The sequence below is a fragment of the Fusobacteriaceae bacterium genome (genome assembly GCA_031272775.1).
In the GTDB taxonomy this organism is placed as follows: Bacteria; Fusobacteriota; Fusobacteriia; order Fusobacteriales; family Fusobacteriaceae; genus JAISST01.
In genome coordinates, this window is sequence record JAISTB010000004.1 from 1 (window position 1) to 55,858 (window position 55,858).

Here is a 55,858-nt window from a genome sequence, read left to right on the forward strand (position 1 = left end):
AGCATAGCTACGGAGGTACACCCGGATCCATTCCGAACCCGGCAGTTAAGTCCGTAAACGCTGAAAGTACTTGGAGGGCAGCCTCCCGGGATGACAGGAACTTGCCAAGCTTTTTTTATACGAAAAAACCCGGCCGTTGGCCGGGCGTCATTTTTCCGGATTCCCGCTTCAGCCCTTGGACACGATGATTTTCGTATATTCCTGAAGCACCTTGAAAAAGGTGTCCATTTCCCTAGGGCTGAATTTTTTCATGAGCTTTTTGAACGTCTTGACCACGTCCACATTGTCGTAATGCTTGTGGCACAGCGTAAATTTCTTCGCCTTGTCCGTCGGGTGCAGATAAAAGAACTTGGCGTTTTTGTCGGAGATCTCTCGATAGACGTAACCGCCGTTGATCAGGGTTTTCACGGTCTGGGAGAGGGCGCTCGGGGTCTTTTCCCATTTTTTGGCGAGTTCCCCTACGGTAATGCCCGGATTTTCCACGATATCCACGAGGACGTGGGCTTCGACCACGCTGAGTTTTCCCTCGTTTGAGCCGTAGTCCTTCTTGACATTGGAGTAGGAGGAATAGGTCCAGACAAATTTATACAGGATTTCAAATTTCGGATTGAGCTTCGCGAAGCGCGCTATGATGTCTTCTTCAGGTTCGTTTTCCGCTATCCACACATTCTTGATTTCATCGATAAAAAAGTTTTCTTTACTCATCCCATGACCTCAATTCATTTTCCTTCTTGATGTTGGTACAATTTTATCATAATTCAACGGGTTTGGCAAACAAAAATTGCTTTTTGCGCAAAGAAATTCATGAATTTGATTTTCTCCGGCAACAAAAGAATCCAAAAAAAACGCTTGACATTTTAGATTCTTAGTATATAATGTAATTAACATTTAATATTCTAAAATATAAGGGCATATTGACATAAACTTTATACTGGACAGGGTGATATCCATGGAAATGCTAAAATTGGTCGTCGTTTTTGCCGGAATCATGATTTTTATCCGAAAACCGCTCTGGTTTGCCATATCGGTCGGCGTCGTGATCGCCGTGTTGATTTTTCGGATTCCTTTTTTTACCTCACTTTCCCTCGCCAAAAAAGCGGTCACGAGCTGGGATACCGTCTCGCTCGTCCTGGCCTTTTATACGATCACCTTTGTGCAAAGAATGATGGAAAGCCGGAAGATGATCAAGACGGCCGAAGTCGCCGTTGACAATCTCTTCAACAGCAAACGGATCACCTGCATGCTGACGCCTTTCGTAATCGGCCTGCTGCCGGCGGCGGGCGCGGTCCTCATCGCGGCCCCCATTGTGGAAAACGCGGCGGGGGACAATTTGAGCGTACCCGAAAAGACCTTCGTGACCTCGTATTTCCGGCATATCTCCGAGGCCTTTATGCCTACGTATTCGGGCATTCTGCTGGCCTTACAGCTCTCCAAAGTCGATATGACAAAATTCGTGCTCGGGATGCTTCCGATGATGGCTTGCCTCTTTGCCCTGGGCTATATTTTCTATATCCGCAAGATTCCCAAAATCGAGACCGCGCCGAAAAAGTCCGACAAGGGCGAGGACGTCAAAAACTTCTGCCTCGGTTTGTGGCCCATTATCGTAACGATCATCATCGTGCTGACGACCCATATCGCGGTCTACAAGGCGGTCATTCCCGTGATCGTGGTTCTCGCCTTCACGCGCAAGTTTTCCCTGAAGGAAATTCTGCCGTTCTTCCGGACGGCCTTTGAGTCCAAACAGATCGTCAATACGATCATTATCATGATTTTCAAGGAATTGCTGACCTATACGGGCATCATCGGGCGTATGCCCGGGTATTTCTCAAAACTGCCGGTACCCACCGTCGTCATCTTCGGGATTATTTTCCTCGTGGTACCCATTGTAAGCGGATCCCAGGCGACCATCGCCCTGGCGCTGCCGCTGGCTTACGCCGCCATGCCCAATGGGGGCCTGCCTTTGATGATTTTCCTCATGTGTCTCGTCTATATCGCCATGCAAATGTCCCCAACCCATGTCTGTCTTGCCATTGTCGTAGAGCGCTTCAAGGTATCCTTTATCGATCTCGTCAGGAAGACGGTCCCCGTGGCGCTGTCATTTATCGCCATTTGCAGCGTTTATTCTTATCTCTTGTATTTTATCGGCTGATCTGCTATGATAAAGTATGGTTGGAAAGGTGAAAATGATATCAGGAGGTGTTTTTCGTTATGCAATATGATTTTACGACAAAGGTTTCACGAAAAGGACAGGGGTCTTCCAAGTGGGAGCAGATGTACGGCTGGAATCCCAATGTCAAAGAAGGCGTCGTTCCGCTTTCCGTAGCGGACATGGAATTCAAGATGATCCCCGAGGTCATCGCCGGACTCAAGGAATTTCTCGATGTGGCGATCCTGGGCTATACGAAGTCGCCGCCCTCGTTTATCGACGCGGTCCAGTCCTGGTGCGAACGCCGTTACGGCTATAAGCTCGAAAAAGACTGGCTCATCGCGACGCCGGGCGTCGTCAACGCCTTTTACGCCGCGGTCAACGCTTTTACGAAACCCGGCGAAGGGGTCGTCCTCATGCGCCCCATCTATTATCCCATGTCGGCCGCCATCAACAAAAACGGGCGTAAACTGGTCAATTGTCCGCTGATCGAAACCGACGGCTATTACACGATTGATTTTGAGAAATTTGACGCGCTTTCGGCCGCCCCCGACGTAAAACTGCTGATCTTTTGCAGCCCGCACAATCCCGTGGGTCGCGTCTGGACGAAGGAAGAGCTGGAAAAACTGGCCGCCATCGCGATCAAGAACAACCTGATTGTCGTATCGGACGAGATTCACTGCGATCTCATCATGCCGGGATATCAACACACGGTCATGGCCACGCTGGGTAAAGAAATCGAGAACCGCCTGATCACGTGCTTCGCGCCTTCCAAGACCTTCAATCTCGCCGGTCTCGCCACCTCGGCCGTCGTCATCGCCGACGCCGGATTGCGTAATACCTACAATGACACGTTGCAGGTCATGCGCAGCGCCAACGTCAATATCCTCGGCTACAAGGCCTGTGAGATCGCCTATAACGAGGGGGAAGCCTGGCTGGCCGAGCTCATTCAGGTACTGGACGCCAATCAAAAACTCGTCAAAAGCTATTTTGAGGAAAATTTCCCGAAAATCAAAGCGCCCCTTATTGAGGGAACCTACCTGCAATGGCTGGATTTTCGTCCTTTGGGCCTCTCCGACGAGGAATTGGAGCGCTTTATGCACATGGACGCGGAATTCTTCACGGACGAAGGCTATGTCTTCGGACCGGAAGGAAGCGGCTTCGAGCGGATCAATCTCGCGGCCCCGACTTCCGTGATCAGGGAATCCGTCGAACGCCTCGGCGCCGCCCTCAAAAAGATTTACCGATAAATCCGACAAATCCTTCTTCAAGGCCGTCGCGGACATTTCTGCGGCGGTTTTTGTATACATAAAAATATTCTTAGACGCCTACTTGACATTTTGGAAATCTAATGTATAATGATATTAACAATTAAATATCTTAAATTTTCATCCAGTTTTCAAAATTTTTACAGACAGGGGAGCGCACAACTGAAAACGAGCGAAATCGCGGACTTACATGGCAGGGGAAGACCAAACTTTCAGGAGGAAAGAATATGAGTGAAACATTGACATCGACAAAGGACTTGAAAAGAACACTCGGCTTCTGGGATCTCATGGGGGCGTCAGTCGGCCAGATTATCGGCGCGGGGATCATGTCCCTGACCGGAGTCGCCATCGGCATGACCGGCCGGTCCGTTCCCATCGCGTTTATCGTTTCCGCCATTATGGTAGTCGTTTCCTGGTACCCCGCCACATTGATCAACTCCATCGGTCGTTTCCGGGGAGGGCAATATTCCATTATCGGTAGTCTGGTCAGCGAAAAATTGACCGGCGCCTGGACAATCATCTTTATTCTGAGAAACGTATCGCTTTCCATGTACTGCCTGTCCTTCGCGGACTACGCGCTGCCGTTTCTGCCGATGCTTCCGAGAAAATCCATCGCCATCGGGATCCTGGTTCTCATGTATGTGCTGAATTATTTGGGGATCGACGCCTTCGCCAAATTACAGAACGTGATCGTATTCGCGCTTGTTCTGGCTCTGACGTTGTTTTCCATTTACGGACTGCGGAAAGTCAATATGGGTTCCTACATGGACGACACGTGGATGATGGGCGGTTGGCTCGGTCTGGCCAGATCCGCCGCGCAACTGACCTTTGCCACGGGAGGCGCCAACGTGATCATCAATCTTTCTGGCGAGGCGAAAAATCCTGCCCGGGATATTCCGTGGGTAATGATCACGTCCACAATCGGCGTCGCGGTGCTTTACGCGTTCATGGCAACCATCGCGGCGGGCGTATTGCCGACTCATGAAGTGGCCAATCAGCCGCTGACAAAAGTTGCCCAGACATTCCTTCCCCGCGGACTCTATGTATTCTTTATCATCGGGGGCGCGTGGATGGCCTTGATCTCGACGCTCAATTCGCAGTTGGCGTCCTGCACGAAACCGTTGATGCAAGCCTGTAACGACGGCTGGCTTCCGAACAAGATCGCCAGATTGCATAAAAAATACCGGACGCCGGTTATTCTGCTGACCATATTCTTTATGGTCGGTCTGCTTCCCATCGTGTTCAATTTCTCGATCAGCGTTCTTTCGAGAATCACATCGACTCTCGGCAGCGTGACCAGTATGTTTATCGCGGCCGGATTGCTCAATATCAAAAAAAGATATCCGAAACAATGGGCAAAATCCGTTCTGCACTGCAGCGACGGCATGAGAACGTTCTGGGTAGTTGTCGCCTGTCTGATTCTCCTGATGCAGGCTATTCTCCTCGGAAGCAGTCTCCCGCTGCCGATGCTGATCGGCAATATCGTTGTGGTTGTCGTGGGCTTCATTTTTGCCGAAGTGCGCTTTAAGAGCGGCAATGTGCATATTGAAAACAGCGTGGAAGTCGAGGAGTAAAAATCAGCCTTGACCTCTTTCCGCGTATTCTGTCATTCTCACCAAAAATTCCGCCGCGGAGTAATTCGCGACGGAATTTTGTATTTAATTTCCTTAATCGTGTATTTGCTGTCACATGACGCCGGGCCGGTTTTTTTTTGACGCACGAAAAAAATACGGATTTTTTGGTATTTGTGATGACTTTAACTCATATATTACTACAGAAATCAGGAATTATTTGTATACATAAAAAATCAGTCAAAATTATTTCGATTTCCCTCTTGACATTTTAGAAATTTAATGTATAATGATATTAACAATTAAATATCTTAAGTTTTTCATCAAGTTTTCAACAACTTTTACGGACAGGGGAGTGCACAAATGAAGACGCGAGAAATCAAAGACTTACATGGCAGGGGGAGACGACGCAAATCCGAAAAAACCGCGGTAGACAGCCGGGGTGGGGTTTGCGGGGGTTGAACTTGCTTTTTTCTTTACCGCAATGATTTCATTTAACCGAACTTTCAGGAGGTGCACAGGTAATGAGTTACGATTTTACATCGAAAGTATCAAGAAAAGGACAGGGATCAAGCAAATGGGAACAGATGTACGGCTGGAATCCCAACACGAAAGAAGGCGTCGTTCCTTTGTCCGTGGCGGACATGGAATTCAAGATGATGCCGGAAGTCATCGAGGGATTGAAGAAATTCCTTGACGTAGCGATTCTCGGCTACACGAAACTGCCCCCGGGATTCGTCAGCGCGGTCATGAGCTGGACCGAGCGGCGCTACGGCTACAAGATCAAGAAAGAATGGCTTGTGGCGACGCCGGGCGTCGTAAACGCCTTTTACGCGGCGGTCAACGCCTTCACGGAACCGGGAGACGGCGTTATCGTTATGCGACCCATCTACTATCCCATGTCGGCCGCCATCGACCGGAACAAACGGACGCTGGTCAATTGCCCGTTGATCGAAACCGACGGTTATTATACGATCGATTTTGACAAATTTGACGAGCTCTCGGCCGATCCCAACGTCAAAATGCTGATTTTCTGCAGCCCGCACAATCCCGTTGGCCGCGTCTGGACAAAGGAAGAGCTGGAAAAACTGGCCGCCATCGCGGTCAAGAACAACCTGGTTGTCGTATCGGACGAGATCCACTGCGACCTCATCATGCCCGGAAACAAGCACACGGTTATGGCCACCATCGGTAAAGACATCGAAGACAGACTGATCACGTGCTTCGCGCCTTCCAAGACCTTCAACCTGGCCGGGCTTGCGACCTCCGCCATCATCATCGCCAACGACAAAATGCGCGACAAGTATAACGACACGCTACTCACCATGCGGAGCGCCAGCGTCAATATCCTCGGCTACAAGGCCTGCGAGATTGCCTATACCGAAGGGGAAAAATGGCTTGACGAATTGATCGCCGTTTTGGACGCGAACCAGAAACTCGTGAAGAAATATTTTGAGGACAATTTCCCGAAGCTGAAAGCGCCCCTGATCGAGGGTACCTACCTGCAATGGCTCGATTTCAGAGCTCTGGGGCTCTCCGATGAAGCGCTGGAAGAATTCATGCACATGGACGCGGAGTTCTTTACGGATGAGGGTTATGTATTCGGCCCCGAGGGAAGCGGTTTTGAACGGGTAAACCTCGCCGCCCCCACGGAAGTCATCAAAGAAGCCATAGAGCGCTTGGGCGCATCCCTCAAAAAGATCTATAAATAAAAAAATACGCAATTAAACCCCCAGGAGGAAATAAAATGAGTGAAAGATTAACCTCTACAAAAGATTTGAAAAGAACACTCGGATTTTGGGATTTAATGGGCGCTGCCGTAGGCCAGATTATCGGCGCGGGGATCATGTCCCTGACCGGCGTCGCCATCGGTATGACCGGACGGTCCGTTCCCATCGCGTTTATGTTGGCGGCGTTTATGACGGTATTTTCCTGGCTGCCGATGACAATGGTCAATTCCGCGGCGAGATATCGCGGCGGAAACTATTCCGTAATCAGCACGCTGGTGAACAAAAAGTTGACCGGCGCGTATCTGATCATCTACATCCTTTCGAACGTATCACTTTCCATGTACTGCCTGTCCTTTGCGGACTACGCGCTGCCCTTTGTGCCGGTCGTTCCCCGGAAGTTGCTGGCTCTGGGCATCCTGGCCTTCATGTATATTCTGAATTGCGCCGGAATCGACGCCTTCGCGAAGGTACAAAACGTAATCGTGCTTTGTCTTGTTATCGCGCTTGCGGCGTTTTCCGCCTATGGTTTCGGGAAAATCGACTGGAAGACCTATATGGACAGCACATTTATGATGGGCGGAAAATTGGGCTTGGCGCGAGCGGCCTGTCAGTTGACCTTTGCGACCGGCGGCGCCAGTATGATCGTAAATCTTTCCGGAGAAGCGAAAAATCCAGCTTCCGATATTCCGAAGGTCATGATCATTTCCACGGTCAGCGTCGCGATTCTGTACGGCTTCATGGCTTGTATCGCGGCCGGCGTATTGCCGACCCATGAAGTGGCGAACCAGTCTCTCGTTAAGGTTGCCAGCACCATTTTGCCGAAGCCGATGTATGTCTTCTTCATTATCGGCGGCGCGTGGATGGCTCTGATCTCCACCCTGAATTCCCAGTTGGCCGCCATCACAAAGCCCTTTATGCAAGGCGCAAATGACGGATGGTTGCCGAGTTGGGTCGCCACGCTGCACAAGACAAGAAGAACCCCCATCGTTCTGTTGACCATGTTCCTGTTCGTAGGTGGAATTCCCATTATCACCGGGCTTCCGATCTCCGTACTGTCCAGACTGGTTACGACCGTAGGATCGGTGACGAACTGCATGCTCGCGTCGAGTCTGCTGTTTATCGATAAAAAGCTGCCGAAGGAACTGTGGGCCAATTCCCCGATGCATGTCAGCGACGGTCTGCGAAAATTCCTTGTAATCTTCGCGATCCTGATCTTCGCCATGCAGGGAATCCTGCTCGGAAGCTCGCTGCCGACAAATATCCTGCTGCTGAACATCGCGACCGTTATCGTGGCTTTGATCTTCGCGTATGTCCGCTACGGAAGCGGCAAAGTGAAAATCGAGGAAAGCTGGGAAGCCAGATAAGGACTTTATACCAAAACGTTGACCTCTTCCTATGTATCATATAATTCTCATCCAAAAGCCCGCCGCGGATCAATTCGCGGCGGGCTTTCCTTTAACCGGATGCGGAAGACCGGCAAGGGTTGAGAAGCTCAACAACCCTTCCGACATTTTCCGATATCGAGAATTTCATCGTCAAAATTTGCGATGACAATGGTTCTTTTCACTTCCGGAACACGCTTTTTCATTTCTTCCAGAACCAGCTTCTTCCCTTCGTCTGAAAGAGCGGAACCGTAATAGCTTCCGGTTAATTTCACCTTCAGGATCTGCCGGTCGTATTCGACAAGCACAATTCCGCCCTTGCGGGCAGCCAATACGGGCCGGATGTTTTCATTGAGCGTTTTTTCAATTTTTTGTATCATCGTCTATACTCCTTGCCTTAAGCCTCCGCCTATTTTCCCCCGGTCCGCTCATCGCGCGCATACATACCCGCGATACAGACCAGGACGATAATGTTTGGCAGCAACATGGAAGCATCGGAATGGTATATCCTGAAAATGTTGAGCAATACGACCGCGAAGGCTAAAAAATAGGTGATTCTCGTAATGGGCCTTGAACGTTTTTCTGTTTTCAGGTAAATGATCCCGTTTGCCACAGACAGGATCATCACGATGACAACACCGGCTATAATGCATTTCAAGTATGGATTCATCAGACACCATCCCGTTACTTTGCGTGTTCGCGTCAAATCAGAACAGTTCTTTGTAGATCTTGTAAACACGCGACTTGTCCAGTTCAACAAAATTGTTTGCCATCAATCTTCCCTGATTAACCATGACGGACTCTGTAAATTCTTCAAGGTTCTTTTCGGTTACGCCGTATTCATGCAGCGGTTTTCGTAGAATAATGGTGTTCAGCAGTTTTTCCAGAACCGTGTAAACCTCATTGGTTGCGCACCCTAGAATTTTTGCGATAAACGCGTTGAGAACGGCAATATCGCCGTCAGATTTCAGTTCCATGTAGTTTTTCATGACCCCGATAAAGATCGCGTAATTCGCTTCCCCGTGCGGCACATGGTACGCCGCGCCCAGCGGATAACTCAACGCATGCACGGCGCCCACGCCGGCATTTCCAAAGGCGATCCCGGCGTAGTTGCTCGCGGTAAGAAAATCGCTCAGCAGAGCTGTTCTCGCCTCTTTTCCGTTCTTCTCGATCGCTTTGTATCCGGCCAAAATCATTTCAATCGCTTTGTATCCGAATAATTTCGTCATTTCATTGGCCTTGGGGGAAAGACTGGATTCGATCGCGTGAATCAGCGCGTCTATGGAGCTCGTGGCAAAAAATTTGAAGGGCAGATCCGTCAGCAGTTCAGGAATTAAAACCGCGCTGTCGGCGTAGAGCTCATCCACGGCCAGTCCTTTTTTTGTTCCCCTGCTGTTCAAAGCCAGAATCGCTATGTTAGTGACTTCGCTGCCGGTTCCGCACGTGGTCGGAACCAAAACCAATTCCCTGATTTTCTTGATCTCCAGTTTCCCGTCATACAAATCGAGAACGGGAGATACATTTTTGAGGACAAACAGTTTGGCAATGTCTAGTACGGTACCGCCGCCGATGGCAATAATCCTTTCGGGAGAAGATTTTATGTCCCTATAGATCGCTTCCACCATATCGTCGGAAGGTTCCCCCGCTCCGTATTTTTCCTGGAAGATCACATCACACGGCAAGTTCAGCTTTCCGAATGAGGGCTTGTAAATATACTCGTTTGTAATCACGAGGTCGCCCTGTCCGAGTTTGAATTCCTCCGAAAAATCTTTGCATGTGGCAAATTTATATATTGATGGTTTCAACATGAATTGCCTCATAAAACTCCTCCTTTTATTCCGTCATTCTCGCGCCTTCACTCTGCCGGCGATTTTTGGAGCTTATAATCATGGTAAACCTCAGAGGCTTCCAGTAGGAGCCAGAGCACAACGCCCATCAACAAAGACCAGGCCGGCGTGGTGCAAGCCAAAACCGCAGCCATGACACAGGCAATTCCCCGCTCATTGGGGGTATTCGCCATTCTCATGCCTATGTTGCCGCAAGCAAAGCATTGCACGGCCATGGTGATCCCGAAGAAAATGGCAAAGGCGGGTTTGATCAGGGTAACCACCGGGAGGATCATAACGGCAATTACGGTCGAAGCCCGGAATGTGCAGACGCCGCCCCAATAGGTTCTCATGGTCTTGTAGCCCCGTTTATACCGTTCCGTTACGGTCAGCAAACCCGAAGCCCACAACGGTCCGCACAGCGGTACCCAAGGGGCAAACAGAGACATGATGGCGTTTCTCATAAAGCTCACAAGGTTGGATCGCCCGGCGTCAAAGATAACCGTCTCATCAGGTCGGTTGGCCGTCGCTTCCGTAACAACCTCCTTGGCCAGTACAAAATCTGAGAAGGAAATGATGTAGATCGTGATGGCAAGCGGGATCGCATTGATGAAATACTTGATCTCGGGGAATCCGATTCCAAAAATCGTGAAATGCTCCATTACAAAGCCGAAATTAAGCGGCGTCATGCCCCACTGGATCTGCGGCACCGGAATTTCCTTCAAGAGCACAGGCGCAAGGATAATGGCAAACAATTGCGCCGGAACAACCCCCTGATTTCGCAACAAGCGCCAGTATTTGTTTTCTTCCGCTTTTCGCGCAAAGGTTTTATTGAACAAGAACAAATAAGAAAGCAGACAAGCGATCACGACGGTCCACGGCGCCCGTGGCATCCGGGCCTGAATTACATTCATTCCGGCGGTTACTCCAGCGCCCAGTACGACGCCCGCCTTTATAGATTGCGGTATGCCTTCCACGAGTTTGCGTCCCAGTCCGGTTACGCCCATGATCAGAAAACTAAGGGCAACCAGCATCTGCAGCGCGATCATGGCATGGATTCTGTCCACGTTTCCCGCGGCATAATCGGGCATGGCATACGTTCCCAGATATTTCAGGGTCAGCGGCAGGGCCGGCGTTATCCAGCCCGGAACGACCGGATCGCCCAGCAGGGATGGCAGATAATAACAGCAGGCGTTCAAGACGCCGAAGGTAAGCGTCATCAAGAATATTCCGTTTTCGGTCAAGCCCAAAGCGCTAATGTTTTCCGGTACTTCGAGACCGAAGGTGGTCATGGTTGTCATGACGCCGGCGCCGAGACAAGCTACGCCGAGAAATAACGCCGCCGCGAATTCCGTCCATTGCCATTCATGGTGGATCAGAGGAATGCGCAGCATGAAGGGGCCCAATTTGATTCCGGGTTGCTCTTCGCCGAACTTTCTTTTTTTGAGCGGAAAGGTTTCAGTCATAAACCCTTCCGGCACATCATTCTTCACTTTCTTCTCTTCAGTGCTCATTCAAGCCCTCCTTTGAAAAATAATAAATAAATGACAGAAATATCAGCCGTTACGTTGGGTTGCCTTCTGTATCAAATAAATTGTAATGTGCGCTCAGTCGGAGGAATTCCTTGCCGCCGGCGGCGGAAATCCTTTTGAACAATTCATGCCGGTATTCTTTTTGACCGTTGATATACCGCTCAAACTGCTCCAGAATATCTTTGCCCGTCAAAATTTCGTTGTTTTCACATGCGGCCAAAAATAGATGCGTCGCGTAATACAGTTCCCAAAGGGGATCTTTGAACTGTCGGATCAGTTTTTTGCTCTTTCCGCATTTTTTCTCGATTAGCTCCATATACGCGCTCAAGCGCTCGTATTCGTCAATGACCGTCTGATCCAAAGCGCGTCCGCATATTTCCCGTACCGATAAGGTCTGTTCACGTAGGAGCTTTGCGCTTTTCTTTTCCCCGCTTCCGTCGGTGATAATCCGGATTGCTTTTGCGCTGGGATTCACATGGTTGTTGATTTTCATAAAGGAAAAGGCGAAGCGGTCAACCGTCTCACGCAATTGTCTGTTCCGTTTCCGGGTATATGCCCAACACAGAATAACGGAAAAAATCGTCACGACATATCCGGTTTTGATGAGCAATCCAAAATTTATCATGCGCTTTCCCGTTCCTTAATTTTTTCTTGACATTTTCCCGATCTTCTTCCATAATATATAGTAAATCATACTATATTCACGTGGAGGCGAAGACATGGAGCAAAAACCGGGAAGAGCGAAATATGTTTTGGGTAGCCTCTTTTTTCTGGCCGTTCTGGTCGGTGAGGCCTGTCTGACAAAAAAGCAGTTTCCGGCCCTGTGGTCTTCTCCGGTCCGGCCCGCGGTCCGGGTTGAGCTTGTTGCCATGTGCACGATCCTGATCCTCATCGTGCTCGGAATCGCCGGGAGAGGGTATCATTCCAAAAAACTTTGTACGACCGTACTGATTCTGTACACAGTCTATGCGGTATATAATATTATACGCTACAAGTTTTATATTGAGCTCTATGCCGGAGGATTTGAGAAGCCTCTCAAAAGCTACGGACCGGCTCTGGAATGCGCGAAATTGGTTCTTATCTTTATGGGAATTGTCGCAAATATCCCTATGGTGCAAAAATTTACCGGTGAAGAATACGCAGATCATTTTGTAACGATTATGGAACGCCAAAAGGTGGAGTGGGCAAAGGCCGGGGCCAAAAATGCGAAAAATGAATTGAAGGAAGCCGCCCGCAAGCTGAAATCTGAGTTGTCGGAAGAAGAATACGATGAGATGTTAAAAAATTTGTAGCACTTTCCTCTGTCTAAAGTATACAACATTTTGTCAAGATTAACAAGATCAAGGCGATGAAATTTATTCACTAAAGCTAATCGCCAAATGCGCTCCAGCCACGCATATATGGCTCTCTCACAATGTCTCGACTGTGGCTCGCTACGATGCGGGATTTACCGCGAACATGGCTTCGACCTCATTGTCGGCCATAGGCCGACATTTCCCCTTGCGAAGGGGAAACTGCAAGGAATTTTTGTCTTTTTGAAAAAATCTGCGCGGAGCGCAGATTCAACCTTATTGGCGAGATGGTCATTTGCTTGCAAGACTTTCGGGTCAGTGGCGAAGCCCTCAATAAAGACTCTACCTTGAAGGCTCCCCTTCGCAAGGGGAGGTTCGTGGCTTCTTACGTTTGCAAGGACGTAGTCCGCAGCAAATGTTAGAAGACCACGATGTCTCGGCGTCAGCGAACGAAGTGAGCCACAGCCGAGGCTCCGAGCGACGGTAAGCAGGCTTCACGTTAAGCAAAGTCGGTTCGGCTGATCAAAAAATTTCCGCATCCAGCATCTTCTCCATCTCCAACTCCAGCACCGACCCCGCCCAGCTGTGATTCTCCTTCTCCGAAACCTTTTGAAAACCCAGTCGGGCATAGAGATCCAGCGCCCGGTCCAAATCGCTGGTCGTATCGAGATAGACGCTGCGGAATCCTTTCTTTTTTGCGTAGTCAAGGGCATTATCCAGCATTTCCCGTCCGAGACCCAGGCCCCGGACGTCCGGGTGCAGCAAAAACCAGCGCAGTTGCGCCCGTTCGCCGCGATTGACGATCGCGATGGACCCCACGATTTCCCCGTCAACTTCCGCGAGCCACAGACGATCGCGTTCGGGATTGTAGGCCATCAGGAAATCAAAGAGCGATTTTGCCACATAAGCCTCAAAAGTCGTCGTGTACCGGTATTCCTTCCCGTAAATCCAGGCGTGCATATACGTGATCCAGCCGATGTCTCCGGGCCTGATGTCCGTCCGGATCGTGACGTCGGTTCTTTTGAGTTTCTTTTCCATCTTCCCGCGCCTCCTTGTGAGTTTAGAAGTAGTGTAGCATATTTTGGAAATTTGGGCAAGGAAAAAGCGCTTTTTTTATGATAGACAAAGCGGAAAATATAGTTTATAATGTGAAAAAGACAATTTTAAAGGAGTCTCAAATGATAGAATCCATTATATTGAGGAATTTCAAAGCCTTCAGGAATGCGGAAATGAAAGATATACCGCCGTTTTGTGTAATTGTTGGGGCCAACGGGTCCGGGAAAAGCACAATTTTCAATGTGTTGGGGTTCCTGAAGGACGCAATGGCCAGTAATGTCAATGTGGCGCTTTCCAAACTGGGAGGCAGTCGCGGGCTGCAGGAAGTCAGAACGCGCGGCGCGGCATACAACGAGTCTGTTGAGATTACGCTGAAATTCAGAAACGAAAAAGTTGTGAACGATAAAAACAAACAACTGCTCATTACCTATCAACTGAAATTGAACGAAAGAAACGGAAGGGCATATGTCGAGCAGGAAATCTTAAGTTATCGGAGAGGATCAAAAGGACAGCCTTGGCGATTTTTGGATTTTTCTGACGGCAAAGGAAAAGCAGTGACCAATGAGGCTGAAAAAGTATCCGATGTGAACCAGCTCGATAGGGAGGAGCAGTCATTGAAATCCAATGACATACTGGCAATCAAGGGACTTGCTCAATTTGAACGCTTTCCGGCTGTTGTGGCTTTAGGCGAACTGATCGAAAACTGGTATGTTTCTGATTTTCATATCAGCAAAGCCAGACCTGAGCAGGAAGCCAATTTTGCGGAGCATCTTTCCCGGGAAGGGGAGAATCTGTCGCTGGTAGTCGAATATTTATATAAGCATCATCCGGATAAATTTGCGATAATCCTGGATAAAATGAAAAAACGTATCCCGGGGATCAATCATGTGGAGGCAAAAACTACAGAAGAAGGCCGCGTTTTGCTGAAATTCCAGGATGGCGCCTTTGAGGATCCCTTTCTCGCAAAATTTGTCTCTGACGGAACAATAAAAATGCTCGCGTACTTGGTGCTGCTGAATGATCCGAAACCCTATCCGCTGCTCTGCGTGGAAGAGCCGGAAAACCAGCTGTATCCCAAGTTGCTGCAGGAACTTGCCGAGGAGTTTCGTGAATACGCGAATCGGGGAGAACAAGTCATGGTTTCCACCCATTCTCCGGATTTTCTCAATGCCGCGCGATTGGACGAAGTCTTCTGGCTCGAGAAAAAAGACGGCTATACGGAAATCAGGCGGGCTTCCGACAACGAGCAGATCAAGGCGTTCATGGAAGACGGAGATCAGATGGGATATCTGTGGAATCAAGGCTTCTTCGGGGATGTTGATCCCAAATGAGGACGCTGGCTTGTTTTTTGGAAGAACCTTCCGCCAGGGCTTTTCTCGAAGGCGTCCTTCCCCGTATACTTCCGGAAGACGTAGAAGTACGATATGTCGTTTTTCAGGGAAAACAGGATTTGGAGAAACAAATTGAAAGAAAATTGCGCTGCTGGAAGAAACCCGACACGCTGTTTCTTGTAATGAGAGATCAGGATGCGGCAATTTGTACCAAAGTCAAGGAAAAATTGGCGCATTTATGCATGGCGGCCGGGAAACCCGATACTTTGGTCAGAATCGCCTGCCACGAATTGGAAAGTTTTTATATCGGCGACTTATCCGCAACCGGAAAGGCTTTGGGCTTGAATGGCTTGGCGACGCTTTCCGGAAAGGCTGGATACAGGAACCCGGATAAGATTCAACATCCGTCAAGAGAACTGGATAGATTAACGCGCGGGATTTATCAAAAAATAGGCAGTTCCCGGGAAATCGGGAAAATCATTTCTATCGAAGGAAATGCTTCACAAAGTTTTAATGTGCTGATTTCTGGGATTCGAAGGATTTGCGGGATCGCTTGACTTGCCGAAAAACCACCCCCATGCACAGGAGTCTGAAATTTTTCTTGATAAAGATGAACAAATTTACCCTTTGATTGCCAGCCGCCACATGTGATCGAGAGGTCCCGCGCCCTGACCGAGGTCCAGCATTTGAGCCAGCGCCCCCGTCAGATAGTCCTTGGCTCGGCTGACGCTTTGAGCCAGCGGGAAGCCTGCCGCCAGATTGCAGGCAATGGCCGACGAAAGCGTACAACCGGTACCGTGCGTATTGGGATTGGCTATCCGTTCGGCATGGAACCACTGGGCCTTTCCGTCTTCAATGAGGACGTCGGACGCGTCCGCGACATTATGGCCGCCTTTGACGAGAACGGATGTCCCGGTTTGTTCGGAAATGGCGAAGCCCGCCTGTACCATATCGGCTTCATTGCGGACCGGACATCCCCAGAGCATTTCGGCCTCGGGAATATTGGGCGTAATGACGGTCGCCAGAGGGAGCAGCGTTTTGATCAGCGCCTCCTGCGCGCCGGGGGCCAGGAGCCTCGCGCCCGAAGTGGCCGCCATGACGGGATCCGCCACGATGTTTTTCGCATGATAAAAGCGAAGCCTTTCGGCAATCGCTTCGATCAGGGCGCTGTCCGCCACCATGCCGATTTTGACGGCGTCGGGGTAAATATCGGTAAATATGCAATCCAGCTGGTTTTTGAGAAAGGCCGGCGTCACGCCAAGGATATCGCTCACGCCGAGGGTATTTTGCGCGGTAAGGGCGGTGATGGCGCTCATGGCGTACATCCTGTGGGCCGTCATGGTTTTTATGTCCGCCTGGATTCCCGCTCCGCCGCTACAGTCGGAACCCGCAATGGTCAATACTTTATACATCGAAAATCCCCTCCGTTTCATCAAATGTCGTAATGGCCGCGTCGGCCAGCCCTTCGATTTCCTCCCGCGCGTCCCGGTACCAGTCGTCATAGACGGCGACTACCTGATATCCCGCGTTTTTCGCTGTCCTCATGGCGTAGGGGGCGTCTTCGAAGACGACGGTTTCCCCGGGCAACGTGCCCAGACGCTCCCGAGCCCGATCAAAGATCAGGGGTTCCGCCTTCCCGGTCTCCAACTCGACGGCCGTAAACATATCCGGTATATAGGCCGAGATTCCGCAACGCTCGAGGGCAGGCGCCAAAAGCCAGCGAAAATTTGAGGTAGCGATACACATGGGAATGCCTCGCGCCTTCAGCTTTGCCAAAAAAGGCAGGACGCCGGGCTTGGCTTCCACGGTAAAGGCGTAAAACTCCCGGACCATGTCCGTGATTTCTTCCAAAATCTGCGGGATCTCCCCGGGCAGGCCGTAGGTCTTTTTCAAGTAAGCGGCCACTTCCGCCATCTCCAAGGCCTGAAGGGTTTGCGAAAGGCCCGCCTCGGCTTCGACGCCCCGTTTTCGCAGGAACATCGCCCCCAGATCCTTCCAGATTGCCATGGAATCCAGCAGCGTCCCGTCTGCGTCAAAAACCGCCCCCCGTAGCTTGATCATATTTTCCTCACCCTCACGATGTCCTCAATCGCCGTTTTCAATGCGCGACATTCGCGCTCGATATCCCGCGCCGCGAATACGGCCGATACCAGGGCGACCCCGGCGATTCCCGTATCGCACAACGTCGGCAAATTTTCTTTCGTAATGCCCCCGATGGCGACGACAGGGATCCGGACCGCCTTGCAAATGGACGCCAGCGTCTCTTTTGAAACGGTTATGGCGTCGGGTTTCGTGGCCGTGGGAAATACCGCGCCGACGCCAAGATAATCGGCCCCCTGCGCTTCGGCGCGCAGGGCGTCTTCAACAGTCTGGGCGGAAACGCCCAGCAGCATATCCCCGGGGATCCGCTTCCGGACAACCTCCACGGGCTCGTCGCTTTGCCCGATATGTACCCCGTCCGCTCCCGTGGCGATGGCGATATCCACATTGTCGTTGACGATAAAGGGAACGTCGTAGCGGCGGCACAGATTCTTTATTTCACGGGCTTCCGCGAGGAAATCCGCAAAAGGCAGGTCCTTTTCCCGCAGCTGTACGCAGGAGACGCCTCCTTTCAAGGCGGATTCCACCTGCAGGGCCAGGGAGTTTTCCCCGATCCAGGCCCGGTCCGTGACCGCGTAAAACGTCAGATATCCGCTATCGGAGCGCATATTTCGCCCCCGCTTCCAGCGCCTCCCCCGTCATGGCGTAGACGGCGTCCAGCAAATATTGCCGGAAGGCGCCGTTTCCGTCTTTTTCCGTCATGCGGGCCCGGGCGGTCTCTCCGGCGAAACCCATGGCGACAACGGCGGCCGCGGCCGCGGTCAGCAGATCGTCGGGATTTGCGGTGAGGTAAGCCGCGACCAGGGCCGAGAGCATACAGCCCGTGCCGGTGATCCGGCTCATATCGGGATGACCGTTCCGGATCACATAGGCCGTATCTTTGTCGGCCACAAGGTCGATTGCGCCCGTGGCGATAATGAGCGCCCCCGTTTCCCGGGAAAAGCTCTTGACAAAGGAAACCGCGTTCTCAAGATTTTCGTCGGTCACCTTGTCGGCCACGTTGGCGTCGACGCCCTGGGTCCCCGAGGTTCCGGCGGCAATGGCTTTGATTTCCGAGATATTTCCGCGAATGGCGGTAAATCTGATTTCATGAAGCAACCCGGTCGCCGTTTCCGTCCTGAGCGTCGAAGCCCCGGCTCCCACGGGATCGAGCACGACCATGTGCCTGAGTTCGTTGGCTTTCTTGCCCGCCGCGAACATGGCGGGAATCGTGCGCCGGTTGAGCGTCCCGATATTGATGGCGAGCCCCCCGCAAATCGAGGTAATATCAGCGGCTTCGTCGATCTCGTCGGCCATGATGGGGGCCGCCCCCGAGGCCAGCAGGATATTGGCCACGTCGTTGACCGTGACGTAATTCGTGATGTTATGAATCAGCGCGCCGTTTTTCCGTAAATTTTCCAGTTTTTCCTTAAACATGAAGAACTCCTTTCATAAAAAATTTTCTGACCACAATACACAGTCCACCCGTAAGTATCATCACGGGAAGCGTATTTCCAAGAGGGGTGTCGATCTTCAGAAAGATCCTGTACAGGACGAAGCCCACGAGCCAGATCAGAAGATTGCCCAAATCATAAGCCTTTTTCCCGGCGTCCCGCCCGAGGATAAAATAATCGACGATGAGGATCGCGATCATCGGCGCGAAGACGGAGCCGATCAGATAGAGGAAGCCCTCCATTCGCGTAATCGGCGTAAAAACCGCGAGCAGTATCCCCAGAATGCAAACAAGGGCGGCCGCGGGCTTTTCCCGGAAATGCCGGGAGACGCTCTCGCTGCTGACTCCAGCCGACCAGACGTCCAGAAACGTCGTCGTTACTGTGGAAAAGACCACGATGAACAACGCAATGGCGGCAAGCCCGACGCCCGACATGATCTTGGCGATATCGCTTTCTCCGGTGTAGAGGGCCGCGCCCATGCCGATGGCGTACATCCAGCAGCTCGTCGCGAAATAGACGAGAGCGCTGACGGCAGGGGCTTTCCCGGGATCCTTTGAAGAGCGGGTGTAATCGGAGATCAAGGGGAGCCACGAAAGGGGCATGGCGGCCGAAAGTTCCACGGCGACCCCGAAAGAAAGCGCTTCCGCCGAGGGCAGCGATTTTCCCCCCTTGAAGACGATCGTGGAGAGAACCAGCGTCAGCAGAAAGAGCGCGCTCATGGCCGCGAGATTCAATTTTTGCAAATGCCTGAAATCAATGAGGATCCAGACGAGAACCAGCGCCCCGATGGCGCATTCCCAGAGAGAGACCCCCAAAAAAGGCGCGGCGGTCGCGGCCGATTCCCCGCCCGAAGCGATCATGATCGCGGTCCAGCCCGCCAGTTGCAGCACATTCAGCAGGGAAAAAAGCAGCGAGCCCTTTTGCCCGAAGGAGATCTTGACGGTCTCCATGGCGCTTTTTCCGGTCCTCGCCCCGATGACCCCCGCGAGATAGAGCAGCCCGCAGCCGATTACGTGCCCCGCGATAATGGCGGCAAAACCCTTTTTCAAACCCAGCGGCGCGAAAAGCGCTCCGGTCAGGATCTCGGCGATGGAGACCGCCGCCCCGAACCAGATCAGGCCCTGGGACAGGGTAGAGCTTTTCTCTTGTTCCATAATTCCTCCTTTAGTATGGGGAACAGGGGGAAATCCGACGGATTCGGCTTATTTTTTCCGACAAAAAAGGTTGAAATATGAATTTCAACCTTTTACGTTTGCTGTCAAAACTTCCTACGGCGGCATTATCCGCATCAGGTCAAAAGGGTCGAATAAATTCCTCTCAGCCGGTCCCCCGGCTCCCCTGTTTCTTGATTATTCGGTTTTTTTGATCTTCAGGTATCGGAGGACGTCCCCGCGAAGGGATCCGTAAAGGTCCTGCCCGCGAATTCCGTATCCAGCGTGTAGATCTGACTCACGTTGTCGCCGATCAACCGCAGCTTGGTGAGAATTTCATTGGCCGTGGCCTCTTCCTCCACCTGCTCGTTCACATACCACATGATAAAGTTGTAACTCGCGTGGTCGGCTTCTTTGAGGCTGACCGTGGCGATGTTGTTGATAAGATCCGTCACATGCTGTTCGTGCTTCAAAACCTGCTCATAGACTTCGACCAGCGTCTTCCATTTGCCCTCGGGCTTTTTTACCGCGTCGAAGGACGGCTGATAATCCCGGTCCAGAAGAAAATCGTAAATGTGCGTCCCGTGGGCCATCTCTTCCTTGGCCTGAATCCTGAGCCAGTTGGCGAAGCCCTTGAAGCCCTGAATGTCCGCCCAGGCCGACATGGCCAGATAGAGATAGGCCGAGTAGAATTCCGCGTTGATTTGGTCGTTTAAAACCTTTGCCACTTTTTCTTTAATCATAGCTCACTCCTTTGTGTCAATGTCTCTTTTCCCAATTATACCACATTTTTTCTTTTATGCAACAGAAAGATTTTTCAGCGATTTTACCGCATATTTTACCGCTTTTTTCAGAAAAAATATTTTTCAGCTTTTCAAAACAAAAATTTTGTGCTATAATATTAAAGCTGTGCGGATGATCGCGCAGCAACTTGACGGAATGTAGTTCAGCCCGGTAGAATGCTTGCATGGGGTGCAAGAGGCCGCTGGTTCGAATCCAGTCATTCCGACCATGAAAACAACAAAGCCTCTCGGAAACTCCGAAAGGCTTTTTTCTTTCAAAAAATCCTTACTTGTTGACCACTTTCCCCGAAATGCCAAAAATATAAAAAAATATAAAATTTATAAAATCCAATAAATATTGAAAACAGGCGTGACAGTGTTTATTTTATGGATTGATTTCAAATTTGTAACAATTAATGGTATATGCAAAGTAATAAAAAACATCCGATGACTTTTTCTCATGAGAATTCTCCGCCCGGAAATTTGCTTTTTTTTGAAAAGCGTACTATAATAAGAGTGACGATAAAGAAAACGTCGGAAATTTATCCCTACACAGGAGCGCGACATGATCATCGAAAAGACGAAATCCATGCGGGAGCAGGCTTATGAAATCCTGAGAAAAATGATTCTCGACGGGGAAATCCCGCCGGGAGAACGGATCAAGGAAATCGAGTATTCCCACAAGTTTCAGATCAGCAGGACCCCGATCCGTGAGGCCTTGAGGATGCTGGAACTCGAGGGTCTCGTGGAAAACAACGACACGGGCGGCGTTATTGTGAAAAAAGTCACGGGCGGAGAACTCCGGGAGCTCTACCGGATCCGGATCGCGCTCGAAGACATCGTGCTGGAGGAAGTTGTCAAATACGCGACCGAAGAGGACATCGCGGTCATTGAGCGGATTATCCGCGATACGGCGGAGCAGATGAAGAAAAAGAACGACAAAAATGTCTTTCGGCTCTTCTCCCGCTTCAATCTGGAACTCCACCGGATTTCCCGCTTGCAGAGGGTTACGGACATGGTGAAAAACATGACGTCCTACCTTGAGCAGATCCGCCGGATGTCCATAGAAAACAAGGACAGACAGCAGGCGGCCTTCGCCGATCATTCGGAAATGCTGGAGCTCATCAAAAACAAAGACCTCGACCGGCTCCTTGACCTGAATCATCGGCATCTGACCCGGTCCATGGACTTTGTTTCGAAATACTTCGGCCAGATCAACGAGCCCAAAGCTGAATAACCGTCAAAACCGCCATAATAAACCGCACAGCATTATAGCGGTTTTCTTATATCAGACATTTTGATTTGAAAGCGAACATTAAACGCGTTATCCATACCATTTGACCATAAAAAATACAAAAATTTCAGTTGACATCCGGGTAAAAATGTTGTATATTCATACTAAGACCTGTACACTGAATACTGTATCCAAAGTTTTCGGGAAGCAGCGTCATTGAAGGGTTTGAGACGGGATATACGCCTTTTTCCGGTAAAAGGAGGAAGCATTATGTCAGCAGTAAAAATCACGGAAACCTGTTTGCGGGACGGACACCAGTCCCTCCTGGCCACAAGACTGAAAACATCCGAGATGCTACCGATCATTGAAAAAATGGACGAAGTCGGCTATCACGCCATGGAAATCTGGGGCGGGGCGACCTTTGACTCCGCCATCCGCTACCTCAACGAAGATCCCTGGGAAAGACTCCGGGAAATCAAGAAAAGAACGAAAAAAACAAAGCTGCAAATGCTTGTGCGGGGCCAAAATTTAGTGGGATACCGGCATTACGCCGACGATGTCGTGGAGCTCTTCGTCGCCAAATCCATTGAAAACGGCATCGACATCATCCGGACCTTCGACGCCCTCAACGATCTGAGGAACCTCGAGTCCTCCATCGCGGCCACAAAGAAGTACGGCGGCCACTGCCAGGGTTGTATCGCCTACGCCACGAGCCCGGTCCACACGATAGACTATTATGTGAATAAGGTCAAAGGATTGGAGCAACTGGGCGTGGATTCCATCTGTATCAAGGATATGGCGGGGATCCTGCTCCCCAACGAGGCCTACGCCCTGATCAAAGAACTCAAAAAAATCACGGCGCTTCCCATCGAGATGCACACCCATTGCACGAGCGGCGTGGCGCAACTCATGTACCAGAAATCCGTCGAAGCGGGCGCGGATTGCATCGATACGGCCATTTCGACGCTTTCCAGCGGAACGAGCCAGCCGGCCACCGAAGTTTTCCAGGCGACCTGGCAGGGGACGGATCTCGATCCCGGGCTCAATATGGCCCTTCTCGAGGAAATCGCCGATTATTTCAAGCCGATCCGGGCCGAATACGTGAAAGAGGGCATTTTGAAAATCAACGCCATGTATACGGACCCCAAGGCCCTGATCTACCAGATCCCCGGCGGCATGCTGTCCAATCTCATGGCCCAGCTCGAAGGCATGAAGGCCTTTTCCAAATACGAGGCCGTGCTGAAGGAAGTGCCTCTCGTGAGAAAAGACCTCGGCTATCCGCCGCTGGTGACGCCCATGTCCCAGATGGTGGGCGCCCAGGCCGTATTTAACGTCATGATGGGCGAACGCTACAAAGTGGTCCCCAAAGAAATCAAAAACTATGTCAAAGGTCTCTACGGACAGCCGCCCGCGCCCTTTGACCCCGAGATCCAGAAAAAGATCATCGGCGACGACGTCCCGGTGACCGTACGCCCGGCGGATCTTTTGGCGCCGGAGCTCCCGAAATGTCAGGAAGAAATCGGCGCCCTGGCCAAAACGCCCGAAGATCTCCTGATGTACGCGATTTATCCCGATATCGCGAAAAAATACCTGGAAACCAGATAAAAAAACAGAAAACATCTCCATAAATGAGGTAAAGCAATGAGCAGAACAGGCATTTGCGGAAACGAAAAGGATTCGGACGTCCTTGTGACCGTCGATCTCGATCACAGCGGCGTCGACATTACCCTCGACTCCAAACTGAAAAAAATGTTCGGCCCCCTGATGGTACAGGCCGTAAAGGACGCGCTGGCGGAACTGGGCCTGGAAAACGCCGCCGTCACGGTCAAAGATTTCGGCGCTTTGGATTTCGCGATCCGGGCCCGGGTCAAGACCGCCGTCAAACGGGCGCAAAGGGGAGGCGATGGGAATTGCTGAAAAAATCCAAGCGAACCATGCTCTTTTCTCCGGCCGATACGCCGAAGAACCTCTTTACGGCCCATCTTTACGGCGCGGACTGCGTGATCTTCGATCTGGAGGACGCCGTCAAATACGCCGAAAAGGACGCGGCCCGGGATTTGCTGGCCGAGGCCTTGCGCGTCATGGACTACGGCGATACCCAGATCTACGCCCGGATTAACCCGCTCTACACGGAATTCGGCCGGGCCGACGTGGAGACCCTCGTCCCCGCGGGCCTGCGGCGGATGCGCCTCGCCATGTGCGAGAAGCCGGAACAGGTCAGGGAGCTCGACGCGCTTTTGACGGAACTTGAAACAAAATACGGAATAGAACCGGGTTCCTGCCAGATCCAATGCTCGCTGGAAACGCCCCTGGGCGTCACAAACGCCTTGGCCGTAGCGACGGCCTCCAAAAGGGTCGAGTCCGTCTCCTTCGGGGCCGAGGACTTTACCCGCTCCATCGGGGCCCAACGGACCAAGGCGGGGAATGAGATTTTCCTCGCCCGGAACATGGTCGTCATGGCGGCCGCCATCGCGGGCGTCGACGCCGTGGATACGGTCTGGGCCGACATCAATGACGAGGCAGGGTTCCGGGAAGAAGTCCGGATGGCCATGAACCTCGGATTTGCCGGAAAATCCTGCATTCACCCATCGCAGATCAAAATTGTACACGAAGTCTTTACGCCCTCGCGGGAGGAAATCGAAAAGTCCCTCGCGATCCTCGAGGCGGCAAAAGACGCGGATATCGAAAAAGGCGGCGTCATCACCGTAAACGGCAAAATGGTGGATATTCCGGTGATCGCCAAAGCGGAAAAAGTCGTGCGTCTCGCGAGGGGCGCGGGCATTATTGCATGAGGAGGAGCGATATGGCAACGGAACAGCAAGTAATTACAAAATCCGGGATTACGCTCCCGTCACGGATCGACGGCTACGGCGAGGTCAAACCCTTCGCCGGAGCCTTCGCCACGGCGCCTCAGGGAAAAAAATACGCGCCCGCCAAGGGGACTTGCCCGCCCGGGACCGTCAAAGTCCTCGGAAATATCGCGGAAGCCATCGAAAAAACAGGTCTCAGAGACGGTATGACGATTTCCTTTCATCACCATTTGCGAAACGGCGACTATGTCCTGAACCTCGTGATGGATGAGATCGCCCGTCTCGGTATCAAAAATCTCACGATTTGCGCCTCTTCGTTGACCAACGCCCACGAGCCGCTCCTTGAGCACATTAAGTCCGGCGTGGTTACGGGGCTTCAGACCTCAGGTCTGCGGGGAGGCATCGCCAAAGCGGTCTCCCGTCAGAATATTTTAGGGAAACCGGTCATTTTCCGGACCCACGGCGGCAGAGCCCGGGCCATAGAGGCGGGCGAGACAAAAATCGACGTGGCCTTTGTGGCGGCGCCGGTCAGCGATCCCATGGGCAACATCAACGGTTGCGAGGGAAAATCGGCCTTCGGTTCCATGGGCTATCCCATGGTGGACGCCGGCTACGCTGAAAAGGTCGTTGTCATCACCGACAATCTCGTTCCCTTTCCGCTGAAACGGATCAGTATCCCCATGACCCTGATCGACTACGTCGTTCCGGTGGAATCCATCGGAGATCCCGAGCAGATCTCGGCGGGCGCGATCCGGATCACGAAAAACCCGCAGGAACTCCTGATCGCGGAGCGGGCCGCCCAAGTCCTTATCGCGGCCGGAGCCGTCAAAAACGGCTTTTCGTTCCAGGCGGGGACCGGAGGGGCTTCTCTCGCGGTTTGCCGCTTTATCAAAGACTATATGCGGGAAAATCAAATCAAAGGGTCTTTCGGCGCAGGCGGCATTACGGCCACCATGGTGGAGCTCCTCAATGAGGGCTATTTCGAAACCCTGCTCGATACCCAGAGCTTTGACGACAGTTCGGCCAAATCCATGGCCGTCAACGCCTCCCATGTGGAGATGTCGGCCTCCATGTACGCCAACCCCCACAACAAGGGCTGTACGGCTCATATGCTGGATATCATGATCCTCTCGGCCACGGAAATTGACGAGGAATTCAACATCAATTCCCTGACGGATTCCAACGGCACGATTATGGGGGCTCTGGGCGGCGCGCCCGATACGGCGGCCGGGGCAAAACTCACTCTTGTGGTCGCGCCCTCCATGCGAAAGCGGATCCCCATTGTGAAGGACCATGTGACGCATATCAGTACGCCCGGCGAGACCGTGGACGTCCTTGTGACCGAACGGGGGGTCTGTGTCAACCCCAGGCGGACGGATTTGATCCGGGCGCTGACGGAAGCGGGGATTCCGCTGAAAAGCATGGCGGATCTGCGCCGGGAAGTGGAAAAGCTGACCGGAGTACCGGCAAAACCCGAATATACCGACGTCATCGTCGGCGTCGTCGAATACCGGGACGGAACCGTCCTTGACGTCATTCGGCAGATCAAAGAAAATCAATAAATTCAATACTACATTAGAGAATACATTCCGTGGGAGGCGCCCGATTGGACGGAAAATGGAAGCGGACAGCGCTCATATTCTGTGTGATGTGCAAGCTGGGGTGTTTTACCTTCGGCGGCGGGTGGAGCATAATCGCTCAAATGCAGACTGAATTTGTAGAAAAACGGCCCTGGCTGACCGAAGAGCAGATTGTGGACTTCACTTCCCTCGCAAGGACCTTTCCCGGGATCATGGTCATCAATTTCGCGGTCATGTCGGGCTACACGCTGGCGGGAATCCCCGGCGCATTTGCGGCGGCCGTGGGTCTGTCGCTGCCGGCGGTGGTCGCCATCGGCCTTGTGACATACTTTTACGCAAGCCTCAAGGGAAATCCCCGGGCGGAAAAAATCCTGAACGGCGTCCGGGCCTCGGTAATCCCCATTATTCTCTCCGCGGGCATCAAGCTCTGGAAAGCCGCGGTCAAAGGGAAAGCCAGCCGGATACTGCTCGCGGTCTCCTTCGCGCTCTGCGCCTTTACCGGCGCAAACAAGCTCCTTGTGATCGGGCTGGGCGTCGCGGCGGGACTCGTCCTCTGGAAAAGGAGGCGGTCCTGATGCTGTGTCTGCTGCTCTTCCTGTCCTTCGCGAAAATCGCCTTTTTCAGCTTTGGCGGGCTCACCATGGTTCCGGTCATCAACGACGTCGTCCTCCGTTACGGCTGGATGACGCCGACGGAAGTCATGGACATCGTCGCCATCGCGGAAATGACGCCGGGCTCTCTGGGGATCAACTGCGCGACCTTTGTGGGCCTTCGCGCGGGCGGCATACCGGGCGCGCTTTCGGCAAGCCTCGGCGCCATGGTTCCCTCCCTTACGCTCTGCATGGTCGCGACGTACTTTATCATGCGGCTTCGCGGCAATACGCTTCTGGAGACCGTTATGGCCGCCATCCGGCCCGTTTGTCTCGGCATGATCTTTGCGCTCATGATTACCCTGGGGAAAACGACATATTTTGCGGCAACCCTCGGCGTCCGCTGGAATCTTGTCCTGATCGGCGTCGTCGCGGGATTCTGCCTTCTGAAAATCCGGTTGACCATACCCAAAACCATACTCATCTCAGCGGTACTGGGTCTGCTTTTGGGATAATATACCATACTACACACTACAAAATTTTAAGGAGAGTTGTTATGAAGAGAAGAAATGTCATCTTGATGCTGCTTGCGCTGATTTTCGGCGTCTGCGCCACGGCTTCCGGAAAAGCCGCCGGCGATTGGAAATGGGAACGGAAAATTGAGATCATCTGCCCCTGGGGCGCCGGAGGCGGAGCGGACACCACGCTTCGGGCCTTTACGAGCGCGTTGGAAAAAGTCATCGGCGTACCCGTAGTCGTAAACAACAAAGCTGGCGCGGGCGGCGTGACAGGCGTTGAATTCGCCTCGAAACAGCCCACGGACGGCTACACCTATGTGCTGTGCACTCCCTCGCCGCTGCTGGCTCAGATTACCGGCCAGACGGACTATGACGTGTACGGGACGATCCACCCGCTGACCCAGCTGGTACACGACGTGAACATTTTTGTGACCAGCAAAGATTCCCCCTACAGCACCTATGAAGAACTGAAGGAATACTGCAAGAAGAACCCCGGCAAGGTAAAATGCGGCGTTATGACCATTACGGGTCTCGACGCGGCCTGCGTCGCCGCCGCCTGGCAGGGCGACGTGGAAGCGGTGGCCTATACGGAAGGGGCCCAGCTCAACGCCGACATCCTCGGCGGACATGTGGCTCTGGGCTGCGTAGGACCCGCCGAAGTATCGGCCCTGATCGAATCGGGCGACATGAAAGCGATCCTGAGCTGCACGGAACAGAGACTGACGCTGCCGAAGCTGGATAAAGTGCAGTGCGCCGGCGAAGTGGGCTTGAACGCCTTCTTCGGACCCGCCAGAGGGATTTTCTACATCAAGGGAACGCCCGAAGCGGCGCTGAAGGCCTTCGAAGCGGCTGCGGAAAAAGCCGTTGCCAGCAAAGAATTCCAGAATTGGGCCAAGGAACAGGGCCTGGACCAGAGACCGGGCTGGAAGAACACGGCCGACTATCAGGCCGCCTGGGATAAAGATTACAAGGATCTTTCCGCTTTGTTCGGCAAGAAATAAAGCCTGCTTTTCAGGAATCTCCGGATGGGGAGTGCGACCGTACTCCCCATTCTTTAAAAAAAGGAACAGGTGAATGTGAATGGATATACTCTTTTCCGGCGCGCTGCTCATTTTTTCCGTCTATTGCTTTATTCTCGTGGGGACAACGTCTCCCGCGCCGACGCCGACGGAACTGGGCGCAGCCTTTTGGCCGCGGATTATTTTATTCTTTCTGATCGTTTTGACGATCGTGAATCTGTACAACATTTTGAAAAACGCGAAGCAGGAAAAAAAGGACGCCAAAGCGCTCTTTGCCGATCTGAATCTCAAGGCCTTTGTCAGGAGCAAGCTCTTTGTGGGGATGATCCTCGTGGCGGCAATGGCGCTGCTTTATTCGAAAATCGGCTTTATTCCCGTCAGCTTTTTGTTTTTGTTCTCTTACGGCCTCTTGATCGGCGCGAAACAAAAGGGAAAACTGGTCCTGTTTTCGCTGGTCATCACGGCCATTATCTATGTGCTGTTCCAGGGGGCGCTGAAAATCATGCTGGCCCGTGGAATCGGACCTTTCCGCAGTTTTGCGCTCTTTACGGAAAGCTTGTTGATGTTTTGAGGAAGGGGGAGATGACTTATGTTTAAATTACTGGTTATGGGTCTGAAAATTGTACTTACGCCCTCGACCTTTCTGCTGATCGCCGCGGGGACCATACTGGGGACCGTATTCGGCGCCATGCCCGGCGTATCGGCGGCCATGGCCGTGGCGCTCTGCCTGCCTTTCGCCTACGCCATGAATCCGGTCGTAGCCATCGCCTTTATGAGCAGCGTCTATTGCGCGGCCATTACCGGCGGCGGCATCACGGCAATTCTGTTCAAGATCCCCGGAACGCCTTCCAACGCCCCGACGACCTTTGACGGCTATCCCATGGCCCAGCGGGGGGAAGCGGGCAAGGCCCTGGGCTATTCCTTGATCGCCTCCGCCGTAGGCGGACAGCTGGCGGCCCTGGCCATGGCCCTGGTGACGCCGCAGCTGGCCAATATCGGGCTTAAATTCGGCCCTTCGGAACTCTTTGCCGTAGCCTTTTTGGGGCTCTCGGTGCTTTCGTATCTCGACAGCGACAAGATGGTCAAAACCTTGATTTCGGGACTTCTGGGGCTTTTTCTCGCCTGCGTCGGCATGGATCCCATGCTGGGCGTACCGAGATTCACCTGGGGAAATTCCACGCTGCTGTCGGGAATCGAGATGATCCCCATTATGATCGGGCTTTTCGCCGTGACGGAAGTATTGAAGGAAACCCAGGACAGGAGCAAGCTTGAAGCCCTCGACACGAAAAGCGACGGGAAAATGGCGACGGTTCTGCCCTCATTCCTCGAATTGTGGAAAACAAAATGGACGATGCTGCGATCCTCCACGCTGGGCACGATTGTCGGGATCCTACCCGGCGCCGGCGCGACCATCGCGTCATTTCTGTCCTATGCCATAGAAAAAAAGGTCGGGAAAAACGCCAAAGACCTGGGAACCGGGATCCCCGACGGCATTGTGGCCTCGGAATGCGCCAATAACGCCGCCACCGCAGGCTCCATGGTACCGCTTTTGTCTCTCGGCATCCCCGGCGGCAACGCGGCGGCCATTATGCTGACGGCCCTTGTCGTCAAGGGCGTGCAGCTGGGCCCCATTCTCATGAAGACCCAGCCTCGCTATATGGCGGCGGTCTTCGGCTCCATGTTCCTGACCAATATCATCATGGTCATCGTATCGATGCTGATCGCCAAGATCTTCGCGAAAATTTTGGGCGTCCCCTATTATATTCTGGGTCCCGTGATCATCATGCTCGCTACGATCGGATCCTACGCCCTCGCCAACAATACCGGCGACGTGGTCCTGATGGCGACGGCCGGCATTATCGGCTACGCCTTCGTAAAGCTCGGTTACAATCCCGCCGCGCTGGTGCTGGGGCTTGTGCTGGGGCAAATGTGCGAGTCCAATTTCCGCCGGGCCTATACGCTCACCAACGGCAATATGAAGGCGGTTTTCGCGAGACCGATCACCGCGGTTATCGTGCTGATCTGCGTCGCCATGCTGCTGACGCCGCTGTTCAAGTCGCTTGTCGGAAAAAAGAAAGCGTAAACTTAAAAACCGCCGTTTCAAAACGGCGGTTTTTTTCCGGATTTTTCCCCAGAAATAGCGCAGGGACGGCAACAGCCGCCCCCTGTGTGAGATCTATCCCATAAAGGATCTATATGGAAAGAATCTATTGTTTCCTGTTATTTCCTTTGGTTCTACCATATTACCATATTTTTGGGATTTGTCAAGGGGAATTTTATTTTTTTTTGTCTTATTCGACGCTGACGAGATTGACCCTCGAAACGCCGTCGATCTCGCTGACCCGGCGGATAAAGCCTTCGATGCTGATATTCATTTCGCTGACGTCCATGCTCATGGTCACCACGGCCTTCGTATGGATCGGAATATTCTGGTTGATCGTGATGATGTTGCAATTGGAGGAGAGCACAAGACGCAGCACATTGGAGAGCACGCCTTTTTTGTGGTGCAGGATAAAGGAAATCACCGCCTTTTTCTGGATCATATTGCTTGTCGGCAAGAATACGTAATCTTTGTATTTATAATACGTACTCCGTGAAATGCCGACTTTTTTGGCCGCCTCGCTGACTTTGAGGAATTCCTTTTCCTCCATGAGGCGGTTGACTTCCACGACTTTGAGGAACACGTCAGGTAATACGCTTTTGTCCACAATCAGGTAATTGTCCAGCATTTTGTCCTCCTCTCCGGTAATGTTTGAGCCTCTTTCTACAGGAATGTCGCGCCGTTCCGGTCCGTTTTCAGGAGTTTCGCGGACCAGCCGCCCTTGAGCGCTTTGAGCTTTTCTTCAATAATGGCGGCGCTTTGGTCTCTTTCGATGACGTTCATCAAGGTGGGGCCGCTCCCCGAGATGAAGAAGCAGACGCTGTCCGTTTCCCGGCAAAGGGCCCTGACCTCTTCGTATTCCGGGATGAGTTTTTTGCGGTAGGGCTCGTGGATGCGGTCGTCCATGACGAGGCGGAGCAGATCGCAGTCGTAATTTTCAAAGGCCTTGAGGATAACGCCCAAACGCGAAAGGCTGTAGACGACGTCGGCCCGGGAATAGACCTCGGGGAGCGCCTGCCTCGCCTCTTTCGTTTGCGTCTCAAAGTCCGGGATCAACGCGAGAAAGGAAAAACGCTCGTCCATCCGGTATCGCTCAAGATACGCGCGCCCCCCCGCCGTGCATGAGGCCGTAAGTCCGCCGTAGAGCGAGGGCGACACGTTGTCGGGGTGGCCTTCGATGGCGGTCGCGATGGAAAAGACATCCTTGTCGTTGACCTCAGTTCCCGTGAGGCCGTAGGCGCCGAGGATGCCCGCGACGATACAGGCCGAAGAACTGCCCAGCCCGCGGGAAACGGGTATTTCAGACTTGATTTGGATCGACACGCCGGGAACGCTTTTCCGCAAATGGGAAAGGCCCGCGAGAAAACTTGTGTAGACGAGGTTGTTTTTGCCCCGGTATTTTTCTTCACAACCGGTGATCTCAAGCCCTTCGGCGATTTCCGTGAACGTAAAATCCGCGTAGAGGGCAAAGGCCATGCCCAAGGTATCAAAGCCGGGGCCGATGTTGGCGCTCGTGGCGGGGACTCTGACCGTAATCATGAGCGCATCCCCCCGAGGGCCTTGAGGACCGAAGCGGCCATTTGGGAAATATCGACAACGCCGTCATGGAGGACAGGTTTTGTCTGTAATGTTTCGAGACTTCGGGGAATGGACGTCCCCGTGAGCTCAGCCAGTCTTCGCATCTGCGCGAAGGGATCGGCCGTCTCTTGCGGGCCGTCGATGGCCGTCAGCACATCCGTCGCGAATTTGTACGGCGAGGCCGTGGAAAGGATCACGGTCCGACAGCCGCCCAAAAGTTCGGACCGCCTGTTCCGGCAATCTTCAAACGCGCGCCAGGCCACTGCCGTATGCGGATCGAGCACATAGCGCTCTTTTTGAAAAACCTCGCGGATTGTCTGTCGGGTGGCGTCATCATCCGCGCAAGCCCCCGCGAAGATCTCACGGATCGTTGAAAACAGTCCGCCGCCCGCTTGATAGACGCCTTTTTCCCTGAGGTCGCCCATGAGACCCGCCACCTTGGCGTGATCGCCTCCGCTTGCGCCGTAAAGCAGGCGCTCGAGGTTGCTTGAAATCAGAATATCCATCGACGGGGAAATCGTCGTCAGAAAATCCCGCTTCCGGTCATATCTGCCCGTCTCTAAAAAATCCGTCAGGACGTTATTGGCGTTTGACGCGCAAATAAAGCGGTTTACCGGCAGGCCCATGCGGTATGCGTACCAGCCTGACAGGATATTGCCGAAATTCCCCGTGGGGACGACGAAATTGATTTTTTCACCGGCCCGGATCACGCCTGAGTCCACAAGGCGCAGGTACGCCCACACATAGTAGACGGTCTGGGCGGCCAGACGGCCGATGTTGATGGAATTGGCGCTGGAGAGCTGAATATTTGCGGTATCCAGAGCCTTCAAAAAAGCGGCGTCCCCGAAGAGGGCCTTGACGCCGCTCTGGGCGTCGTCAAAATTCCCGCGGATCGCTGCGACGCCTACGTTCCGGCCTTCCTGGGTCAGCATTTGCAATGCCTGGATCCGGCTCACTTTCTCATGGGGGTAAAAGACGAAAATTTTCGTGCGGGGCGCGTCCTTGAAGCCTTCTAGGGCCGCTTTACCGGTATCTCCGGAGGTCGCGGTCACGATGAGGATGTCTTTTTTGAGTCCCGTCGCCTCAAGGGACAGCCGGATCAGCTGGGGCAACATTTGCAGGCCGAAATCTTTGAAGGCGCAGGTGGGCCCGTGAAAGAGTTCCAGAATATGCGCTTCCCGCAGGGCCGTCAAATTCGCCGGTTCCGCCGCGGCAAATTTACCGTCATAGGCTAAAGATACGGCTTCCGTCAGGGCTTCATCGGGAAAATCCAGAAATTTCCCCAAGACCGCTTTGGCTGTCTCCGCGTAAGATTTGCCCTCCAGAGCGCGCCAATCGAGGGGCGATTCGGCCGATTGTTCAAGAACAAAGAGGCCGCCGTCGGGGGCGAGACCCTCCAAAATGGCATTTGCCGCTGATTTCCGGATGTTTCCGGATCTTGTGCTTTCGTAAATTTTTTGCATTTTGCGTTTCCTCCCGAATATTCGTGAAATTATCATTGACCAATTCCACTGTTATATGATACAATGTTTTTACAGAAAATACAAGTGTTTTTCCTGTAAAGACATTTTTTTATTTTGCAAGGGGGAGTACAGCATGAAGATAGCCATATTGGGGTTTGGAACGGTTGGAAGCGGCGTTTATGACATCATCACCAACCAGACATCCCCGCTGTTGGCCAACATCAAAGTTGCAAAAATCCTGATCCGGAAAGGGAAAGAGAAAAAACTGCCGATTATGGTCGATGACATCGCGGATATCGTAAATGATCCCGAAATTGCCCTCGTTGTGGAAAGTATGGGCGGGCTCCATCCCGCGTACGAATACATCAAACTGGCCCTGACTCATGGAAAGCATGTGGTCACGGCCAATAAAGCCGTTTTGGCGAGAAATATCGCGGAATTTGAGGCTTTGGCCAAAGAAAACGGCGTATTTTTGTCTTTCGAGGCCAGTACGGCGGGGGGCATCCCCTGGATCGCCTCGGTGGAAAAGGCCCGTCGTATCGATGCCGTTTCACGGTTTTACGGGATATTGAACGGGACGACGAACTATATTCTGGATTCCATGGACGAGCGGGAGGAAGATTTTGCCGACGCCCTGGCAAAGGCCCAGGAATTGGGCTACGCCGAGGCCGATCCTTCGGCGGATATCGACGGGGTCGACGTTAAAAATAAAGTCGTCATTTCCTGCGCCATCGCCTTCAATTCCGTCGTCGATATTGATTCCTTTCCTTGCTACGGCATCCGGAACATCGACAAGCGGGATATCGCCTATTTCAAGCGGGAAAACCGCATCGTGAAGCTGATCGGCGAGGCCAGCCGCTTCGGCGACAAGTATGAGGCCTTCGTGATGCCCAACGCCTTCACCCGGGACGCCATGGAAGCCACGGTGCGCCGGAACCTCAATATCGTCACGCTCTGCGGCAGCACCATCGGGGAGCTCAAATTTTACGGTCAGGGCGCGGGCAAATTTCCCACGGCAAACGCCGTCATACAGGATATTCTCGACATTTTTTCCGAAAAGACGGAATATACCATTGACGTCAAGCGGAAAATCGACTATGATGATACGCAAAGCAAAAACAACTATATATTGAGAACCGGCCGGGCGCTGACGAATCCTCTGTTTCGCGCCGTGATCCCCTTTGAGGGGCTGTACTACCACCATGCCGACGGCCTGACGATCCGGGAGATGCGGGGGCTGGCCGAGCAGGCCGGTGAAGCGGACAAGCGGTTCTTTATCATAAAACAAGCGGATTTTTAGGAGGCCTCATGCTGAAAATTGTGAAATTCGGCGGCTCGTCGGTCGCCAACAGCGAACAGTTCAAAAAAGTCAAAGACATTGTATTATCCGATGAAAGCCGGCAGTTTGTGGTGATCAGCGCCTCAGGAAAGGGAAAGGGCGCCGACAACAAGATCACGGACCTGCTTTTTTTGTGCCACGCCCATTTGGAGTACAATATCGCCTGCGACAACATTTATCAGATCATCCGGGACCGGTTTACGGGCATCAAGCGGGATCTCGACCTGACGTACGACATTGAGGGGGAATTGGATCTGATCCGTTCCGAACTCAATAAAGATACCGATATCCATTACCTCGTGAGCCGCGGCGAATACCTGACGGCCCTCCTGATGGCGGAATATCTGGGCTATCACTTTGTGGACGCCAAGGACCTGATTTTTTTCAATTATGACGGAACCATCGATTATCCGAGGATCAAAAGCAAGCTCTCGGAGATCACGAAAACACAAAGCAAGCTGGTGATTCCCGGCTTTTACGGCTCCCTTCCCAACGGGGCGCTTCGGATCATGTCCCGGGGCGGCGGCGACGTCACGGGCTCCATCATGGCCAATGTGGTCAGCGCCGATATCTATGAGAATTGGACGGACGTTTCGGGGATTCTGACCGCCGATCCGCGCATCGTGAAAAACCCCCGGCACATCAACGCCATTACGTACAGCGAGCTCAGGGAGCTCTCGTACATGGGGGCCAGCGTGCTCCACGAGGAAGCCGTATTTCCCGTAAAAGAAAAAAACATCCCGATCCATATCCTGAACACGAACCGGCCCGCCGACGAAGGGACCTATATTTTCGATAAATGCGAGGACAACGAGCCCGACAATATCGTAACCGGCATCGCGGGGAAGAAAAATTTTTCCATCCTCACGATCCAGAAAAACCGGCTCGAAAACAAAGTCGGAATCATCAAAAAAGCCCTCGATATCCTGGAAAAATACAGAATTCCCGTCGAACACATTCCGACGGGGATCGATTCCTTTTCCGTGATCGTCGACAACGCCAAAATCAAGCCGAATATCTATGAAATCATGATGGAGCTGAAAACCAATTGCGAGGCCGATGACGTCTCGATTATCGAGCATATTGCCCTGATCGCCACCGTGGGACGGAACATGAAACGGCGCTCCGGCGTCTCAGGACGGCTCTTCAGCGCCCTCGGGAAGCGGGGAATCAATATTTACGCCATTTCCCAGACCAGCGAGGAGATCAACATCATCACGGGCGTGGCCGAAAGCGCCTACGAAGATACGATCCGGGCCATTTACGAGGAATTTGTGGGGTGCACAAAATAATTCGTGCATTTACTTGACGTAGCCTCTAATTTGTGATAGTATGTATCTATATCTCAATAACGAGGTGATTAGCATGTCCGATACAACAAATTTGAGTATTCGAATAGATCGCAATTTAAAAGAAGAAGCGGATAAAATTTTCAATGATCTCGGTATGAACCTGACAACGGCAATTACCGTTTTTATCCGTCAGGCAGTTAGACAGCGGAAAATACCGTTTGAGCTGACTTTGGGAGAAAATGAATCCGCACGAAAAATTACGATGGCGGAAGCAGTGGCTGCCACTGAGCGGATTTGGCAAGCTTCCATCAAAAATGGGACCGATAAGATGACGCTTGCGGAAATTGAGGCGGAAATTTGAAGCATTATCCGAAAGAGGATTTTATCAAGACGCCGACGGAATTTCTGTCATTATGTACGATGTCAGAGAAATAAAGGCCCTCCCTTAATCGTGGCATGAATTTTGAGCTGAAGCGCAAATAAAAAGGAGGAATGTTCAGGATGGACGCAGATATCATCAGAATAATGGACTGCGGGCAGGTTATTGAAATAAGATATGAAAATTGTATACAATATGCCGGACGCGACAGTATCGGGGGCGTTGCGTTGGGATTCCGACTGATGCAGCGGGCGATACGGGATTTGAGTCCCGGGATCATTCCCGAAAGAAAGTCATTCAAGATCAGAACCTGCTTTCCGGGACCCGGGACGAAGGACGCTGTAGAATTCATCACTAGGGCGGTAACAAGAGGGGAATATCTTGTGGATCAGGCGTTCCTTCACCAGGCGCCTGAAGCCGTGATCGGCAGATTGGGTTTTGAGGTGACAATCGGAGACGCGACGGCGCGCTATGTGACCATGGACGGCGCAATGAGCGAAGAATTCATCCGTATCGGTCGCCTGAACAAGACTGACAGGATCACGTTCGAGGAAAAGCTGCGCTGGACCCAACTCAAAGAGAGTCTGGCGCGGACGCTTATGGACACGCCGACGGAAGTGACGATTTTGCGGTTGGAGTAGACCCTAAGCAAATAAAAAATCCCCCTTCAACAGGGAGATTTTTTTTATTTGCTTTTGGCTGCCCTTATTTCGTTAAAATCAGCGATTTGATATCCACTTTCTTCTCGATCATCCCGTTTTGGAGCATGAAGTCCATGGTTTTTTCCATGGCGCTGACGTCGCTGTCCCGTATCGTGTTGTCAAAATCGTAGAGCGGATACATTTTGAGCACGGCCTCTTTATCGAGGTCGGTCTCTTTGGCGCTGAGGGCGATCACTTCGTCGTAATTTTCCGCCATGTACGCGAGGATATCCTTTCGCGCCTGGAGAAACGCTTCCACGACTTCCGGATTGCTCTTCAGGTATTTTTCGCTGGTCGCCGACACAATTACGGGATCAATGAGCCCTTCGCCGGTCGCGACGATATAATTTCCGGCGAGTTCCGCGTTGTAGGCGGCGGGTCCCGCAAGCAGCGCGATGTCTATGCTGCCGTTATCGAGGGCCGCCTTGGCGTTGGGGATGTCCATCTTGATAAATTCCACATCGGACTCTTTCAAGCCGTTTTTGGCCAGAAACGCCAGGAGCAGCTCATGCAGGATGGTCCCCTTGGGTCCCGCGACCTTTTTCCCTTTAAGAGAAGCCGCGTCCGTCGGAATTTTTGTCTTGGAAAACAGCATATACGCGCCGGGCGCGCGGCTGTAGACGTCGATGATCTTGATGTCCAGACCGTTTGCGGCGGCCAGAATGACCGACGTCGCGCCTACCGCGTGCAGAAACTGGATATCTCCGGACGCCAGCGCGTTTGTCTGGTCCGGTCCCGCCGTCAGCGTGGAGTATTCCACCTCCAACCCCCATTTCTCAAAGGCTTTCTGAAAAATTCCTTTTTCCCTTTCCACAATGGACGGCACATTCAGCGGCGATTTTACGTAGGTCACGCCGATTTTGTCCTTGGAAAAGGCCAAAGCGCACAACAGCAACATACCGACAACGACTAAAACTTTTTTCATGATTCTCCTTTCATCTTTCGTCTGTTTACTTTAATTGAGTTAAAATGTCCTGTTTTACCGTAATCATTTTCTGATCAAGCAGGTCCCGCGGATAGGGATAGTCTTCGAGAGAATATTCTTTTTTCACGCCGCCCCGCTCAAAGATGATGATTTTCTTTCCCAATAACAGACTTTCGTCGATATTGTGAGTCACAAAGACGATGTCCTTTTGGGTCAGCGCCTGGATTTTCAGCAGTTCCCGCTGCATGGCCTCTCGCGTGAAATAATCCAGCGCGGCAAAGGGCTCGTCCATCAGAATGATGTCCGGCTCATAGAAAAAGGCCCTCGCGATGGCTACCCGCTGCTGCATGCCGCCTGACAGCTGCGCGGGCTTCGCCCGGGCGAAATCCTTTAACCCGACGAGCTCAAGCCACTTCCATACGTTTTCCCGATCCGCTGTCGAAGGTTTTTTTCCGAGGACGACCGCGATATTGTCATAGGCGCTCAGCCAGGGCAGCAGACGCGGCTCCTGGAAAACGAAGCCGATTCTTTTGTTGCCGGGGATTTCCAATACGCCGCCGTCTATGGATTCAAGTTCTGAAAGCATACGCAGAAATGTCGTCTTTCCGCTGCCGCTTTTCCCCAAAATGGCGGTGATTCCCCCGATGCAGCATTCGAAGCTGAGGCCTTCAAATACGCTGATCGTCTCATGATCAATGACAAAGGATTTGTTGAGATTTCTTACTGCTATGCCGCTAATTTTGATCCCCTCCCCAGTTGAATCGCTTCAACATCAGCTGAAACAGCAAATCCGTCAAGAATCCCGTCAGGCCGATAAAGACAATGCCGACAATAATTTTGTCCGAGCGGGACATCTGCTGGGCGTCAATGATGAAATACCCCAACCCGGCTGAAGCGGCCACCATTTCCGCTCCGATAATGGCCCGCCAGGCGTATCCGAGACCGATGCGCATGCCGACCACAATATCCGGAATCGCGTTAGGCAGGATAATTTTCGTAAAGCGCTTCCATTTTGAAAAGCGGAAAATTTTCCCGACCTCAAGGAGTTTCGGATCGCAACTTCCGATGCCTTTTTTGATGCTGAGAAACATCGGGAAAAAGGTCGCGAGGAAAATGATGATCAGCTTTGTCGTTTCGCCGATCCCGAACCACAAAATGAGGAGCGCGATCAGGGAAAGGGGCGGCACATGCCGCATAAACTCGAAGATTCCCTTGTACCAGCCGAAGGTCTTTTCTTTGATTCCCGCCAGAGCGCCAAGGATAAAAGCCGCGCCGAAAGAGAGGGCATAGCCCGTAAACACGCGTTTCACGCTGGTTCCCACATGTTTGGCGAGTTCCCCGCTCCGGAGCATTTTCGCGAAGGCGAGGGCCACTTTTTGCGGACTCGGAAACACATAACTGTTCCAGACGCCCGCTTGGGACAAAATCTGCCAAAGGCACAGCAGAATCAACAGAAAGACAAGGCTTTTCGTTTTCGCGCGCAGAAAGCTCATGGGATCCCATCTCCGTTATGGCAACCGTCCGGACAGTACAGCAGCTCAATGATTCTGATCCCGCCAAGATCCGGATTGCCGCCCAATTGATCAATTTTTTCCTTCGAAGGCAACGAAAGGACAGCGTCGGCGTATTCGGCGAAGAACCCCGGCGGAATGGGACTCTCCTTCAAGTCCGACGGCATGGTCTCGATTTGATAAATCCCAACGAATTCCTTCCAGGTAAAAAATCTTGTCCCGGAAAGGCCTAAGCGCTCTCCGTAAGCTTTGAGCGAATCGCAGGGCGTGACGATATACAGGCGGCCTTTTCCGGCGTACCGCCGGTGGATTTCCAGCGCGGATTCGATCAGAATCGGGTGGATCGCCGGCGCCGCGAACGAGTCGGGCCCGTGATTTTGCAGGAAATATTCCCGCGCCTTGGGGCAGCGTCCGTCCAAAAGACATTTACCGGCTTGTTCCAGCGCCCTTCGGTATTTGGATTTGACCAGGTCCGTGATTTTCCGGCGGCAGGCCACGACATGAAAGCCCTTCGCTGAAAGCTCGTTTTCAAGAGAATCCGCGGGGTACATTGCCGTAACGACCGGATTCAGCCAGAGATAATTTTCCATACTGCCCACCGTTTTGTGATTTGTGACGTTACTATTATAGAACATTTTATTTTAAAAGTCAAACTAAATTTTAAACAAATTGTTTGACATTGCTGATAATTTGAAAAAAGTGTATTATTTCGCGGACGAACTGAGGGGGCGGACAAAAAGAACGCTGAAGAGCGAGAAAAGAAGCTGGTTCAAAAGAAAAATGACGCCGATCCAAGCGAAGATGGACGCCGTTTCCAGATAAAGCTTGCTGAAGAAGATTTTTCCGCCGATGGAGGCGGATTTTTGGGCGAGCAGTTCGGCCGAGACGAGAAGTTTCAGATTGAGCGTAGCGGTCGCGGGAAACTGGGCGGAAAACCGGTGGAAAATGCCCGGAAGATCCACGAAACGGATCCGTTGCCAGCCCGTTATCCGGTAGACCCGGCAAATGTCTCCGATTTCCAGTTCATTGACATCGAGGGCGTCGAGAAAGCCGCCGCAGAGAATCGGAATCAGGACGGCCGCCGAAATCGTGAAAGGTACCAGGGCCGCGTCACCCCATATCATGACGAGAATGATCAGAATTACGGAAGGGGTAGCGTTGACGAGAGAAAAAATCGGGGAAAGCAAGCCCCGGACAGATTTGCTGCGGACCGCGCAGAGGGAGAGCGCAAGCGCCGCGAGCAGCGAAAAGGAAAAAGACAGAATCAGATCCCGCAGCGTACGGAAAATCACGGGCCGGTCGTCGCGGCAAATCACGAGGAACGCGCGGAAAACCGGGCCGATTCCCGGAAAAATCAGGGGATTTCCCGCCAGACGGGCCGCGCCTTCCCACAACAAGAGTAAAATCGCATATTTCAAAACCTTACTGGTCGGCGTCAACAAAAATTTTCTCATTGGGAAGCCTTCCTCCGAGGGTTTTGAGGTCCCACGCGCCCAATTTTTCAAAATACAGCCTGTAAGGCGTCCGGACCTCGCTTCCCGTCACAAAGCGGATATTGGACCGCCGCAGGGAATCGGCGTCAATCTGTCGGAAGGGGTTCGGCAGCGACGCCGCCGCATAAAAAGACGCCATCCTGTCCCGGACGGTCTCCGCCGGGAGCGCCGCGAGGCTTCCGCCCGCTTCGGCGAGAACCTCGGCAAAGGCCTTGACAAAGGCTTTGTTTTCCAAATAAAAACTTTCCTTCACAACGAGGGTCGATTGCGGATATCCCATGGAATCTCCGGTCATTTGCTTCCATTCTTCGTTGAGATCAAAGAGAATTTTCAGGGGAAGCCGCGTATTTCCGGCAAGCAAATTCGTCACGGCAGGCTCCGGCAGCAAAAGGCAGGGTTTGATTTCCCTGTCGTTTTTTTGTCCGGCCATCCAGGCCGCCACGATTTCTTCGGCGTTGGAAAAGTACTTCAGCTGGAAATCCCCGTCGGGATCGAGGCCCTTTTCTTTCAAAATGAGACGGAAGGTAATGTCGGGCGTCAGTCCCTTTCCCATGGCGTAGATTTGCCGCCCTTTGAGATCGGACCATGTCCCGGCGTCCAGGGTTCCCAACAAATAAAAAGCGCCCCAACCGACGCCGCCGAGGATCTTGTAGGCCTTTGTCCGCTCATACAGCAAGGCCGCCATATTGGAAGGCACAATGGCCAGATCCGGCGTCTGCCGGAGGAGTCGGGTCATGAGCTCGTCGGGCAGGGCGGTCAGCGCGCAAGAGACGGTTTTCCCCGCCAGCGTAAACGTCAGGGCGTCCCTGTCCGGAGCGGCTTCGGCGGCCAGTTTCGCCAGCGCGAGAGACGGCAGGCCCGCCGGAAAGATAAAGCGGACGTCCTCTTTGGGAAAAAGAGCGTCTCCCATCAAAAGAAAACAGGACAACAGCAGAAGCCAAAATTTTTTGCTCATTTCAACCCTCCCCGGGACAGGATCGGCAACAGGGAATTCTGATCAATTCTTCCGGTAAAATTTGTTCAGGTTCTTTTTGCCGTCCTTGCCGTTCACCATGAATTTGATCTTGTTGATCTCGGGCAGTTCGGCCACCGAATTGACGAGCGACGTGATGATCAAGGCGTTTTGCGGGGTTTCCGCCTCCAGCTCGCTGACCGAGAGGTTGAAATCCACATAAACCGTATTGTCTTCGGTAATATAACAATTGAGCGGGATGATCTTGCCGGCCGGGACAAAGCCCTTTGCCGCCAGGACCTCAAGATCCTTGGCCACAATGGCGCGGATCCTGTCCCGCTTGGATTCGCTCTGACCGATCTCCGCTTCCTCCCGCGTCAGGGACTTCCCGTCGGCGGCCGGAGACCAGACCGTGATTTTCTCCGTCTTTGTCACGATCTCTTTTTTCGCGATGGCCTTGATGGAGCGGATATCTCCCGCCTTGCGGCTCGAGAGATACACGAAACCCGTCGCCACAAAGAGCAGCCACACGATGATATAAAACGTCAGTTTTTTAAAATGCCTTCCCAGCATGGATCCCCCTGCCGCGGAACTATTCAAAGAATGCCCGCACCTGGGCCGCCACGGCTTTCGCCACGGCCCTTTGGTTTTTATTGTTGAGGAGTTGTTTCAGATCCTGCCCGTTGGTGATGTAGCCCAGTTCCAGAAGGACCCCCGGTCCGTCGAAGCCCCGGAGCACCGCGAAATTTGCCCCGTGTATCCCTCTGTTGGGGAGCCGGAGCGAACGGGCGATGGCTTCCACCGTGGGGTTCGCGAACTGAACGGATTTCTCCTGGTTTTTCTTGTAAGCCAGAGAGCCCATGATCTGCTTGATCTCGCTGTCCTTCTTGCCGCCGTACTCACTGAAGCTGTTTTCAAAAGCCGCGATTTTGGCCGCGTAAGCCGAGGGCTTTTCCGTCGAAAAATAGTAGATTTCCGAGCCTGAAGCCTCCGAGCGGTTGGGCGCGGCGTTGATGTGGACGCTGATGAAAAAGTCCGTCTTGATCCGGTTTGCCATGGCGGGCCGTTCCGAAAGCGGAATAAACACGTCGCTGTCCCTGGTCATAATGACCTTGAAATCCTCCGAAAGCTCCGCCCGCAGGTATTTGGCCACCGCGAGGGCAATATCCTTTTCCTCGTGGGCCTTGTTTTTGCTGACGGCGCCGGAGTCTTTGCCGCCGTGTCCGGCGTCAATGGCGATCGTATACTGCTTGCGGCCGTTGTCGAGGGTGATGACGGTACCTTTGCCGCGCTGGGAGACCTCATAGGTCACGTCTTTGGCGAGCGTCACAAAAACCCCCACCGATGAGCCGTGATCCACGACCTGGATGTCGTCATAATATTTGCTTTTGCCTCCCCCTGCCTTTACTTTGGGCGCGAGGTTCGTTTTGGGATATTCGAGATAGAGCAGGCGGGTAAATTTGTCGTATTCCACCTTGGGCTTCCGGATATCACCTTTTTTCTCGTCAAATTCCACCGCGACCTTGCTTCTTGAGACCTTGACCGCCGAAATGGTGCCGGCCTGGCACAAGAAAGCAAAGAAAACAAACACAAAGCAAATCCAACGTTTTTTCATATTCACCCCGCGATCATTCGCAAATCAGGCATCAGATCCGTTATCGTCCGTTTTGTCCTCCACGATTTCCGCTTCTTCAATGGCTTCAGCGGCTTTGGCCGGCGCTTCCTTTACCGCAGGCGCCTCTTTTTCGGCGCTTTTTTTACCGAAAAGCCCGCCGAAGAGCGAGGTCTTCTCTTTCTTTTCCGGCGCCGCTCTGAATGTGTTCTCGTCGACGGCGAACTGGATCCCCTCTTTGAGGATTTTGACCTGAACGCCGTTGCTGATCTTGATGTAGGCGAAGCGGTCGTCGATCTTCACGACTTTTCCGAAAATGCCGGATTTCATCATGATTTCCTGTCCCGGTTTGATGGCTTCCAGTTTTTCCTTTTCCTTCTTTTCTTTTTTCTTGCCGGACATGACCGAGAAAATGAGAAATACGCCCATCACCATAATGATAGGCATCATTGAGAATCCGCCCTGTCCACCCTGTAATAACGACATGTATGTCCTCCTTTTGTATGCGCGTCCCGAGCCTCTTTCAAGGCGGGAGAACGTCTGTTCCGATAAATTTCCACAGTTTAGTATACCATATCCGCGAGCATTTTACAATTGCAAATCCCTTTCCCTAGGAAAAGAAATTTTTGATCTTGTCCTTCCAGGTTTCTTTCTTGTAATTTTTTTCGCTCAGGCAGGCGTCAAACTCCTTGAGTTTCTTTTTTTGTTCCTCGGTCAATTCCACAGGCGTTTCGATAATAACTTCGATGATCTCGTCCCCCGCGACGCCCGAGCGCTCGGGCGTAATCCCCTCGCCCCGGAGCTTGAATTTTTTGCCGGTCTGGGTTCCCGCGGGGATTTTCACGTTCCGGGTCCCGTTCAGTACCGGAACTTCCACTTCGCCGCCGAGGACAGCGGTCGCGTAGGAAATGGGAATCTGGCAGAAAATGTCGTTTTCCACGCGCTCGAAGATCTTGTGCTTCTTGACTCGCACGAAGATATAGAGATCCCCGTTGGGGCCTCCGTGTTCGCTGGCTTCGCCCATGTCCCGGATCAAAAGCCGCTGCCCCGACTGGATGCCTGCGGGGATGTGCCGCTTGATCTCGGTATTCTCGACCTTTGTGCCGCTTCCGCCGCAGCTCGCGCATTTTTTCTCATAGATCTTGCCGCTGCCGTGACACTGGTCGCACTCGCCTTCCTGGGCGATCTGCCCGAATATGGTCCGCTGTACGGTCCGGATCCTGCCGGTTCCGCCGCACTTGGGACAGGTCTTGGCCGGAGAGGAGGGATCGCCCCCTGTTCCGCCGCAGACCGGACATTTGACTTTCCTGCGGTAGCGGATCGTCTTGTCGACGCCGAAAGCCGCTTCTTCCAGCGTAATTTCAATCTGATAGGTCAGATCCTCGCCGGGCTCGGCGTAGCTGCCCTGACTCCGGCCGAATCCGCCGAAATTCCCGAATCCGCCGAAGCCCCTGCCGCCGAAAACGCTGGCGAAAATATCGTCGATATTGATATCGCCGAATCCGCCCGCTCCCGGCCCGCCCTGGCGGAAGGCGTCATGGCCGAATCTGTCATATTGCGCTTTCTTTTCGGGATCGGAGAGGACGCTGTACGCTTCGTTGATCTCTTTGAATTTTTCCTCGGCTTCCTTCTTCTTGCTTTCCTCAGCGCTGCCGAACTTGTCGGGATGCCACTGGAGCGCGAGTTTTTTGTAGGCGTTTTTGAGCTCATCGGCCGAAGCATTTTTTTCTACGCCCAGCACTTCGTAATAATCTCTCTTCTCCATTTTTCCTCCATCATTTCATCCTCGGCCGGTCCATGGGGGCCGCCGTTTTTTCTATGGTACAGACGAATCAGGGCGGCCCCTTGGGGCTGCCCTGTAGGGTAAATCTTTAATCTACGATTTCCGCGTCGTCGACGTCGTTGGCCTTGTCGGCGCTCGTCCCGCCGGAAGCCTGCTGCTGACCGGGTCCGCTCTGGGGACCCTGGGCGCCCTGGGCGTTTTTCCCGGCCTCTTTGTATACTTCCTCGGCCAGCTTGTGGGCGGCTGTGGAGAGCGCCTCGATGGCGCTGTCAATGTCCGCTTTGTTCTCGCTGTCCTTGACGGACTTCAGTTTTTCCAGGGCCTCTTCGATTTTCTTCTTTTCGGTATCCAATACTTTGTCGCCGTAATCCTTCAGGGATTTTTCCGTCGTGCTGATCAGCATGTCGGCCTTGTTTCTCGTCTCGATAAGTTCCTTGAATTTTTTGTCCTCCGCCTCGTGGGCCTGAGCTTCCTTCGTCATGCGCTCGATATCTTCCTTGGAAAGATTGGAAGAATTGGAGATCGTGACGTTGTTTTCCTTCCCTGTACCGAGGTCTTTGGCTGAAACATGCACAATGCCGTTGGAGTCAATGTCGAAGGTGACCTCGATCTGCGGTACGCCTCTGGGGGCCGCGGGAATGCCGTCAAGGTTGAATTCGCCAAGTTTTACGTTGTCGCCTGCTTTGGCCCGTTCGCCCTGCAGGACGTTAATCGTAACCGCGGGCTGATTGTCCACGGCCGTCGAAAATACCTGGGATTTCTTAACGGGAATTGTCGTGTTTTTCTCGATGATCTTTGTGCAGACGCCGCCCAGAGTCTCGATCCCCAGCGAAAGGGGCGTTACGTCAAGGAGCAGCACGTCTTTGACGTCTCCGGCCAGTACGCCGCCCTGGATGGCCGCGCCCGCCGCTACGACCTCATCGGGGTTGATGCTCTTGTTGGGAACTTTTCCGAAGAAGGATTCCACCCATTCCTGCACGGAGGGCATCCGAGTGGAGCCGCCCACCAGCAGGACTTCGTCGATCTGGTTCGGCGAAAGTCCGGCGTCCTTGAGGGCCGTCTTTGTGGGTTCGTGGGTCGCTTCGACCAAATGCTTTGTCAGATCGTCAAATTTTGCCCGGGTCAGCTTCATTTCCAGATGCTTGGGCCCGTTGGCGTCCATGGTGATAAACGGCAGGGAAATGGTCGTTTCCAGCATGGACGAAAGCTCTTTTTTCGCCTTTTCGGACGCGTCTTTCAGCCGCTGATAAGCCATTTTGTCGTTGGACAGGTCAATGCCGTAGTCTTTTTTGAATTCGGCCACCATCCATTTGATGACTTCGTTGTCGAAATCGTCTCCGCCGAGGTGGTTGTTGCCCGCCGTGGAGATGACCTCGATGAGGCCCGCGGAGATTTCCAGCACCGATACGTCGAATGTGCCGCCGCCCAAGTCGAAGACGAGAACTTTCTCGTCCTTTTTCTTTTCGAGTCCGTAGGCCAGGGCCGCCGCCGTGGGTTCGTTGATGATCCGCTTTACGTCAAGGCCCGCGATGGTCCCGGCGTCTTTGGTGGCTTGCCGCTGGGAATCTGTAAAGTACGCGGGTACCGTAATTACCGCTTCTTTGACTTCTTCGCCCAGATAGGCCTCGGCGTCCTTCTTCAGCTTTTTCAGCGTCATGGACGAGATTTCCTGGGGCGTGTAGTCTTTGCCGTAGATTTTTACTTTGTAGTCGGAGCCCATATGGGTTTTGATGGAGCTCACCGTCGAGGTGGGATTTGTGATGGCCTGTCGTTTGGCGATCTCCCCGACCACGATCTCCCCGTTTTCCTTGATATTCACAACGGAGGGCGTCGTCCGCGCTCCCTCGGCGTTAGGGATAATGGTGACGTTGCCTCCTTCCATAATCGCTACGCATGAATTCGTTGTACCCAAGTCAATTCCTATAATTTTGCTCATTTTCTTTTACCTCCTGGTCTCTATATCACATAATTATCTAACTTAAACAATATTTTTCCCTACCCCTTCTTACACACCTTTACCATGGCGGGGCGGATGACCTTCCCCTTCATCGTATAGCCCTTCTGCAGTTCCTGGATAACGGCGTCGTCGGGGAAATCGGGGTTGTCCTCGACCATTACGGCGTGGTGATAGACGGGATCGTAGGGTTTGCCGACAGTTTCGATGGGCTCGACCCCTTCGGACTGCATGATGCCGTTGAGATTCGTGAGGATCATGTCGACGCCCTTTAGCAGTCCCTCAAAGTCTTTGGCGCTCTCCGAGGCTTCCATAGCCCTGTGGAGGTTGTCAACGCCGTCAAGGAGTTTCGTGATGATCTTTTCCGAGGCGAATTTCCGCAGCTCATCCAATTCTTTTTCCTTGCGTTTCGTGAAGTTCTGGAATTCCGCCTGTTTTCTTAAATACGCGCCTTTCCATTCTTCCACTTCCGCCTTGAGACGCCCCTCAATCTCTTCGGGCGTGGGCTCCGGCGGCAGATCGGCCGCCTTGTCTCCGGCGGCTTCTTTTTCCGCCCGCTCCAGCGCTTCCTGCTTTTCCCGGATCTCCCGCTCAAGGATATCGTTCAGCGCCGATCCGTCTTTGGCCTCTTCCGCCGGCTTTTCCTCCGGCGCCTGCCGCCCGCTTTCGGCGTCTTCCGGCCCCTCGATGGGGATTTCTACGCCGCCGCCGGCCATCTCCGCCTGTGTTTCCAACTCATTCCGTTCTTTTTCCGACATGGTTTTCCTCTCTTTATTATTGATTATTTTTATTCTTTGCTCATTCGATGGCGCCCTCGACGCTCTCAATACTTTTTTCCATATCCGTAATGACTTTGTTGACTTCCTTCGTCACGTGCTTGATGAGGCCCATGGTCTTGGAATAGGGCATTCGCTTGGGCCCGATCACCCCCAGTATTCCCTGGGCGTTGCCGATCCGGTATACGGAATAGACGAAGCTGAAATCCTCAAGGCCCTTGATGCCCAACTCTTCGCCGAAAATCACGTCCACACCGCCGTTTTCGGTTTTACGGTTGCGGACGGCCTCCTCAAAGATCTGGGTCACGTCGCCGCGGTGATTGAAAAATTCAATGACGTCGGAAACCTCGCTGACATTTTTGTCCTTGAAGATCCCCGGGACGTTGTGCACGAAGAATTTGCCCTCGGCGTCTTCCATATCTCCGCCCCGGCTTGCGCCGCCGTCCTCGTCGATGATGCTCTCATAGTGGCTCGCGAGAATGAAGCGTTCGACTTCCGTTGCGGACAGATTGCCCTTGCCGAGCTCTCCCGCCAGCTTTTCGCCGATGACGGCCAGTTCCTCGCGGTCAATGGGATTGGCCAGCGTGATCGTCTTCGTCCGGATATTCCTGCTGTCCCGGATGATGACGGCCGCCACCGTGTGGGCGTCGACATGGATCAATTCCACCCGCCGGACCCTGTCCACATAAGCGCTGGGTTCCACTACGATCCCCGCGAAATTTGTGAGCTTGGAAAGGAGCGTCGACGTTTTTTTCAAAACAATATCCAGCTCGCCGATCCGCTGCTCATAGGCCAGTTCGATGTTGGCTTTTTCCTCCTGGGTGATCTTTTCGATCTTCAAAAGCTCGCTCAAATAATATTTGTAGCCCTTGTCCGTGGGGATCCTGCCCGAAGAAGTATGGGTCTTCTCAATGTAGCCCAGATCCTCGAGGTCCGCCATCACGTTACGGATCGTGGCGGAAGACAGGTCTATCCCGTATTTTTTGACCAGGGTGCGCGAGCCGATCGTGTCCCCGTACGTCAGATAGTAGTTGATGATCGCGTTTAAGACCAGTTTTTCCCTATCGGTAATTGACATATTCCACCGCCTTTTGTTAGCACTCATTTACATAGAGTGCTAATCTTCTTACATAATACTTTCTTTTTCCGCATTTGTCAAGCATTTTCGTAAAAATTTTTAAATTTTCTCCGCCGCCGGTTTTCAAAGTCGGATTTTTGTGATAAAATAGGCTGTACCGGATATTATTGAGGGGGAAGATCGCGCGATGAAAGTCAAAAAAGCCGTAATACCCGCGGCGGGTCTGGGAACGAGAGTCCTGCCCGCCACAAAGGCCCAGCCCAAGGAAATGCTGGTGATTGTGGACAAGCCTTCGTTGCAGTATATCGTGGAGGAGCTCGTGGACTCCGGCATCGAGGACATTATCATTATCACGGGACGAAACAAGAAATCCATCGAGGACCATTTCGACTATTCCTACGAGATCGAGGAGACGTTGAAGCGGGAAAACAAGCTGGAGCTTCTTGAAAAGATCACTTATCTTTCGAGTATGGCCAATATTTTTTACGTGCGGCAGAACCATCCGCTGGGGCTCGGCCACGCGGTATTGAAGGCAAAGCCCTTTATCGGCGACGAACCCTTTGTCGTGGCCCTCGGGGACGATATCATCCGGAATCCCGGCGAGCCCGTGGCAAAGCAGCTGATCGGCGTCTATGAAAAATACGGCTGCTCCGTCGTCGGCTGCCAGGAGGTTGAAGAGGAGAATGTGTCAAAGTACGGCATCGTAAAACCCGTGACGCCGCTGGACGCCCGGACGTACAGGATTTGTGATTTTGTGGAAAAACCGGCGACAACGGACGCGCCCTCACGCCTCGCCTGCCTCGGCAGGTACCTGCTGACGGGCAAAATCTTCGATTATCTCGAAAAGGGCAGGATCGGGGCCGGTGGCGAAATCCAACTGACCGACGCCATCGTGGATATGCTCCGGGATGGCGAAGAGGTGGTATCTTACAACTTCCAGGGAAAACGATATGACATCGGGAACAAAATCGGATTGCTGAAGGCAAACATCGAATTCGGGCTGTTTAACCCCGAAACCGGCGAAGAGCTGAAGGCTTATCTCAATGGCGAACTGAAAACATTTTTGGAAAAAATACAATAAGATTTCAGGAACTCCTTCAATTTTTGAGGGAGTTTTTTACGAGGTTTTATCCGCAATAGAAAAACAAATGCCATTTTTTGTATGCTATAAACGGATTTCGAAAAAAAATAAAAAAATTTTATGGCCTTGAAACATAGATAAACAGCCTGATTTGAATTTTTTTTGTCCAAAAAATCCAATTGTGGCGAAAAGTTCTTTTGCTTTTTGTCACAATTGCCTATATACTATAGGTAAAGCAAAAGTCAATTTCAATTGCCCGAAGGGAGGAAAAATGGATAAAGACAAAAAAAAGCAATCCGACGAATTTTTTTGCGTCACGGACAGCGCGCAAAAACAAAAACTCCTCCTTCGCTTGAAAAGAATTGAAGGGCAAATCCGTGGCGTCATCCATATGATCGAAGAAGACCGGCACTGCGACGACGTCCTGAATCAGATTGCCTCGGTGAAGGCGGCCCTCAACGGCGTCAGCAAGGTAATCCTGGAGACGCACATTTCAAACCATCTGCTGGCCGAAATCAAAAACGGCGGCAAGGAAGATAAAATTCTGAGCGATTTTTTATACACATTGAACAAATTGCTCTGATCCCGACAAGCCATTCCTGATATTGATTCATAGTAATGTAACGCTTTTGAAAAGGAGGTATGAATGAAGAAGATTTTAGTAATCGATGACGAATGGAAAATCAGAAAACTGATCAAAGACTATCTCACGCGGGAAGAGTACAGTGTCGATGAAGGGGAAGACGGGGAAAAGGGACTGGAATTATTTTTCAAGAAGAAGTATGATCTGGTGATTTTGGACATCATGATGCCCAAAATAGACGGCTGGAGCGTCTGCCGGAAAATCCGGGAGGAATCCCAGGCGCCGATCATCATGCTGTCGGCCAGATCCGACGAGAGCGATCAGCTCTTCGGCTTTGAGTTGCAGACCGACGACTACATCGTCAAGCCTTTCAACCCCAAGCTCCTGGTGGCCAAGGTCAAGGCCCTGCTGCGGCGGGACGGGAAGACGGACAACAACGTCAACCTCGACGTGGGCGACATCAAGCTCGACAGTTCCAAACGGGAAGTGCGGCTGCGGGACAAGATTCTGGAACTCACGCCCAAAGAATACGACCTGTTGTATTTCTTTATTGAAAACAACGGCATCGCCCTTTCCCGGGAAAAGATCCTCAACTCCGTCTGGGGCTGGGATTACTACGGAGATCTGCGGACTGTGGACACGCACATCAAACGACTCCGCCGCAAGATCGGCGAGGAATATGTGCAGACGGTCCGGGGATTCGGCTACAAATTTGAAGTCAAGAGCAACGACTGACAAAAGGCCTGCTAAAATATCGGTAACTTGAGGGGTCCTTTATGAAACTACGCTGGAAACTATTTTCCATCATCCTCGGCACGGTGGGATTTATTTTGCTGGGGATCCTGGTCGTAAATTCCGTATATCTCGAACGCTTCTTCGTCCGGGAGCAAAAGGAAAAACTGCTGGAAATCGGGCGGGTCCTGACGGATCCCGCCTATGTGGTGGATCTGCAAAATATCGAAATGCACTCCAACGTCTCCATTTCCATCAAAAAGCTCGAAATGCTCAACCAGTTTGAAAAGAGCTCCATGATGAGCCGGAGCGAAATTGACGACATTTCCGGGCTCCTGAAACAGGGCAAGATGATCTTCAGCGAAGTGCGCTTTCTCGATTATCGCGGGAAGAGCCTGATTTTGTTTATCCCTTACCGGGAAGATATGTATTTTGAGATCCTGAGTCCGCTCAACTTCCTTGAGGAAGGCGCCGGCGCCTCCACGAAATACAATGTGCGCCTCGTGGTCGTGATCTTTATTTTCGGCTGCCTCGCGTCCTTCGTCTTCGCGAAAAAGATTTCCCAGCCCCTTGTGGAGCTGAAAAACATCGCCAACAACATCTCGCGTTCCGATTTCAGCCAGAAATTTGAGTACGGCAGCAGGGACGAGGTGGGGCAACTGGGCATTTCCATCAACAAAATGGCCGAAGAGTTGGAGAACAACATCACGGAAATCAACAACAAAAACCTCATGCTCGAAAAAGAAGTCGAACACGAGAAACGTCTTGAAAAAATGCGCAAGGAATTTATCGCCAACGTGAGCCATGAACTCAAAACGCCCATTGCCATTATCCAGGGCTATGCCCAGGGGCTGGCCGAAGGCGTCGTGGCCGCCGAAGACATGGATTTTTACACGAGCACGATCATGGAAGAAAGCGTCAAGATGAACAACCTTGTGCAGGAGCTCCTGCTCGTTTCCAAGATGGAGTCCAGCCGCATGGAATTCAACCGGCGGCATATGGACTACTATCCGACGATACAGGATTTCATCCGAAAATTCTCCCGGGACAACAAAAAAATCTATTACGCGGGTCCCGGCGAAATCCGGGTCGTCTGCGACGACAAATTCATCGACCGGGTCATGAATAATTTTATCGTCAACGCGCTCAAATACTCGACGGAGAACAGCGATATCGGCATAGAGGTCACTGAGGAAGCGGAAGATTTCAAGATCGCGGTCAAAAACGAGACGGACCGGCTGAATCCCGAGGACCTCGGCGACATCTGGATCCCCTTTTACCGCAAAGACGCCGCGAGAGACAGGGACGGCCACGGATTGGGGCTTTCCATCGTAAAGGGCATCCTCGAAAACCACAAATGCCCCTACGGAACGGAAATGAAGGATAAAGTCGTGAGCTTCTGGTTCAAGCTCCCCAAGGCTGTGGAACCGCCCGATGACGAAGATGACGACGAATTTGACGAGGGGGAAGACGCGTGAAAGAGCAAGCGACGGAAGCGCGGATCAAAGAGCTGATCGAAAAATGCCTTGAGATACGAAAAAACGCCTATGCGCCTTATTCGGGCTTTGCCGTGGGGGCAGTGCTCGTAGATCACGCGGGCAGAGAGTTTTCCGGGGTAAACGTCGAAAACGCCTCCTTCGGCCTGACGGTCTGCGCCGAGCGAAACGCCGTGGCGGCCGCCGTGGCAGGCGGCATGAAACAGATCAAGCTTCTCTGCGTCGCGGCCGACGCGCCCGCTCCGGTCACGCCCTGCGGGGCCTGCCGACAGGTGATCGCCGAATTTGCGGACGAAGACGCCGTCATCATCGCGGCAAACTTAGATAAAAACTATAAACTTTATAAGGTTTCGGATTTGCTCCCCGAGGGCTTCAAGCTGAAACCATGAGCATTCCCATGATATGAAAATCCCTGATAGCGGCATCCATTGGGGATTTTTTACTGACAGTGAGGTGACGATACTTGAGACACAATCCGATCAAATTGACGGGAGACTGGAACGAGGGCTACGCCCTGGATTACAACGCGAAAAAAATCACGTACACGGGAACGAACATTTTCGGTTATCCCAAGCTCATCTATGACTATACGGAGATCGGCAAACTGCTCTATGAAATGAAAGAATTTGACGATGACGACAAATGCGTGCGTCTGGCGGAGATCATGGCCGACTTCATCAAAAACCACTGGGGGATCAGGGACCGGATCGACGGGATCATCGTCGCGCCGACTTCGACGGATATGCCCAATTCGCCGCTCTACAAGCTGGCAAAACGGATCGGCAGTCTCGTGGACAGACCGGTCTCCCTGCATTTTTTCGCGAAGCTCTCGGTACGGGAGATCAAAGCCCTCGATACCGAAGAAAAAATGGATATTTTCAAGAATAACATGAAAAAAATGAAAAAACTGCAAACCCGGGGAAACATCCTCATCCTCGACGACTTTTACAACACGGGGACAACCATGCGGAGCATCGCGGGACTCATGCGGGAGGACATCAATCTGGACGCCCTCTACGTGCTGACCGCCGTGCTCAACAAAAAAATCGACTGAGGAGGTTATCATGATTTACGACGAAATCCGGCGCCTTGACCGCTACCGGGGGATCCACCCGAATCTTGACACGGCCATTGACGCCATTTTACACGGGGTACTGGATACCCGCAAAAAGGGGCGAAACGTCATTGACGGCGATCTGGTCTATTTCAGCTACCCCGGCGACATGCGCTCAAAGCCCGTGGAGGAGGCCAAAATCGAGGGACATCGGATCTGCGCCGACATCCATATGCTCTTTGCCGACGAGGAAATCCTCGGCTATACGCCGGCGGGAAACGTCCGGGAGAAAAGCTATACGGAAAAATTCGACTTCGCGGAGTACGAGGGGGTCTGCGATACCTTCGTCGCCCTCAGGCCCGGGATGTTTGTGATTTTCTTTCCCGGGGAGCCCCACCAGCCCCTGATCACCCGCGGCGAGCCCCGGGCGGTCGACAAGGTCATCTTCAAAGTCAATCTCGCGGCAACGAAGGGAGAGGACAATCTTTGACCGGAAACGGCTGAAAAATAATCCGGATTTTACTTGAAGAATCTGAAGAAATGCTGTACACTTATACTGGAGAAGTTTTTTTGTAAGGGGGAGTTTTTTTTGAAAAAAACAAAAATCGTCTGCACGATCGGACCTGCGTCGGATTCCAAAGAAACCATGCGGGAAATGCTCAGGGCCGGCATGAATATGATGCGGCTCAATTTTTCCCACGGCAGTTATGAAGAACACGGCGAACGGATCAAGGCCTTCCGGGAAGTAAAGAAGGAACTGGGGATCCGGGCCGCAATTATGCTGGACAACAAAGGACCCGAAATCCGGACCATGACCCTCGAGGGGGGCCGGGACGTCCGGATTGTGGCGGGACAGGAATTTATCATTACGACGGACAAAACCCTCGTGGGCAACAGTCAGAAAGTTGCGGTCACCTATGAGGGCTTCGCCCGGGATCTGAAACTGCACGATACGATCCTCATCGACGACGGGCTGCTGGAATTTACCGTGACGGAAATCGGCGACGCCGAAGTCAAATGTATCGCCCGCAACGACGGGGATTTAGGCGAACACAAGGGCGTCAACCTGCCCAATATTTCAGTCAATCTGCCGGCTCTGTCCGAAAAAGACGTCAGGGACCTTGTTTTCGGTTGTCAACAGGGCGTCGACTATATCGCCGCTTCTTTCATCCGCAAGGCTTCAGACGTGCTGGCCGTGCGCAAGGTACTGGAAGCCAACGGCGGCGAGGACATCCGGATTATCGCCAAAATCGAAAACCAGGAGGGCCTCGACAATTTTGACGAGATCCTCAACGCGTCTGACGGCGTCATGGTGGCCCGGGGAGACCTCGGCGTGGAAATCCCGCTGGAGGATGTGCCCTTTGCCCAGAAAATGATGATCGCCCAATGCAACCGGGCCGGTAAAATCGTGATTACCGCGACGCAAATGCTCGATTCCATGATCCACAACCCCCGACCCACCCGGGCCGAGGTCAATGACGTCACCAACGCCATATTGGACGGGACCGACGCCGTGATGCTCTCGGGGGAGAGCGCCAAGGGCAGCTACCCCGTGGAGGCCGTTCGCGTCATGGGGAAGATCGCGGAAAAAACAGATCCCCTGATCCGGGATAAAGTCGTCAAA

At 52.5% G+C, this 55,858-nt stretch carries 60 protein-coding genes, 1 tRNA gene, 1 rRNA gene and 1 riboswitch (1 of these 63 cut by a window edge); of the genes, 32 read left to right on the plus strand and 30 right to left on the minus strand.

From position 1 onward, the window contains the following. Positions 1-110, plus strand: a 5S ribosomal RNA gene (rrf, locus tag LBQ97_00595); the annotation flags it as partial. 58 nt (positions 111-168) lie between these two features. On the opposite strand, the gene LBQ97_00600 is transcribed toward rrf, so the two are convergent. Next, on the minus strand, positions 169-705 hold the full coding sequence (locus tag LBQ97_00600; GenBank protein ID MDR1831216.1) for a MarR family transcriptional regulator: 537 nt from the start codon (positions 703-705) through the stop codon (positions 169-171). Between the two features lie 244 nt (positions 706-949). Here LBQ97_00600 and LBQ97_00605 point away from each other — a divergent pair, with 244 nt between their 5' ends. The 5 genes from LBQ97_00605 (at position 950) to LBQ97_00625 (ending at position 8,079) form a co-directional block, all read left to right on the plus strand. Then, entirely contained in the window at positions 950-2,149 is a 1,200-nt protein-coding gene (locus LBQ97_00605; protein MDR1831217.1) for a DUF401 family protein, read from the plus strand. Between the two features lie 59 nt (positions 2,150-2,208). Further along, positions 2,209-3,396, plus strand: a complete 1,188-nt coding sequence (locus tag LBQ97_00610; GenBank protein MDR1831218.1) for a pyridoxal phosphate-dependent aminotransferase — start codon at positions 2,209-2,211, stop codon at positions 3,394-3,396. Between the two features lie 245 nt (positions 3,397-3,641). Further along, a complete protein-coding gene (locus LBQ97_00615) occupies positions 3,642-4,988 on the plus strand; it encodes an APC family permease (protein MDR1831219.1) in 1,347 nt (448 codons plus the stop codon). Positions 4,989-5,509: 521 nt separating this feature from the next. Next, positions 5,510-6,697 (plus strand): pyridoxal phosphate-dependent aminotransferase, encoded by a 1,188-nt coding sequence (locus LBQ97_00620; GenBank protein ID MDR1831220.1) that lies wholly within the window; start codon positions 5,510-5,512, stop codon positions 6,695-6,697. 35 nt (positions 6,698-6,732) lie between these two features. Next, positions 6,733-8,079, plus strand: coding sequence for an APC family permease (locus tag LBQ97_00625; GenBank protein MDR1831221.1), 1,347 nt, complete (start codon positions 6,733-6,735; stop codon positions 8,077-8,079). 128 nt (positions 8,080-8,207) lie between these two features. Here the strand turns inward: LBQ97_00625 and LBQ97_00630 are convergent, their stop codons facing one another. From LBQ97_00630 to LBQ97_00650, 5 genes are read right to left on the minus strand one after another with little or no spacing between them, the layout of a single operon-like run. After that, positions 8,208-8,477 (minus strand): NifU family protein, encoded by a 270-nt coding sequence (locus LBQ97_00630; GenBank protein MDR1831222.1) that lies wholly within the window; start codon positions 8,475-8,477, stop codon positions 8,208-8,210. Between the two features lie 29 nt (positions 8,478-8,506). Next, positions 8,507-8,767: a hypothetical protein gene (locus LBQ97_00635; protein MDR1831223.1), complete on the minus strand. Its 261-nt coding sequence runs from the start codon at positions 8,765-8,767 to the stop codon at positions 8,507-8,509. A gap of 37 nt (positions 8,768-8,804) precedes the next feature. Then, positions 8,805-9,917: a 4-hydroxybutyrate dehydrogenase gene (locus LBQ97_00640; GenBank protein MDR1831224.1), complete on the minus strand. Its 1,113-nt coding sequence runs from the start codon at positions 9,915-9,917 to the stop codon at positions 8,805-8,807. A 35-nt stretch (positions 9,918-9,952) separates the two neighbouring features. Further along, the gene (locus tag LBQ97_00645) at positions 9,953-11,437 is read right to left on the minus strand and encodes a hypothetical protein (GenBank protein MDR1831225.1); all 1,485 of its coding nucleotides are present in this window, start codon (positions 11,435-11,437) and stop codon (positions 9,953-9,955) included. A 49-nt stretch (positions 11,438-11,486) separates the two neighbouring features. Next, entirely contained in the window at positions 11,487-12,080 is a 594-nt protein-coding gene (locus LBQ97_00650) for a hypothetical protein (protein MDR1831226.1), read from the minus strand. A 94-nt stretch (positions 12,081-12,174) separates the two neighbouring features. Here LBQ97_00650 and LBQ97_00655 point away from each other — a divergent pair, with 94 nt between their 5' ends. Continuing rightward, on the plus strand, positions 12,175-12,747 hold the full coding sequence (locus LBQ97_00655; GenBank protein ID MDR1831227.1) for a hypothetical protein: 573 nt from the start codon (positions 12,175-12,177) through the stop codon (positions 12,745-12,747). Between the two features lie 522 nt (positions 12,748-13,269). Here the strand turns inward: LBQ97_00655 and LBQ97_00660 are convergent. Beyond that, positions 13,270-13,785 (minus strand): GNAT family N-acetyltransferase, encoded by a 516-nt coding sequence (locus tag LBQ97_00660; protein MDR1831228.1) that lies wholly within the window; start codon positions 13,783-13,785, stop codon positions 13,270-13,272. Between the two features lie 77 nt (positions 13,786-13,862). Between LBQ97_00660 and LBQ97_00665 the strand changes: the two genes are divergently transcribed. Both LBQ97_00665 and LBQ97_00670 read left to right on the plus strand, forming a co-directional pair. Next, positions 13,863-15,134, plus strand: coding sequence for an AAA family ATPase (locus tag LBQ97_00665; protein ID MDR1831229.1), 1,272 nt, complete (start codon positions 13,863-13,865; stop codon positions 15,132-15,134). Further along, complete coding sequence (locus LBQ97_00670) at positions 15,131-15,691, plus strand: DUF4276 family protein (GenBank protein ID MDR1831230.1); 561 nt, start codon at positions 15,131-15,133, stop codon at positions 15,689-15,691. Before LBQ97_00665 ends, LBQ97_00670 begins: the two co-directional genes overlap by 4 nt. Before the next feature lie 63 nt (positions 15,692-15,754). Here the strand turns inward: LBQ97_00670 and thiD are convergent, their stop codons facing one another. The 7 genes from thiD to LBQ97_00705 form a co-directional block, all read right to left on the minus strand. Next, complete coding sequence (gene thiD, locus LBQ97_00675) at positions 15,755-16,546, minus strand: bifunctional hydroxymethylpyrimidine kinase/phosphomethylpyrimidine kinase (GenBank protein MDR1831231.1); 792 nt, start codon at positions 16,544-16,546, stop codon at positions 15,755-15,757. Then, positions 16,539-17,195 (minus strand): HAD family phosphatase, encoded by a 657-nt coding sequence (locus tag LBQ97_00680; protein MDR1831232.1) that lies wholly within the window; start codon positions 17,193-17,195, stop codon positions 16,539-16,541. Before LBQ97_00680 ends, thiD begins: the two co-directional genes overlap by 8 nt. After that, positions 17,192-17,842, minus strand: a complete 651-nt coding sequence (gene thiE, locus LBQ97_00685) for a thiamine phosphate synthase (GenBank protein ID MDR1831233.1) — start codon at positions 17,840-17,842, stop codon at positions 17,192-17,194. The genes LBQ97_00680 and thiE overlap by 4 nt, the downstream gene beginning before the upstream one ends. Then, a complete protein-coding gene (gene thiM / locus LBQ97_00690) occupies positions 17,829-18,650 on the minus strand; it encodes a hydroxyethylthiazole kinase (GenBank protein MDR1831234.1) in 822 nt (273 codons plus the stop codon). The genes thiE and thiM overlap by 14 nt, the downstream gene beginning before the upstream one ends. Further along, positions 18,643-19,821: a putative hydroxymethylpyrimidine transporter CytX gene (gene cytX, locus LBQ97_00695; protein MDR1831235.1), complete on the minus strand. Its 1,179-nt coding sequence runs from the start codon at positions 19,819-19,821 to the stop codon at positions 18,643-18,645. The genes thiM and cytX overlap by 8 nt, the downstream gene beginning before the upstream one ends. A 94-nt stretch (positions 19,822-19,915) precedes the next feature. Next, positions 19,916-20,017, minus strand: a riboswitch (TPP riboswitch). A gap of 19 nt (positions 20,018-20,036) precedes the next feature. Continuing rightward, entirely contained in the window at positions 20,037-20,561 is a 525-nt protein-coding gene (locus tag LBQ97_00700) for a ferritin (protein MDR1831236.1), read from the minus strand. A 16-nt stretch (positions 20,562-20,577) separates the two neighbouring features. Continuing rightward, positions 20,578-20,787, minus strand: a complete 210-nt coding sequence (locus LBQ97_00705; protein ID MDR1831237.1) for a hypothetical protein — start codon at positions 20,785-20,787, stop codon at positions 20,578-20,580. Between LBQ97_00705 and LBQ97_00710 the strand changes: the two genes are divergently transcribed. From LBQ97_00710 to LBQ97_00760, 11 genes are all read left to right on the plus strand, one after another. After that, positions 20,754-20,830 (plus strand) — tRNA-Pro (locus LBQ97_00710). The two genes, LBQ97_00705 and LBQ97_00710, sit on opposite strands and share 34 nt — an antisense overlap. A 335-nt stretch (positions 20,831-21,165) precedes the next feature. Continuing rightward, a complete protein-coding gene (locus LBQ97_00715) occupies positions 21,166-21,837 on the plus strand; it encodes a GntR family transcriptional regulator (GenBank protein MDR1831238.1) in 672 nt (223 codons plus the stop codon). A gap of 267 nt (positions 21,838-22,104) precedes the next feature. Beyond that, positions 22,105-23,439 (plus strand): oxaloacetate decarboxylase subunit alpha, encoded by a 1,335-nt coding sequence (locus LBQ97_00720; protein ID MDR1831239.1) that lies wholly within the window; start codon positions 22,105-22,107, stop codon positions 23,437-23,439. A 36-nt stretch (positions 23,440-23,475) separates the two neighbouring features. Continuing rightward, positions 23,476-23,751 (plus strand): citrate lyase acyl carrier protein, encoded by a 276-nt coding sequence (gene citD, locus LBQ97_00725; GenBank protein MDR1831240.1) that lies wholly within the window; start codon positions 23,476-23,478, stop codon positions 23,749-23,751. Next, positions 23,745-24,626, plus strand: a complete 882-nt coding sequence (locus LBQ97_00730; protein MDR1831241.1) for a CoA ester lyase — start codon at positions 23,745-23,747, stop codon at positions 24,624-24,626. Before citD ends, LBQ97_00730 begins: the two co-directional genes overlap by 7 nt. Positions 24,627-24,637: 11 nt before the next feature. Further along, positions 24,638-26,206, plus strand: coding sequence for a citrate lyase subunit alpha (gene citF, locus LBQ97_00735; protein ID MDR1831242.1), 1,569 nt, complete (start codon positions 24,638-24,640; stop codon positions 26,204-26,206). Positions 26,207-26,250: 44 nt separating this feature from the next. Then, complete coding sequence (locus LBQ97_00740; GenBank protein ID MDR1831243.1) at positions 26,251-26,799, plus strand: chromate transporter; 549 nt, start codon at positions 26,251-26,253, stop codon at positions 26,797-26,799. Next, positions 26,799-27,329: a chromate transporter gene (locus LBQ97_00745; GenBank protein MDR1831244.1), complete on the plus strand. Its 531-nt coding sequence runs from the start codon at positions 26,799-26,801 to the stop codon at positions 27,327-27,329. The genes LBQ97_00740 and LBQ97_00745 overlap by 1 nt, the downstream gene beginning before the upstream one ends. A 41-nt stretch (positions 27,330-27,370) precedes the next feature. After that, positions 27,371-28,333 carry a tripartite tricarboxylate transporter substrate binding protein gene (locus tag LBQ97_00750; protein ID MDR1831245.1) on the plus strand — a complete coding sequence of 321 codons (963 nt, stop codon included), beginning with the start codon at positions 27,371-27,373 and terminating at the stop codon, positions 28,331-28,333. 79 nt (positions 28,334-28,412) lie between these two features. Continuing rightward, positions 28,413-28,922, plus strand: coding sequence for a tripartite tricarboxylate transporter TctB family protein (locus LBQ97_00755; protein ID MDR1831246.1), 510 nt, complete (start codon positions 28,413-28,415; stop codon positions 28,920-28,922). 18 nt (positions 28,923-28,940) lie between these two features. Next, on the plus strand, positions 28,941-30,434 hold the full coding sequence (locus LBQ97_00760) for a tripartite tricarboxylate transporter permease (protein MDR1831247.1): 1,494 nt from the start codon (positions 28,941-28,943) through the stop codon (positions 30,432-30,434). Between the two features lie 208 nt (positions 30,435-30,642). Here LBQ97_00760 and LBQ97_00765 read toward each other — a convergent pair whose 3' ends face one another. Genes LBQ97_00765 through thrC form a run of 3 tightly spaced genes read right to left on the minus strand, consistent with a single transcriptional unit; the run spans position 30,643 to position 33,493 of the window. After that, the gene (locus LBQ97_00765) at positions 30,643-31,080 is read right to left on the minus strand and encodes an ACT domain-containing protein (GenBank protein MDR1831248.1); all 438 of its coding nucleotides are present in this window, start codon (positions 31,078-31,080) and stop codon (positions 30,643-30,645) included. A gap of 35 nt (positions 31,081-31,115) precedes the next feature. Then, positions 31,116-31,991 (minus strand): homoserine kinase, encoded by an 876-nt coding sequence (gene thrB, locus LBQ97_00770; protein ID MDR1831249.1) that lies wholly within the window; start codon positions 31,989-31,991, stop codon positions 31,116-31,118. Then, positions 31,988-33,493, minus strand: a complete 1,506-nt coding sequence (gene thrC / locus LBQ97_00775; GenBank protein ID MDR1831250.1) for a threonine synthase — start codon at positions 33,491-33,493, stop codon at positions 31,988-31,990. The genes thrB and thrC overlap by 4 nt, the downstream gene beginning before the upstream one ends. A gap of 133 nt (positions 33,494-33,626) precedes the next feature. Here thrC and LBQ97_00780 point away from each other — a divergent pair, with 133 nt between their 5' ends. The 4 genes from LBQ97_00780 (at position 33,627) to LBQ97_00795 (ending at position 37,144) form a co-directional block, all read left to right on the plus strand. Next, a complete protein-coding gene (locus tag LBQ97_00780; protein ID MDR1831251.1) occupies positions 33,627-34,793 on the plus strand; it encodes a homoserine dehydrogenase in 1,167 nt (388 codons plus the stop codon). Between the two features lie 8 nt (positions 34,794-34,801). Further along, positions 34,802-36,124, plus strand: coding sequence for an aspartate kinase (locus LBQ97_00785; protein MDR1831252.1), 1,323 nt, complete (start codon positions 34,802-34,804; stop codon positions 36,122-36,124). A 73-nt stretch (positions 36,125-36,197) separates the two neighbouring features. Beyond that, on the plus strand, positions 36,198-36,485 hold the full coding sequence (locus LBQ97_00790; GenBank protein ID MDR1831253.1) for a type II toxin-antitoxin system RelB/DinJ family antitoxin: 288 nt from the start codon (positions 36,198-36,200) through the stop codon (positions 36,483-36,485). A gap of 245 nt (positions 36,486-36,730) precedes the next feature. Next, the gene (locus LBQ97_00795; GenBank protein MDR1831254.1) at positions 36,731-37,144 is read left to right on the plus strand and encodes a hypothetical protein; all 414 of its coding nucleotides are present in this window, start codon (positions 36,731-36,733) and stop codon (positions 37,142-37,144) included. A gap of 64 nt (positions 37,145-37,208) precedes the next feature. On the opposite strand, the gene LBQ97_00800 is transcribed toward LBQ97_00795, so the two are convergent. The 13 genes from LBQ97_00800 to hrcA form a co-directional block, all read right to left on the minus strand. Next, positions 37,209-38,129 carry an NrtA/SsuA/CpmA family ABC transporter substrate-binding protein gene (locus LBQ97_00800; GenBank protein MDR1831255.1) on the minus strand — a complete coding sequence of 307 codons (921 nt, stop codon included), beginning with the start codon at positions 38,127-38,129 and terminating at the stop codon, positions 37,209-37,211. 25 nt (positions 38,130-38,154) lie between these two features. Beyond that, the gene (locus LBQ97_00805; GenBank protein MDR1831256.1) at positions 38,155-38,811 is read right to left on the minus strand and encodes an ABC transporter ATP-binding protein; all 657 of its coding nucleotides are present in this window, start codon (positions 38,809-38,811) and stop codon (positions 38,155-38,157) included. Between the two features lie 52 nt (positions 38,812-38,863). Next, a complete protein-coding gene (locus tag LBQ97_00810) occupies positions 38,864-39,622 on the minus strand; it encodes an ABC transporter permease (GenBank protein ID MDR1831257.1) in 759 nt (252 codons plus the stop codon). Beyond that, positions 39,619-40,230, minus strand: a complete 612-nt coding sequence (locus LBQ97_00815; protein ID MDR1831258.1) for a hypothetical protein — start codon at positions 40,228-40,230, stop codon at positions 39,619-39,621. The genes LBQ97_00810 and LBQ97_00815 overlap by 4 nt, the downstream gene beginning before the upstream one ends. 114 nt (positions 40,231-40,344) lie before the next feature. Next, positions 40,345-41,094 carry an ABC transporter permease subunit gene (locus LBQ97_00820; protein ID MDR1831259.1) on the minus strand — a complete coding sequence of 250 codons (750 nt, stop codon included), beginning with the start codon at positions 41,092-41,094 and terminating at the stop codon, positions 40,345-40,347. Continuing rightward, the gene (locus LBQ97_00825; GenBank protein ID MDR1831260.1) at positions 41,063-42,088 is read right to left on the minus strand and encodes a hypothetical protein; all 1,026 of its coding nucleotides are present in this window, start codon (positions 42,086-42,088) and stop codon (positions 41,063-41,065) included. The genes LBQ97_00820 and LBQ97_00825 overlap by 32 nt, the downstream gene beginning before the upstream one ends. Before the next feature lie 42 nt (positions 42,089-42,130). Beyond that, positions 42,131-42,658, minus strand: coding sequence for a GerMN domain-containing protein (locus tag LBQ97_00830; protein ID MDR1831261.1), 528 nt, complete (start codon positions 42,656-42,658; stop codon positions 42,131-42,133). A 19-nt stretch (positions 42,659-42,677) separates the two neighbouring features. After that, entirely contained in the window at positions 42,678-43,700 is a 1,023-nt protein-coding gene (locus LBQ97_00835) for an N-acetylmuramoyl-L-alanine amidase (protein MDR1831262.1), read from the minus strand. A 24-nt stretch (positions 43,701-43,724) separates the two neighbouring features. Continuing rightward, entirely contained in the window at positions 43,725-44,183 is a 459-nt protein-coding gene (gene yajC, locus LBQ97_00840) for a preprotein translocase subunit YajC (GenBank protein ID MDR1831263.1), read from the minus strand. A gap of 124 nt (positions 44,184-44,307) precedes the next feature. Next, complete coding sequence (gene dnaJ / locus LBQ97_00845; GenBank protein ID MDR1831264.1) at positions 44,308-45,462, minus strand: molecular chaperone DnaJ; 1,155 nt, start codon at positions 45,460-45,462, stop codon at positions 44,308-44,310. 106 nt (positions 45,463-45,568) lie between these two features. Further along, positions 45,569-47,416, minus strand: a complete 1,848-nt coding sequence (dnaK, locus tag LBQ97_00850) for a molecular chaperone DnaK (protein MDR1831265.1) — start codon at positions 47,414-47,416, stop codon at positions 45,569-45,571. 59 nt (positions 47,417-47,475) lie between these two features. After that, positions 47,476-48,033 (minus strand): nucleotide exchange factor GrpE, encoded by a 558-nt coding sequence (gene grpE / locus LBQ97_00855; protein ID MDR1831266.1) that lies wholly within the window; start codon positions 48,031-48,033, stop codon positions 47,476-47,478. A 199-nt stretch (positions 48,034-48,232) separates the two neighbouring features. Further along, positions 48,233-49,288, minus strand: a complete 1,056-nt coding sequence (gene hrcA, locus LBQ97_00860) for a heat-inducible transcriptional repressor HrcA (GenBank protein MDR1831267.1) — start codon at positions 49,286-49,288, stop codon at positions 48,233-48,235. A gap of 187 nt (positions 49,289-49,475) precedes the next feature. On the opposite strand from hrcA, the gene galU reads away from it, so the two are divergent. From galU to pykF, 8 genes are all read left to right on the plus strand, one after another. Then, positions 49,476-50,369 (plus strand): UTP--glucose-1-phosphate uridylyltransferase GalU, encoded by an 894-nt coding sequence (galU, locus tag LBQ97_00865; GenBank protein MDR1831268.1) that lies wholly within the window; start codon positions 49,476-49,478, stop codon positions 50,367-50,369. Positions 50,370-50,640: 271 nt separating this feature from the next. After that, entirely contained in the window at positions 50,641-50,952 is a 312-nt protein-coding gene (locus LBQ97_00870) for a metal-sensing transcriptional repressor (GenBank protein MDR1831269.1), read from the plus strand. Between the two features lie 63 nt (positions 50,953-51,015). After that, the gene (locus LBQ97_00875) at positions 51,016-51,687 is read left to right on the plus strand and encodes a response regulator transcription factor (GenBank protein ID MDR1831270.1); all 672 of its coding nucleotides are present in this window, start codon (positions 51,016-51,018) and stop codon (positions 51,685-51,687) included. Between the two features lie 41 nt (positions 51,688-51,728). After that, positions 51,729-53,162, plus strand: a complete 1,434-nt coding sequence (locus LBQ97_00880; protein ID MDR1831271.1) for a HAMP domain-containing histidine kinase — start codon at positions 51,729-51,731, stop codon at positions 53,160-53,162. Further along, entirely contained in the window at positions 53,159-53,569 is a 411-nt protein-coding gene (cdd, locus tag LBQ97_00885; protein MDR1831272.1) for a cytidine deaminase, read from the plus strand. Before LBQ97_00880 ends, cdd begins: the two co-directional genes overlap by 4 nt. A gap of 74 nt (positions 53,570-53,643) precedes the next feature. Continuing rightward, on the plus strand, positions 53,644-54,234 hold the full coding sequence (locus LBQ97_00890; protein MDR1831273.1) for a ComF family protein: 591 nt from the start codon (positions 53,644-53,646) through the stop codon (positions 54,232-54,234). A gap of 10 nt (positions 54,235-54,244) precedes the next feature. Next, positions 54,245-54,724, plus strand: a complete 480-nt coding sequence (locus LBQ97_00895) for a YhcH/YjgK/YiaL family protein (GenBank protein ID MDR1831274.1) — start codon at positions 54,245-54,247, stop codon at positions 54,722-54,724. Between the two features lie 99 nt (positions 54,725-54,823). Beyond that, positions 54,824-55,858 carry the 5' portion of a pyruvate kinase PykF gene (pykF, locus tag LBQ97_00900; protein MDR1831275.1) on the plus strand. Its footprint extends 375 nt past the window's final position, so only the first 1,035 of its 1,410 coding nucleotides appear in the window; its start codon is at positions 54,824-54,826; the stop codon falls past the right edge of the window.

What these genes read in the sequence shown, in the direction of transcription:
- LBQ97_00600 (MDR1831216.1), bottom strand. Translation starts at nt 705, where the DNA reads ATGAGTAAAGAAAACTTTTTTATCGATGAAATCAAGAATGTGTGGATA.
- LBQ97_00605 (MDR1831217.1), top strand. Translation starts at nt 950, where the DNA reads ATGGAAATGCTAAAATTGGTCGTCGTTTTTGCCGGAATCATGATTTTT.
- LBQ97_00610 (MDR1831218.1), top strand. Translation starts at nt 2,209, where the DNA reads ATGCAATATGATTTTACGACAAAGGTTTCACGAAAAGGACAGGGGTCT.
- LBQ97_00615 (MDR1831219.1), top strand. Translation starts at nt 3,642, where the DNA reads ATGAGTGAAACATTGACATCGACAAAGGACTTGAAAAGAACACTCGGC.
- LBQ97_00620 (MDR1831220.1), top strand. Translation starts at nt 5,510, where the DNA reads ATGAGTTACGATTTTACATCGAAAGTATCAAGAAAAGGACAGGGATCA.
- LBQ97_00625 (MDR1831221.1), top strand. Translation starts at nt 6,733, where the DNA reads ATGAGTGAAAGATTAACCTCTACAAAAGATTTGAAAAGAACACTCGGA.
- LBQ97_00630 (MDR1831222.1), bottom strand. Translation starts at nt 8,477, where the DNA reads ATGATACAAAAAATTGAAAAAACGCTCAATGAAAACATCCGGCCCGTA.
- LBQ97_00635 (MDR1831223.1), bottom strand. Translation starts at nt 8,767, where the DNA reads ATGAATCCATACTTGAAATGCATTATAGCCGGTGTTGTCATCGTGATG.
- LBQ97_00640 (MDR1831224.1), bottom strand. Translation starts at nt 9,917, where the DNA reads ATGAGGCAATTCATGTTGAAACCATCAATATATAAATTTGCCACATGC.
- LBQ97_00645 (MDR1831225.1), bottom strand. Translation starts at nt 11,437, where the DNA reads ATGAGCACTGAAGAGAAGAAAGTGAAGAATGATGTGCCGGAAGGGTTT.
- LBQ97_00650 (MDR1831226.1), bottom strand. Translation starts at nt 12,080, where the DNA reads ATGATAAATTTTGGATTGCTCATCAAAACCGGATATGTCGTGACGATT.
- LBQ97_00655 (MDR1831227.1), top strand. Translation starts at nt 12,175, where the DNA reads ATGGAGCAAAAACCGGGAAGAGCGAAATATGTTTTGGGTAGCCTCTTT.
- LBQ97_00660 (MDR1831228.1), bottom strand. Translation starts at nt 13,785, where the DNA reads ATGGAAAAGAAACTCAAAAGAACCGACGTCACGATCCGGACGGACATC.
- LBQ97_00665 (MDR1831229.1), top strand. Translation starts at nt 13,863, where the DNA reads ATGATAGACAAAGCGGAAAATATAGTTTATAATGTGAAAAAGACAATT.
- LBQ97_00670 (MDR1831230.1), top strand. Translation starts at nt 15,131, where the DNA reads ATGAGGACGCTGGCTTGTTTTTTGGAAGAACCTTCCGCCAGGGCTTTT.
- thiD (MDR1831231.1), bottom strand. Translation starts at nt 16,546, where the DNA reads ATGTATAAAGTATTGACCATTGCGGGTTCCGACTGTAGCGGCGGAGCG.
- LBQ97_00680 (MDR1831232.1), bottom strand. Translation starts at nt 17,195, where the DNA reads ATGATCAAGCTACGGGGGGCGGTTTTTGACGCAGACGGGACGCTGCTG.
- thiE (MDR1831233.1), bottom strand. Translation starts at nt 17,842, where the DNA reads ATGCGCTCCGATAGCGGATATCTGACGTTTTACGCGGTCACGGACCGG.
- thiM (MDR1831234.1), bottom strand. Translation starts at nt 18,650, where the DNA reads ATGTTTAAGGAAAAACTGGAAAATTTACGGAAAAACGGCGCGCTGATT.
- cytX (MDR1831235.1), bottom strand. Translation starts at nt 19,821, where the DNA reads ATGGAACAAGAGAAAAGCTCTACCCTGTCCCAGGGCCTGATCTGGTTC.
- LBQ97_00700 (MDR1831236.1), bottom strand. Translation starts at nt 20,561, where the DNA reads ATGATTAAAGAAAAAGTGGCAAAGGTTTTAAACGACCAAATCAACGCG.
- LBQ97_00705 (MDR1831237.1), bottom strand. Translation starts at nt 20,787, where the DNA reads ATGCAAGCATTCTACCGGGCTGAACTACATTCCGTCAAGTTGCTGCGC.
- LBQ97_00715 (MDR1831238.1), top strand. Translation starts at nt 21,166, where the DNA reads ATGATCATCGAAAAGACGAAATCCATGCGGGAGCAGGCTTATGAAATC.
- LBQ97_00720 (MDR1831239.1), top strand. Translation starts at nt 22,105, where the DNA reads ATGTCAGCAGTAAAAATCACGGAAACCTGTTTGCGGGACGGACACCAG.
- citD (MDR1831240.1), top strand. Translation starts at nt 23,476, where the DNA reads ATGAGCAGAACAGGCATTTGCGGAAACGAAAAGGATTCGGACGTCCTT.
- citF (MDR1831242.1), top strand. Translation starts at nt 24,638, where the DNA reads ATGGCAACGGAACAGCAAGTAATTACAAAATCCGGGATTACGCTCCCG.
- LBQ97_00745 (MDR1831244.1), top strand. Translation starts at nt 26,799, where the DNA reads ATGCTGTGTCTGCTGCTCTTCCTGTCCTTCGCGAAAATCGCCTTTTTC.
- LBQ97_00750 (MDR1831245.1), top strand. Translation starts at nt 27,371, where the DNA reads ATGAAGAGAAGAAATGTCATCTTGATGCTGCTTGCGCTGATTTTCGGC.
- LBQ97_00755 (MDR1831246.1), top strand. Translation starts at nt 28,413, where the DNA reads ATGGATATACTCTTTTCCGGCGCGCTGCTCATTTTTTCCGTCTATTGC.
- LBQ97_00760 (MDR1831247.1), top strand. Translation starts at nt 28,941, where the DNA reads ATGTTTAAATTACTGGTTATGGGTCTGAAAATTGTACTTACGCCCTCG.
- LBQ97_00765 (MDR1831248.1), bottom strand. Translation starts at nt 31,080, where the DNA reads ATGCTGGACAATTACCTGATTGTGGACAAAAGCGTATTACCTGACGTG.
- thrB (MDR1831249.1), bottom strand. Translation starts at nt 31,991, where the DNA reads ATGATTACGGTCAGAGTCCCCGCCACGAGCGCCAACATCGGCCCCGGC.
- thrC (MDR1831250.1), bottom strand. Translation starts at nt 33,493, where the DNA reads ATGCAAAAAATTTACGAAAGCACAAGATCCGGAAACATCCGGAAATCA.
- LBQ97_00780 (MDR1831251.1), top strand. Translation starts at nt 33,627, where the DNA reads ATGAAGATAGCCATATTGGGGTTTGGAACGGTTGGAAGCGGCGTTTAT.
- LBQ97_00785 (MDR1831252.1), top strand. Translation starts at nt 34,802, where the DNA reads ATGCTGAAAATTGTGAAATTCGGCGGCTCGTCGGTCGCCAACAGCGAA.
- LBQ97_00790 (MDR1831253.1), top strand. Translation starts at nt 36,198, where the DNA reads ATGTCCGATACAACAAATTTGAGTATTCGAATAGATCGCAATTTAAAA.
- LBQ97_00800 (MDR1831255.1), bottom strand. Translation starts at nt 38,129, where the DNA reads ATGAAAAAAGTTTTAGTCGTTGTCGGTATGTTGCTGTTGTGCGCTTTG.
- LBQ97_00810 (MDR1831257.1), bottom strand. Translation starts at nt 39,622, where the DNA reads ATGAGCTTTCTGCGCGCGAAAACGAAAAGCCTTGTCTTTCTGTTGATT.
- LBQ97_00815 (MDR1831258.1), bottom strand. Translation starts at nt 40,230, where the DNA reads ATGGAAAATTATCTCTGGCTGAATCCGGTCGTTACGGCAATGTACCCC.
- LBQ97_00820 (MDR1831259.1), bottom strand. Translation starts at nt 41,094, where the DNA reads ATGAGAAAATTTTTGTTGACGCCGACCAGTAAGGTTTTGAAATATGCG.
- LBQ97_00825 (MDR1831260.1), bottom strand. Translation starts at nt 42,088, where the DNA reads ATGAGCAAAAAATTTTGGCTTCTGCTGTTGTCCTGTTTTCTTTTGATG.
- LBQ97_00830 (MDR1831261.1), bottom strand. Translation starts at nt 42,658, where the DNA reads ATGCTGGGAAGGCATTTTAAAAAACTGACGTTTTATATCATCGTGTGG.
- LBQ97_00835 (MDR1831262.1), bottom strand. Translation starts at nt 43,700, where the DNA reads ATGAAAAAACGTTGGATTTGCTTTGTGTTTGTTTTCTTTGCTTTCTTG.
- yajC (MDR1831263.1), bottom strand. Translation starts at nt 44,183, where the DNA reads ATGTCGTTATTACAGGGTGGACAGGGCGGATTCTCAATGATGCCTATC.
- dnaJ (MDR1831264.1), bottom strand. Translation starts at nt 45,462, where the DNA reads ATGGAGAAGAGAGATTATTACGAAGTGCTGGGCGTAGAAAAAAATGCT.
- dnaK (MDR1831265.1), bottom strand. Translation starts at nt 47,416, where the DNA reads ATGAGCAAAATTATAGGAATTGACTTGGGTACAACGAATTCATGCGTA.
- hrcA (MDR1831267.1), bottom strand. Translation starts at nt 49,288, where the DNA reads ATGTCAATTACCGATAGGGAAAAACTGGTCTTAAACGCGATCATCAAC.
- galU (MDR1831268.1), top strand. Translation starts at nt 49,476, where the DNA reads ATGAAAGTCAAAAAAGCCGTAATACCCGCGGCGGGTCTGGGAACGAGA.
- LBQ97_00870 (MDR1831269.1), top strand. Translation starts at nt 50,641, where the DNA reads ATGGATAAAGACAAAAAAAAGCAATCCGACGAATTTTTTTGCGTCACG.
- LBQ97_00875 (MDR1831270.1), top strand. Translation starts at nt 51,016, where the DNA reads ATGAAGAAGATTTTAGTAATCGATGACGAATGGAAAATCAGAAAACTG.
- LBQ97_00880 (MDR1831271.1), top strand. Translation starts at nt 51,729, where the DNA reads ATGAAACTACGCTGGAAACTATTTTCCATCATCCTCGGCACGGTGGGA.
- LBQ97_00895 (MDR1831274.1), top strand. Translation starts at nt 54,245, where the DNA reads ATGATTTACGACGAAATCCGGCGCCTTGACCGCTACCGGGGGATCCAC.